Source organism: Cupriavidus sp. UME77, assembly GCF_014170355.1.
GTDB classification, from domain to species: domain Bacteria; phylum Pseudomonadota; class Gammaproteobacteria; order Burkholderiales; family Burkholderiaceae; genus Cupriavidus; species Cupriavidus basilensis.
In genome coordinates, this window is record NZ_LZZU01000033.1 from 1 (window position 1) to 43,456 (window position 43,456).

The window sequence follows — 43,456 nt, forward strand, 5'->3', positions numbered from 1 at the left end:
GGCACGCCCGCCATAAACATAACCGATTCCCGGTACACCTGTTTCAAAGATGGGGTAGATCTGACCGTTTTCCGTATAGGTCACCCCGCTGACCACCTTCCCTTTCGGTTCATACACTACAGTTTTAATGGCGCGATAAGGAACGCACCCATCGAACGTGTAATAGCCACTCCATGATATAACGGGCGACGATCCTGGCAGAATGGTCCCTGGTCGGTAAGCGTCTGCCCCGCTGCTAAGACTGCTCGGTACAGTTAGCGTAGGCGTGGGAGGCCGATTTGAGGAGCATGATTGTGCGTGGGCTACCGCCGGGAATATAAGCACCAGCGACAGAAGCCATTTCAACAGTCTCTTTGTGTACGTGTACGATCCAGCGGCACTCCTTTTCGTTTCCGGATAACTCATCCTGTTTCCCCCGCATTTCTTTCATTTCATAAATTTGGCGTTGCTCAAGCGTCGCGCGGCATCCTGAGCGTCCGAGCTCCCCGATGTGTACGGATGACGCGGATTTCTGGTTCCCCAGACGCCGACGAGTGGCCGACGTACATCCACGCGCCGTCACTTTGATCGTCCCTGGGGCTGAAAGATGGATGGGTTCTTCAGTGCGCTGTCTACCGCCCGCCCGCCGCGGCCTTGCGACGGCCATAGCCTGAGGCGGCACGGTGCAAGTGCCAGCGACAATGCGTCAGGAAGTATCCTGAAGTAGCTAGGATATCGAGATTGGAGGTCGTTTAGAATAGGACAAGTACTAAAACGCGTGCCGTCGACGACGCTACGTTTCGTCGTTAGCGCATCGAGGGCGGGTCGATGCCGCCAGCGGGCAAGGCACCCTCAATCGATAGGTTTTCAAGTGGCTATTGAGGCATTGTGAGCGGTGGGGCGGTAGGGCGAGACCGTTGGCAGTGCCGCCGTCAACGTCCCCTTGCCGTGATTACTGGTAACTCATCGTGAACGTAGCGAGACCGTTCGCCGATCCCGGTGTCACCTGCGCTGCCCTCTGGTAGTACTGTGCCTTGAACGGGATCGTCACGGTGTTATTGCCGTACTCGCCAATGAACCACTGATTGTGATTGTTGCTCGCGGAAGAATCGGCGCCAAACCAGACCACGCTATCGCTGCTGGCGCTGACGTTATCGTGCAGGCCGCCTGTGCCGCCAAAAGATGAAGAGATAAAAAGCCGGCTGCCGCAAAGCCAAGCATGGCCTTGCGGCGGCAAACCGCGCTTCTCTGATCAACGGAGGTCTTTCGTGGCACTACGATCTCCTCAGGGTTTACTGCGCCAGTCCAAAAAGCCAGCGCATCGCTTTCGAGAACCGGTTGACGCTATTGATACGAGAACGTGATCGTGCTGCGCGCCTTGACCGTCCCTGGTTTGATGGTCGGCTCGGTCTTCACATATTTTGCCGTCAGGGGAATGTTGATGTTGCCCCCCGACGCCGACGAGCGGCCTACAGACCATTGGTTGGTGTTTCCCTTCGCCGACGAATCCGGACCGAGCCCCAGCGGCGTCGTCGCGCCTGAGCGGAACATTTGAATGCCAACGCCGGTTGCGGTGGAACTGCCGGCCAACGTCAGCGCATTGCTGGTATTGGTCGGATTCGATGCATCCGTGAGTGTCGCGTACAGCCCCACATTGCCATCGCAATTCACCCCAATGGAGAAGGACGCCGATACGTCCGACACCGCGCCGACCGACTGCAGGCTATGGGATATCAAGGTGGGCAAGGCGACGGCATTGGTCGCTCCGGATGTCACCTTGCATCCACGCGTCGTCACGTTGATCGGCCCCGAGACTTGAAGAGCGGGGGTATCTGAATTGAGCTGTTTACCGGCTGCATCCAGCGGCCTTACGTCGGCCATCGCCTGAATCGGAATGGTATAAGAGCCAGAGACAAGGCGTCCTGAAACAACCAGGATAATCCGATGCTCCATCCTCATGACATTCGCATTCCCGGTGTATACCACCGTTGGGCCAGGACCAATCGGAACCCATGCTGAAGAGGCGGGAGGGGTGGGGCTGGCGGTGGCGGCACGCCCGCCAAGAACATAACCGATTCCCGGGGCACCTGTTTCAAAGATGGAATAAGTCTGACCGTTTTCCGTATAGGTCGCCCCGCTGACCACTTTCCCTTTCGGCTCATACACTACAGTTTTAATGCTGGGAGCAGGAACGCACCAATCGTAAATGTAAAGGGCACTCCGTGCTATAACGGGCGACGATGATGGCAGCATGGTCCCTGGTCGGTAAGCGTCCGCCCCGCTGCTAAGACTGCTCGGTACAGTTAGCGTAAGATACTCAGGCCCAGTTGCAGAGCAACCAGACTGTGCGTGGACTGCTGCCGGGAAGATAAACAGCAGCGGCAGAAGCCATTTCAACAGTCTCTTCGTGTACGCGTACAATCCAGCGACACTCCTTTTAGTATCCGGATAGCTCATCTTGTTTTCCCCACATTTCTTTCAATTCGTAAATTTTTCGTTGCTCACGCGTCGCGCGGCATCCTGCGCGTGCGAGCTTCCCGATGTGTAGGGATGACGCGGATTTCTAGCCCCCCAGACGCCGACGAGTGGCCGACATATATCCACGCGCCGTCACTTTGATCGTCCCTGGGGCTGAAAGATGGATGGGTTCTTCAGTGCGCTGTTTGCCGCCCGCATCCCGCGGCCTTGCGACGGCCATAGCCTGAAGCGGCATGGTGCAAGTGCCAGCGACAATGCGTCAGGAAGTATCCTGAAGTAGCTAGGATATCGAGATTGGAGGTCGTTTAGAATGGGACGAGTACTAAAACGCGTGCCGTCGACGAGGCTACGTGTCGTCGTTAGCGTATCGAGGGCAGGTCGATGCCGCCAGCGGGCAAGGCGCCCTCAATCGATAGGTTTTCAAGTGGCTATTGAGGCATTGTGAGCGGTAGGGCGGTAGGGCGGTAGGGCGGTAGGGCGAGACCGTTGGCAGTGCCGCCGTCAACGTCCCCTTGCCGTGATTACTGGTAACTCATCGTGAACGTAGCGAGACCATTCGCCGGTCCCGGCGTCACCTGCGCTGCGGTCTGGACTTTTGAAAACCGGTCGGCGCTATTGATATGAGAACGTAATCGTTCCGATCGCGCTCACCGTGCCAGGCTTCATGGTCGGTTCGGTCTTCACATATTTTGCGGTCAGGGGAACGATGATGGTGCCGTTCGACGCCGATGTGCCACCGACATACCATTGGTTGGTGTTTCCCTTCGCCGACGAATCCGGTCCGAGCCGCTGTGCTGTCGTTTGGCCCGAGCGGAATATTTGAATGCCCACGCCAGTGGCGGTGGAATTGCCGGCCAGCGTCAGCGTGTCGCTGGTATTGGCCGGATTCGAGGCGTCCGTGAGTGTTGCGTACAGCTCCACGTTGGCGTCGCAATTCACTCCAATGGAGAAGGATGCCGATGCATTCGACACCGCGCCGACCTCCTTCAGGCTATGTGTTACCAAGGCGGGCAACACGACGGCATTGGTTGCTCCGGATGTCACCGTGCACCCGCGCGCCGTCACGTTGAACGTTCCCACGCTCCTGAAATAGCCCATATCGTTAACAGTGGTGCCATTTCCAAGGGTCGACCTAACTAAGGACATCTTCTGTTCTGGAATGGTGTACTTGCCCGTGGCAACGCGTCCTATTGCAACCAGGCTAGCCCGTTGGTAAACGGTTAGAGTAGGAGAAGATCCGGAAAATATCTCCGTTGTCCCGGGTTTAACCGGGGTCCATGGGCCTTTACTTGATAGACTCACGCCAAATGCATAGCCGACTCCAGGTACCTCTGTTGCATAGACGGGGTAAGTCTGGCCTCCATCCGTATAAGTCACCCCGCTAACCACATTCCCATACGGATTAATAATTATACTCTTGACGTACTTTTCCGCGCATTGAGGACCATAGTTGAACGCGACAAGAAACTCTGAAGCAGGCGCCGTCGATGGAAAGAGAATTCCTGGCTGGAATTTGTCCGCCGATTCGTTGAGGTTGGCTGGTAAAAACAGATTAAGCCCGCCGATCCAGGTTCGAAGACAGTCGTCCGCGGCCTTGGCTGTCGCCGGCAAAATAGCCACCAATGGCAGAAGCCATTTCAACAGTCTCTTCGTGTACGCGTACAATCCAGCGACACTCCTTTTAGTATCCGGATAGCTCATCTTGTTTTCCCCACATTTCTTTCAATTCATAAATTTTTCGTTGCTCACGCGTCGCGCGGCATCCTGCGCGTGCGAGCTTCCCGATGTGTATGGATGACGAGGCTACGTTTCGTCGTTAGCGTATCGAGGGCAGGTCGATGCCGCCAGCGGGCAAGGCACCCTCAATCGATAGGTTTTCAAGTGGCTATTGAGGCATTGTGAGCGGTAGGGCGGTAGGGCGAGACCGTTGGCAGTGCCGCCGTCAACGTCCCCTTGCCGTGATTACTGGTAACTCATCGTGAACGTAGCGAGACCATTCGCCGGTCCCGGTGTCACCTGCGCTGCCCTCTGGTAGTACTGTGCCTTGAGCGGGATCGTCACGGTGTTATTGCCGTACTCGCCAATGAACCACTGATTTTGATTGTTGCTCGCGGAAGAATCGGCGCCAAACCAGACCACGCTATCGTCGCTGCCGCGCAGAATCCGAATGCCGACGCCCGTCGCCTTGGAATTCGACGACAGGGTCAGCACGCTGGATCGATTCGACGGGTCGCTGGCGTCCGTCATCGTCATATACATCCGCGTGGCCGTGCCCTGCGAGCCTCCCGAGCACTGCAGCCGGATCTCGAACGGCCTGAGTTCGGTCTTCGTGCCAACGGCCTTGAACGCGTAGGTCGGAATCGAGCCAAGCGGCACTGCGACGGAGGGCGTTGTCACCTTGCATGTCGGCACCAGCGGCCTGATGGGGAGCGAGCCGGTGATGAAGATGCGCCGGATTACCTGGTTCTGTTGATTGACCAGCGTCGTCGTGCCGATTTCGCCAGTCAGTGCCCCCGCCGCTGTAATCCGGCCGGTTTTGACCAGTTCCACGGTGAAGTCTCCGCCGCCTTTGAAGTTGACCCCGTTTACCGTCCAGGTGAATCCGTTCGGCCACCATTGGTCCGGGACAGCGCCGCCCTTGATGCGCACACCTATACCAGCAACCGACGTGGCATAAGTGTTAAAGCGCCCCACGGGCCCCTTGCCATCATAGCTGGCTTCTAAGTAGGTGGGACATTCGACCTTGCCGGCTAGGCCCGTTGCTTGCCCCGTACCGGAAAAGACAACCGTCCCGTCGGGAACGTTAGGATCAAACGTGGCGGAGTCCCAAGCGGGAAGATCGACCCTCAGGTAGTCGACGTACTGACCGCCGGCGAATACCGTACAAGGACCCGCCTGCGCTGCCGAAAGATGAAGAAATAAAGAACTGGCTGCTGCAAAGCCAAGCATGGCCTTGCGGCGGGAAACGGTGTTCCTCTGATCCATGTCTGGATCGTTCGGGAGATTCATCTTGTTTGCTCCTGCTCTCTTTCGCAAAATCTGCGGTGCGCAAGTGTCGCGCCGCGTGTCCGGTCCTTTCTTTATCGACGCGGCTGATTCGACGCGTAGTTCGGACGCGGCGCGCCATCGGCGCAGGCTGCGTCGATGCGCTGCAGCGGCTGCAGCCCCGCTTTTTTCTTTCGCTCCGGCAGGGTGTAGGGGACGTGGCAAACCGACGATTCGTCCTTGCCCCACCTGACGGTCAGTTCGCCCTGCGACTCCAGGCCGCGCGCGAAGATCTTGCCCATCTGGCCGACGGAGCCGACTTCCTTGCCTTGCTCGTTGACCACGGTGGCGCCAAACGGGAGCGGCCTGCCATCCGGCCGCCGGGGCTGGATCAGCGCGGAGCGCCCGGACTCGGTGGCAAACTTCAGCATCGGGACGGATCCCGCCAGCGGCGCCACGCGCTGGCTCGTTTCCTTGAGTTCCACATCGGTCGACAAGCCCTTCGGGTCCAGCTCGACCATGTTCATATTGAACGGCGTGAGGTACGGCACGATCGCGTAGCCTCGGCTATCGATCCGCACGCCCGACGCGTTGGTCACCCGCGCGCCTTCCGCTCCCGGTGCTTCGACAATCGCAAACGTTTCCGACAGCGGCTGCGACAGCGTGACGCCGCCCGGATGCGCTACCATGGCGCCACGTGCGGACACGGAGGCCTGCTGGTAATCTGCGCCCCCGCTGACGCTGGCGCTGAGTTCGGCATTCGGGGCGCGATACATCACGTTGGCGCCGCCATTGGTCGTCGAACTGCCGTTGCCGTTCGCGTGATTGGCGTTCAGGCCGTAGGAGAAATTGTTGTCCACCCCGGATGCGCCGGAGACCGACGTCTGCAGCTGGGTGCGCCCGGCGGTATCGTGCAGCATGTTCCCGGTCATCGTCACCGGCGACTTGCCGCCCAGCGGAATCGTCAGGCCGACGTAGTACAGCGTGCTCATCTGCCCGCCGGAGTTGCGCTGGCGGGTGGCGGATACGCTGTAGCCAAGATTCTTGTAGGCGTTGCTGTAGCCCACCGAATAGCTGACGTCCGAGCCGCTGCGGTTCCAGTACGTTGCCGTGGACGCGGTGGCATTGATGTTGCCGCCGCGCTCGCCGAGCCGCTGGTTGAGCGTCAGCGACGCACGATTGCGCTGCCGGTAGATCGTGTCGATGGACAGGCCGCGCTCGGCCTGCTCGCGGGCGAGCATGGCGTCGTTGAGCCCGAAGTAGCCGGCCGTCGAATAGCGGTAAGCCGCGATCGAGACGTTGGTGCCGGTCGCCACCACGTTCTTTGCATAGCTCACCCGTACGCTGGAGCCGTCGAAGCGCTTCACGCCCGGGATCGAGGTGCGGGCCTGCGTAATGTCGCCGCCGAGCGCGCCAAACGAGGTATTGAGTACGCCGCCGGCCATCACGGACACGTAGCCTTCGGCCACGGTGATACCGCCGTAGCCGGTCAGCAGGTTGGTGAAGCCGCGCTGCCAGGTGCCCTGGGTGAAGAGCGGGTTCTTCGAGCTCTGCTGGTTGCGCACCGCACCCGCCACCACGCTGTAGCGGCTGGTGCCAGGACGCAGCGACAGCGGCACGGCCGCATACGGCACGGTGAACGAATGCACGGAGCCGTCCGCTTCCGTGACGGAAACCCGCAGGTCGCCGCCGTACCCGGTAGGGTAGAGGTCGTCGATTTCGAACGCACCCGGCGCCACCGTGGTCTCGTAGAGCTTGACACCGTTCTGCGAAATCGAGACTTTCGCGTTGCTGTTGGCCACGCCGCGCACGACCGGCGCGTAGCCGCGCTGCGAATCCGGCAGCATCCGGTCGTCCGTGGAGATGCGCACCCCGCGGAACTGGGTGGAATCGAACAGATCGCCGGAGGTGTAGGACTCGCCGATGACGAGCTGCGACGACAGCGACGGCAGGCTCCGCTGCAGATACGTGGCTACGTTCTGGTACTTCTGGCGTCCTTTGTCATCCAGGCTGTACGACCCGTCGTGACGGAAATGCCAGCTCCCCAGGTTGGCGCCCACGTTCAGGCCCAGGTACCCCTGGGTCTGCGCGTGGCTGCCCTGGCTCTTGGTGCTGTAGACGTTGGCGTTGTAGCCGACCATGCCGACGGGGACGCCGGCATCCCACTGGTCGGGGCTCACGTAGCCGCGGGCGTTACGGATCAGCGAAATCTGCGGAATGCTGAGAGTGAGGCGCTGCTCGCCGAAGTCGAAACTGGAGCTGGCGTCCGGAATGGCTTGCCCGAGGCGCACGCAGCCACCCGGCTCGGCGAAGGAGGCCTTTACATGGTGAGGCAGCTTGCCGAGATTGACCCCGGCCTGCTTGAACAGCGCTTCACTGAAGCAGGGCTGGGCATCCGCTGAGCCGGGCACGGCCTTGAACGGCACGCTGGCGCGACCCACCCAGTTCTGGTCGACGTAGACATCGACGCTGTACGTGCCAGGCGGGACGATATCGCTGCGCTGGAACTTCGACAGATCCACGGTGCCGCCGCTGTTGTTGAGGAAACCGCCCTCGAACTCAAGTGGCTTGGACTGGATCTGCGCGATCTGGAACGGCTCCGGCGTGCCACCATCCGCGTTCGCATTGCTCTGCCAACCGGCCAGGCTGGTCAGGAGCAAAGCGCATATTGGCCGTAACTGCGGCGTGTGGCCAATATCGGAATTCGGACGCTGAATCGGCGGCATGGAAAACACTCCGGAAGTAGATCATCAGGCGATCATGGATCGGACCAGGCCATCGGCTCTACGGTCCGACCTTGCCGCCCGACATTGATGCGTGGCGCACGGATGCGCGACGCTTACTTGTGTGAGATTTCTGTTGAGCCAGCAGTGAAGCTGGTCGGGATGCGCTTGCCGCGCTAACCGCGCTGACGGCGCTGACCGTGCTAGCAGGACAGGCTAGTGCCGTGGGTCGATGGCGACGGGCACTTGCGTATTATTGTTGCCGCCCCAGTCGTCGATGCTGCTGAACTCGACCGTCGCATCCGCGGCGGGCGGCGATTCCAGCCCGTTGATCGGAAACGTCTGCGAGGCGCCGGGGCGCACATGGCCCATGCCTGCATCGAACGTCTTTCCACCCATCTTCAGCTGGACACTGCCGAGGCTGACGACATAAGGGCTTGGGTTGACGGCTTTCAGGACATACTGGTTGGCTTCCGGGCCCCTGGCTATTTGCCACTTGAGCCGTGCCGGGGCTTCCTCGGCTTTACCCGGCAGTCCGGCCGGCCGGTACATCAGCTTGATCCGCGTGCGAAAGGCAACCTGGAGACGATTGCGATCGTCTTCAGCGGCTGGCTTCGGGGGGACGTCCAGCACGTTGAGCCAGAACAGCGACTCCTTGTCGGTCGGCAACGGCTCATTCGTATAGATGATGCGCAGGGTCTGGCCTTTGCCGGGCTCGACGCGGAACATGGTCGGCGTGAGCGTGAACGGCACGTCGATCTTGTCCGGGGATTCATTTTCGTTCCCGGTATCGATCCAGGTCTGGACCAGGGAAGGGATGCGGCCATCATTGGTGACCTTGATGGTCACCTCGCGCTCTTCCGCGGGAAAGATGACGCGCGTGCCTGACACAACGACGGCTGCGGCGGCCGATGTCGCGATCGACGCGGACACAATCGAGGCGGAAACGATTGCCATCGCCCTTGATAACTTCGACTTCGGAATGCTGAGTGTCATATAAGTATCCTTTGCGTTGTTACCTCCTGTCGCAAGCCGCTGGCCGGGGCCGGCCAGACGGCTTGCAAGCTCGTACGTCAATCCCCGGAGACCAGAGACTCGTCCTCGCGCTTACGGGTACATCAGGGTGTATTGCACGAACGAGTTCGCGGTACCCGCGGTTGCCACGCCGGTTGCCGTGTATTCGGCGGCGTAGCTCATCTTTGCGGCGCCGGTGGTGCCATCGATGGCCACGACCTGCGAGTTCTGGTCGGTGCTGGCTGCACCCACCTTGATCGGCGCGGACTGATCGTTCAGGATGCCGATTTCCACGTTGGTTGCGGCGTCGGCGCCTTGCAGCTTCAGGCGGCCGGTGTCGGCGTTGACGCTGGTGCCCGGTTCGAAGGAAACGGCGACCTTGGTGGGTGCATCCTTGGCGACGGAGCAGCCCGTCAGCGCGAGGACGAACGGCGTGCGGCCGGCGGTGGCGCCTGCCTTGGACAGCGTGTTGGTACCCACGCGCGGCAGAGCCACGGCCAGGTCGTTGGTGCCGGCGTTGATCTTGCAGGTGGAGGCGATCACGCTGCCGGTGAAGTTGATCGTACCGTCAGCAGCTTGCGCCGAGCCAGCTGCGGTCATCAGGCCAGCAGTTGCCAGGGTGATTGCCAGGATTTTCGATTTCATTTTCAGTTTCCTCTTAGAGGTTGTTAAAAGTAAGTTGCAAGGGTTGCCTGATATGCATGGCCACTCAGCAATATCGCGAGCGAATGGCCTTGCATTCATGCAAGGGTCGAGGCCGCACACTCGTTCATGAGTGATTACCTCGGTACTGAGTGGCTCACAGCCGGTACTGTGGGCGACCCGGTATCAGGGAAGCCAGCCAGAAGATGGCGGGGTGCCGCTGCGAATGCGGTTCATCAATGCTGGCTATGACTAATGTCATTGCCATACTTGATGAGATCAACATTGCTCTTTATTCCGAGCTTTCGCATGGCGCTCATCTTTTGGCAGCTGATTGTCTGCTTGCCCTTCTTGAGAAGGACTGCGATTTCACCGACGGTCAAGCCCGATATATACAGGCGCATCACCTCGGTTTCGCGGGCCGAGAGCGGTTGTGACCGATCGATGCTGGACTGCAGGCACGCTAGCGCCAGGCGGACCCGTGGAGAAATATATTCCCCGCCTGAAGCGCTGACATGAATGGCAGTGATTACCTCTGTTGCATCATCATGCCGACCCACGATGGCGGAGACGCCAAGGGCCAAAACAGACTTGATGATGGCGGGCTGCTTGTACCTGGTCAGTACAACAATCTTTGCATTTGGGTGAAGGCGGCGAAGGCGGGATATATAAGACAGCCCATCTCCGGATTCTCCTCCACGAATGGAGTAATTGGTTACGATAACATCGCAATTGACGTCGGATAAAGTACTGAAGAGTTCAGCTGCCGATTCGCATGACGCTACGACATTGATCGTCGAAATTGAATTTAGTGCGCATTTCAAGCCATCCAGTATCAATGGAGTATCGTCGGCTATCGCCACGTTTATATTTAACTTACGCATATTAACCATGGCCCCTTTGTTTGCTGATTGTCTGGTTATCCCCTATAGCGATGGTGGCGTGTGGAGTTGCAATATGGGTATCTTCTACGATTCCTGGTCCGAGATACATAGGACATGTACGAAATTTTCAGGACTTAATAGGACAAGTCCTAATTTTTACATTTGTTGACACTTTCCATCCCCAGGTTCACAGGCCGGAATTCCATCAGATCTCTGTCTGCGCCCTGGCCTCTCCGGCGACGTCAGGGCGCGCTGTGCCGCGGGTTTCCGGGCGGTGGTCCGTGTTGCGGGCGCTACATAACAGCGCGCAAGTGGCCGTCATGCCGGGCTTGCGTTTCGCTATGCCGTTGGGGCTGGCACTTGAGCGAGGCGCAAGGATGGCTGGCGGGGCGGCCGCGGCGAAGCGTTCAGGGCGGTTCATGAGGCAAGGCCTTGTTGTGGCGGATAAGAGCCGGGAGGCGGTCAGGAAAGGCAGGGCGTGCGGCTGCTTATGCAGAAGCCACGGCGAAAACGCCAGCGACAGCGCCAAGGGGAAGGCCACACCACGGATCGCCACAAATCAGCGCGATCCGCTTCCGTTCAAAGGTCAAAACGACGACAGGCAACCGTAAGTGACGGCAGGCGGCAGGGCCATGCGCCGTATCAGCTGGCGGAGAAGAAGCGGACGATGGCGTCTTGCCGGATGGCGGGCGATATCAGGAAGCCTTGCGCTCTGTGGCAGCCACACTCCTGGAGCAGCCGCAGTTGGGCTTCGGTCTCCACGCCTTCTGCCACAACGGTCAGGCCCATCTTGCGCCCAAGCTGCACCACGCTCGATAGGGCGGCACGGAAGGCATCGATCATGATGGCGTCCTTGACCATGGACCGGTCCAGCTTCAGCTCCGTGAAGGGTGTCGCCACCAGTCTGTAGAAGGAACTGAAGCCGCTGCTGAAATCATCCTGGGCCAGGCCAAAGCCGTGCATGCGCAACCGGCATGCGCCCGCGTAATAGTTGCTTTCCTGCGCCTCCATGGAGTCTTCGGTCAACTCGAAACAGATACGCCGTGGATCGCCGTTGGCCGCCATTACCTGCGCATGCAATCGATCCGGAAGATCCGGGTCATCCAGCAGCTTGGTCGTGAGGTTCACGGAGACGGCAATATCGTGGCCGCAGGCCTTCCACTCTTGTTGCGCGGTGAGCGTCTGTGCCAGCATGGTCTGCAGCAGGAGGGCCTCAAGCCCCTCGCGCTCGATGGCGGGCAGGAAGGCACCGGGCAGCAGCAGCCCGAATTTCGGGTGTTCCCAACGCACCAGCGCCTCCGCAGCATGGCCCAGGCCGTCGACCAGCGCGTACTTTGGCTGGTACCAGGCTTGCATTTCGCCGTTTTCCATGGCGGCGATCAGGGCATCGCGGTGAAAATCCGGAGTGTTGCCGGGACGGGCGGGACGGACGCGCTTCACGCTCTCGCCGTACGCGCCAAGCGCGGCATGCACGCCTTGCTGGGTGAGCGGCTTCGGCAAGGTGGCCATCACCGCGATGCCCCGCGACTCGGCGACCTTGCGGGCGCCAACCAGTATCGGCCGCGGCGCGGTGCTGGTGATGACCAGCGCCGGCGCGATCGCGGACGTAGGCAGGCTCTGGATGATCTGGATGCCGTCAACGCCGGCGATATTGAGGCCGGTGACAACCAGGTCAAAAGGGCATTCGCCCAGGCGCTGCAAGGCTTTGGCTCCGTCGGTGTAGCCTTCCACATGATGGGCGCCCTGACAGGCGAACATCTGCATCGTGGTGGAGAGGTGCAGCGGATTCTCTTCCACGACCAGGATGCGATGACGGCTTGCGCAGCCCGGGCCGGCTGGCTTATCGTGGGCGCGCGCGCCACAACTATGCAGTGGCGTGCCGTGGCGTTGGGCTTGATGCAGAGCGAGGGTGCTGAGAGATCCTTTCATGCCGACAGGATAAAAGGATGGCAGGCATTACTGAATAGGACGAGTCTGAATCTGCGGCTTGGAGTGAAAGAAATCGGCGCACCAGCCATGCGCGGCTGGCAAGCGAGGGGGGCATCGGCACGGATCGTATACCATTGATATGGTCTACTTCGCACTTATAGGCGGAAAAGTGATCGAAGAGCATCATTGCGACCGGGACTGAAACTCCCGGCGCCGTGTGGACCAAGAACTGTTGGTGGTGACGTTGCGCTATTTGCCATTCGCACCTTGGGGTCTTGTGCAACTTTCTACAAGCGTGGGCTTGATGGATGACTTTCATTTGCGTGTCATGGTGGCGGACGATCACCCAGTCACGTTGCTTGGCATTGCCCATTCGCTGCAGGGGGCCGGCGGCATCGAGGTAACCGGGACAGCCTCGAATTCCACGGAACTGGTCGATGCGCTCGACAAGCAGCCGTGCGATGTGCTGGTGCTCGACTATGTCATGCCGGACGGCAAGTACGGTGACGGACAGGCACTCATCTCGACGATCTTGCGGCGCTTCCCCGAGGTACACATCGTGACCATCACCATGGTGGACGATCCCTCGGTGCTGCGCGCCATCCAGACGCTTGGCGTGACCTGCATACTGAGCAAGTCCGATGCCATGGCGCATATCGTCACCGCCGTGCATGCCGCCTATACCGGTGGGCAATACGTGTCGCCCACCGTTGCGTCCTTGCTCGAAGACCAGGAGGACCCTGGCGCCACGCGCAGGCTGAGTGCCCGGGAGGCGGAAATCGTGAGATTGTTCCGGGCGGGCTACAAGGTGGGCGAGATTGCTGCCCAGCTGCATCGTAGCAAGCAGACCATCAGCGCGCAGAAGGTGGCGGCAATGAAAAAGCTCGGGGTCACGCGCGATGCGGATCTGTTCCGCTACAGCGGCAACGAGACTCAGCCGGAGTCGGAAGGCGGCCAAGAGGAAGCGTGACGTCGGGCCGAGCGCTCGATAGATCCAACAGAAGCAGAATGATGTCAACTTCGCCGTGAAACTGAAGCCCCTTGTCAAGCACCGCATTTCCCGCGGCCGCCGCGACTTCAATCCTGAGCTGATGAAGCGGTATCAGCTGACCCTGCTGTACGGCGGTGGTGCCGCGCTATCGGCTTTCATCCTGCTGTGCTCGGTGTTGGCCTTGTGGATGGCGGCCAGTGACTACAATGCGGCGGCGCGCGCTGGCTTTCTGACGCAGGAGTCCAGGCTCCTGGTCAGCATGACAGGGGCCGGCGCGGTTCTGAAGCGGGGCACGGGCTATGCGGAAGGCGTGTGGGACCGTCAGGCGCTGCCGTCGATAGCCTTGCGTGAGCAGTACCTTTCCAAGAATGGTCAGCTGCGCATCAGCCAGGATTCGGGTCGCCGGGTCTATGCCGTGGCCACCGAGGTCAGCGATGCCCGGCCCGCTGCGAGCTTCTTGCCGCTTCTGGCATTGGTGGAGAAGCAGATCAAATCCAGTGTCGTGCTGACGCGGACTCCCGAGCTCTCCGCGAACACCTATTTCTTGTCCGTGCAAGGGGATTTCCTGGCGGCGCTGCTCCGGTCGGGAAGCGGCTACGGTGTACCGGTGTCCCGCCTGCCCGATGCGCTCAGATTGTTCAAGGAGACCTGGCCAGACATCGTCAGCCTCACGCAGGCCGCGCTAGCCCATCCCGAAGCCACGCCGACGGACGTGATCTGGATGGAGCCGCAATTTGATCCGCTCTCGGGCGAGCTGGTGGTCCGCTTCGCCCAGTTCCTGTTTGACAGTGATGGCAGGCCACTGGCCATCGTCGTCGCCAACAGGCGTCCGGGCCGGTTCCTGAATGGCCTTGAGAATCCGGAAGAGGGGGGCGAGTTCGCCATTCTCGACGGGCACGGCAAGGTGCTGTTGACGCCTGACGCCGAGCGCAGCGACTTCATCAACCATGTGGCAGCCAAGCATGTCGTTGCGGCGCGGCCGGGCATGCAACAGACCTTCAGGGATGGCATCTTCAAGATCAGTGACCGCCTGCCGGGGACGGACTGGAGCCTCGTCTACGCTTATACGCCATACACGATCCTGGCCGGCCTGAAGTACCGCCTGCTGACGATCAGCGCCCTTGCCGTGGTGGGATGGTTGTTGCTGTGGGTCTGCATTGTCGTCTATAGCCGCAAGATCCTCCTGCCCTCGTATGAGCGCGCGGTGCGCCTGAAGGAGAGCCAGAAGCTCAACCGCGCGCTGATCCATACCGCGCCGGTGGGCCTTAGCCTGCTTGCGCAGGCCGATGGCAGTGTGATCGTGGACAATAACGTGATGGCCCGCTATGCCGAGCAGGTTGGCGAGCCGCCGCTGAACCAGCGCATGTGGGAACTCTATCGGCGCGCGTCGCAAGCGCGTGGGGACCGGCCGAACAGGAACCGGCCGCTGGTCGGCCAGGAGCTGACCATCGGGGCGGGCACGCAGGCCTTGACGCATCTGCTTGTCAACTTTACGCATGTCAAGTATCGCGGGGAGGCGGCTCTGCTTTGCGCGTTGCTGGACATCAGCGCGCAGAAGAAAACGGAGCAGAAGCTCAGGGAGGCGCGCCAGGCGGCGGACCAGGCCAACAAGGCCAAGTCCACGTTCCTTGCCACCATGAGCCACGAGATCCGTACGCCGCTCAATGCGATGATTGGCTGCCTGGAACTCATGGGGCGCTCGCCATTGTCCGCCGGCCAGCGGCGAAGGCTGGAGATCGTCGAGTCGTCGTCCGCCTCGCTGCTTCGCATCATCAATGATGTGCTGGACGTGTCCAAGGTGGAAGCGGGGCAACTGACGTTCGAGTCCATTCCTTTCCGTTGCGACCAGCTGCTGCAGAATGTGCGCGACACGTTCGCGCCGCTTGCGGAGGCCAAAGGCCTGGCGCTGACTTGTGACATTTCTCCCGGTGTCGCCGGCTACTTTCTTGGCGATCCGACCCGGATCCGGCAGGTGATTGCCAACCTGGTCAGCAACGCGATCAAGTTCACGGAATCCGGCCATGTGGTCGTTCGCGCCGCCTTTGTGCCAGACAACGAAAGATCTGTCGTGCAGTTCGATATCGAGGATACCGGTATCGGGATGGATCCGTCCGCCGTGCCGACCCTGTTCGCGCTCTACACGCAGGCTGACAACTCAATCCATCGACGTTACGGAGGCACTGGCCTCGGGCTGCCACTGTGCCAGCGCATTGTGGAGGCAGCGCAAGGGCATATTTCGGTCGAATCCACGCCGGGGCAGGGCAGTACCTTCACGGTCAGGTGGCCATTGCAACGCACGCAGGAGCCTCCCCAAGTCGTACAGGCCGGCGGAGCAGCGGCAGCCAAGGCATCGGACGCTGCAAGCGCGGTGGAGTCCAGTGACGGCAAGCCGCCCATCCAGGTGCTTGTCGCGGAAGACCACCCGGCAACCCGTGCCATGCTGGCTGACCAGTTCGAGCAACTCGGCTTTGACGCGACGATTGTCGAGAATGGCGCGAAGGCATTGGAGGCGCTTGCGCAAAAGCAATATGACATCGTGCTGACGGACATCGGCATGCCGGTGATGGATGGCTATGCCCTGGCCTCGGCCATCCGGCGGCAATATCCAGGCCTGCCTGTCGTCGCAATGAGCGCGCATAGCACGCCGGAACAGGCGCATCGCAGCCTGGAAGCGTGCATTTCCACAGTGCTGGTCAAGCCCTTGCCGCTGGCGGTGCTGGGGCGCGTTCTGCGGTCGCATGCGGGCCGAAGCGCGCCAAAGGAATCCGCCAGCGACAAGACATTGCCCGAATTGCCGGAGTTGCCGATCACCCCACAGGTGTGCGAGGCGATGCACACTGCCACGCGGGAGACAACGGCGGCGATGACAGAGGCCTTGCGGGCGGGCAACGCCGACGCAGTCCTCAATGCACTGCACTCGCTGAGCGGAGGCTTTGCACTGGTGGGAAATGCGACCCTGGCGGAATTATGCATCGGCCTGCAGCAGTTGGTTAGAAGCGAGGGTCTCGAGAGCTTTCAGGGACTGTGGCCGGCGTTCGAGCAGGAAATCGAGGATGCGCTGGGGGAGTTGAGGGCTTGACCGGTCATCGCGGCTGCTTGCGAATGCAGCCGCGGCAAATCGGCTCGCCAAGAGCCGCGGCGGAATGCCCCCTTGCGGGTATGCAGGCTAGCGCTCGGGATACGCACTCGATCATGGGTTGCTATTGCGCTACCATAGGCAGCTTTTTTCATGTTCTGCAAAGAGCTGGCGGCCCGGTCGGCACACGTTTGCCGGGTCATGCTCCCCGCTCTTTCAGCGCTCCACTTAAGGATATCTCCAATGTCGCTTCGCCTGTTTCTCCGACGCGCGGTGCTCTGCGCCGTCACGCTTGTTCCGGCCGCGCCGGCTCTTGCATACTTTGACACGTTCATCCATGGCACCGTGATCGGGAGCATGAGCCAAAAGGAAGCGGCCGCACTATACAAGGCGGTCAGCAAGACGCTGGACGATGGCGCCGACGGTGCGCAGGTGCCATGGACCTACCCAGCGTCAGGAAAACGCAAGCCGATCGAGGGAAATCTAACGCCGATGAACGGCAAGACCGACAAAGGGCAGTCCTGCCGCCAACTGAAGCTTCAGTTGAAACGGGCCGACCAGGAAGACAACTGGACCGGCTGGTTCTGCAAGCAGGGCGACGGGCGCTGGCGCTCGCGCAAGCTCAGCGACGGTTGAGCACCTGTCGTTCGGGTTCCACGCCGCACTGCTTAAGGCAGAGTTCCAGGCCATTAAAAGCATAGATATCGCCGTCGGCTACGCCATGTAGGGAGCCATCGGCATACTGGGAACTGCAAGTTGCGGCTGGCTGCTTTTCGGGCGCCGCCGGCAGGCTCGCGCTACGTGCCGCCGTACCCGGAGCCCTGCCATTGGCCGGGCTTGACCAGGACGGGCTCCTCTGGCTGCGCCATGAAATGCAGCGACATGATCTGCACGCCGTTGCGGTTGAACTCATCCTGGATCTCCGCGTGCAGCGATGACAGTGCCAGCGGGCGCAGGGTGGGATCGGCGATGGCGACCATCAGCTCGTACTCCACGTAGTAGTCGGACAGCGCGCGCTGGACCACGAACGGCGCGGGTGTCATGGCGACATGCTTCATGCGCGATGCGGCCGCCAGCAGCATTGCGTGGACCTGCCGCCATGGTGTGTCATAGCCGATGGTGACGGTGGTCGCCACCAGGGCGCCGCGATCGCCGGCATGGCGTGAGTAGTTGACGATGGGCGACGCCACCACGAGCGCATAGGGGATGGTGATCTCTTCATTGCGCACATTGACCAGCTTGACCGATAGCGTATCGATCGACACCACTGTGCCGGTGTTTTCTCCGAGCGCGACGAAATCGCCGCGTTTGAGCGCGCGTGAGTAGATCACCACCATGCCGCTCATCAACTGGTTGACGATGCCCGCCGAGCCGAGCGTGATCATGAAGCCGAACAGCACGCTCAGGCCCTTGAACACATCGCTTTGGGAGCCGGGCAGGTAAGGGTAGGCAAAGACGAAGCCGAGCGCCCACACCAGCAGCACCACGACACGGCGCGTGGCGCCGGCGGTTTCCTGATGCAGGCCGGGCAGGTCGAGCCTGCCGCGTACCGCGGCAGCGAAGATGTTGTTCACCATGGCATGCACGGCGCGCGTGATCAGGAAAATCACGATGGCGGTGATGATGCCCGGCAGGGCTTCCACGCACGCTAGCGCGATCCGGTTGAGCATGCCCAGCAGAAACGCACCCAGGCGGCTGCCCATGGGCTGCGAGGCCGGGAACCGCTCCAGCACGAAGATCAGCCACAGGTAGAGCAGCAGTGTGAACAGGCACAGCGCGAGCAGTTGCACGAGTTGCCGCGCCAGATGATAAGCCGTCCCCGTCCAGTCGAAGCCCCGGGAAGTGCGGCTCAGCAGGTGGGCTTCCAGGATGCGTTGCATGCCGGCATACGCCCACGCGCGCAGGCGGGCACTGGTGTCTAGCTCCAGGCCGGTGCCCAGCGTGGTCAGGTTGGTGAACCCGAGGATCTCGGACTGACTGCCCAAATAGCGCGAGTGCGACAGCTCCAGCACATAGCGCACAGGGCGGTCCAGGGCACGCAGGCCGGTGGGCGCCCGCCAGCGGGCATACAGATTGGCAGTCTGGGCGGAAGCGGAGCCTTGCACCGCATTGGCACTGCCGCCGAAGCTCTGCAGGTGGATATTGGTGTATCGCAACTCGACGTCCACCTCATGGGTTTCCCGGGAGTGCTCCCAGTCCAGCATGACAGAGCCGCCCAGCCCGTAGGCGCTCAGGGTGCCGTGGTCGAGGAAATTGAGCTGCCGGTCGGTGATGCGCTCGGTGACAAATTTGGCCACGGAGAGATCGCTGGCCACGTAGCCGAGCGAGATGTTGAAAATCGGCCGGAACACCAGTTCCTTGTTTTCCGTCAGCGGGAAATCCCAGCCTATCCCGCCGGTGGCGGAGACGGTATTCCACCGGGCTGGCACGGATCTCGACTCGGTGCCATTGGTCGCAACAAACTCGGGATCGTACCGGCTATAGGCAATCGCGCCTTCCAGGTAGATCGGAAACGATTTGCTCATGGTCGCGCCGCCGCCGAGTTGCGACATCACGATACCCGGGTTAGGTTAGCTGCCAATTGTGCGGTTGCGCCACCGCCATGCCATTCAAATTCCTTTGTGACGAGATGAATTCTTTCGATCGCACGATCCATGGGCGTGGCGCAGGCGCCAACGCGGCGGGAAGGCAACGGGAAAAGTGGGCCAATCTCCGCAAGATGTTCTAGATTCGTTCTGTGTGTTTCACCAATTTGTTTACGGTGGACCACAGAGATATTGAATTGCCAGGCGCGCGTGCGGCGGCTTATCGTGCTGGCAGGCTGGTTTCCGTAGAAGCCGCCGGGTGCCGTTGGGCGGGTTGAGGCCAATGTCTGTCTTTTCGTGGAGAGGCAAAAATGCGTCGATTAAGAGTGTTGGCCGCTTGGTGGCTGGGGCTGGTCATGCTGTTCCCGGCCGGCCCGTCGCTGGCGCAGGCCAGGCTGGACCATGGCCAACTGGACCAGCTCACGGCGCCGATTGCCCTTTACCCGGATGCCTTGCTGTCGCAGATCCTCATGGCGGCGACGTATCCAGAGGACGTAGCGGCGGCGGCGGCATGGTCAAAGTCCAATCCCAGCCTTTCCGGGGATGCGGCCACCAAGGCCGTGGCCGGCGAGCCCTGGGATCCCAGCGTGCAATCCCTGGCGGCGTTTCCCTCCGTGCTGGACATGATGGGCCGGCAGCCGCAGTGGGTGCTGTCGATCGGCAACGCGTTCCTGGACCAGCCGAATGACGTGATGGATTCGGTGCAGCGCTTGCGCGTGCAGGCGCAAAAGGCCGGCAGCCTGAAGACGACGGAGCAGCAGAAGGTGGTGACGCAGACCACCGGCGGCACCACGATCGTGCAGATCGAGCCAGCCAACCCGCAGGTGGTGTATGTACCGGCCTACAACCCCACCGTGGTCTATGGCGCATGGGCATACCCCGCCTATCCCCCCGCCTATTACCCGCCGCCACCGGGCTCGGTCTTCGCCACGGCCGTGGTCGCCGGGATCGGGTTCGGGCTGGGCGTTGCCGCGGTCAACTCGATGTGGGGCGGTTTCAACTGGGGCCACCATGACGTCAACATCAACGTCAATCGCTATAACAATGTGAACGTCAACAACCGGCTCAACGTCAACAACAGCAACACGAGTTGGCAGCACAACCCGGCGCACCGCGGCAACGTGCCGTACAACAACCCGAACGTCAGCAACCGCTATGACAAGCAGCGCCAGGCGGGCCTGTCCAGCCGGCAGCAAGTAGGGGCAGGGGCAGGGGCGGGAGCAGGGCAACGCGCGGCAACGCCGAACTCACGGGATGCTCAACGTGAGCGCGCAGCGCAGTCGGTGCAGGGCCGCACCGGGGAGTCCATCCCTGGCCATGGTGGCGCGGGAGGAAACCGGGCGGCGTCGCGCGGCAGCGCGCCGGACAGCAATCGCGCGGGCGGGCGTAGCGGTGCCGATCAAGGCCGCAACGTAGGCGGCGGCGGGGCCGGCGAGGCACGCAAGCCAAGTGGCGCGGACCGGCAGCGTGCCGACCAGGCCGATGCGCGCAACCGTGCACGCGATGCCAACCGCGACAGCGCCCTGCGCGACGCGGGCAATGGCGACAAGGTAAAGCAGCAATCGCAACGCGCGGCAACCCCGCGAGACACTGGCAGCGCACGCCAGGCTGCAGCCCCGGCCCCGGCCCGCCAGCAGAGCCCGCAGCCCAGGGCCGCCGCACCGCAACGCGGTGGTGGTGGTGGTGGTGGTGGCGGACCCGGTGGCCATGGTCGGAGATAAGCATGATGCGCAAAATCGTATGTGCCCAAACCGCGCGTGGGCTGCGCATCCTGGTGGCCGCGGCAACCCTCGCGCTCGCCGCTCCTGTGCTGGCCCAGCAAGCGTATCCCACGCCGGATGCGGCGGCCAACGCCTTGGCCGATGCCATTGCCACCAGCGATAGAGATGCGCTCAAGCAGGTGCTGGGGCCGCAATATCCATCTCTGTTGCCGGAAGGCGGCGTGCAGCGCGACGACGTCTATGCTTTCCTTGGCGCTTGGGCGAAGCACCACGCCATCGAACAAATCAACGATAAAGAGGCAAAGCTTGCCGTGGGCGAATCGGGCTGGACGTTCCCGCTTCCGATCGTCAAGGCCGGCAATGGCTGGAAGTTTGACTTGCGCGCGGGCCAGCAGGAACTACGTATCCGCCGCATCGGGCGCAACGAGCTGGAGACGATAGCCATGCTGCGTCAACTGTCCGACGCGCAGCAGCAATACGCCAAGGAAGTTGGCGGTGGCAGCTATGCCAGGCGCCTGGTGAGCCGCACCGGCAAGACCGACGGGTTGTACTGGCCCGCCGACTCCGATGCCGAAAAAAGCCCGCTGGGGCCGGATGCGCTGGTGATGGGCCCTGATACGCCCGCCGCCGAAGCGTTCCATGGCTACCACTACCGCATCGTGACGCCTGGCAAGGGCAGCGAGGCAAAATACGTGTTCCTCGCCTGGCCGGTGGCGTACGGAAAGACCGGCACACAGACCTTCGCGCTCGACAGCAGCGGCACGTTGTACCAGCGCGATCTTGGCCCCGGCACGACCTCGAGGGCCAAGTCCATGAGCGTGTTCGCGCCGGACGCCGGCTGGGAGAAGGTGGAGTAGGGTGGAGTAGGGTGGAGTAGGGCTGAAGCGGACTCTCCCTGACCCGCTCTCCCTCGTGTCGGGCGCGTAAGCCGGGACACGCCGGGCCATTGGCCCCGGTGAGGGCCGGCACCGACGACCGCGCCCTGTGCGTCCGGATCCGCTTCTTCTCGCATGCGCTGGCGATCCTTGGCGCCAACGCCCGATAGGCACACTGGCCCTTGCCAGAAGACGTGCCGATCAAGACATGCCACGCCAAACGCGCGTCCTCGATTTTCGCGCTCAACGCGCTCGCCGGCTGCGGCGGAACCAATCACTTCCCTTCCGCAAAGCTTGTCACGTGGCGATCTGCGCACAGCATCGCAATGTGAAGTACAGCTTTCCATATCTCACGCCTAGACTGCAACTGTGTTCTATTTCGGCGCACTCATGTGTGCTTCTTATGAATACAGCTTCGCCCCTACTATTCCTTCCAACAAAATCACGCGTGGCCAGTTCCTGCCCCCAAGGCTCGGTGACGCGCATTTATCGGAGCTACCGTCGTGAGAGACGAAGCAGGGAAGACAAGCGAAGCCCCCCACCACCTTGCCGCTGGGTTGCACCCCGGACGACTCGACATCATTGCGCTGCCCGGCAACGGCGCCATCGGAATTGATACATGCAGTTCGGCTGCGCAGTCGCAGTCGCAAATGCAATTGCAATTGCATTTGCATTTGCATTTGCCATCGGACGATCAAGACTTCTGCCACCGCGATGCACCTGCCGGTGATCCGGTTGGACGGAGCGTCCGATGAAGCTCTACGAGAAGTTCGCCGACGATATCGAGAGGTTGATCCAGCAGGGCGTCTACCACCATGGCGAACGATTGCCTTCCGTTCGGCAGGCCAGCCAGCAGCACCGGATCAGTATCACCACGGTACTTCATGCTTACCTGCTGCTGGAAAGTCGCGGCCTGCTGGTAAGCCGGCCGCAGTCCGGCTACTTCGTCGACCTGCAGCACGGAAGCGACGAGCGGCAAATGCAAGAGTTGCGAGCCTCGAAGCCGATAGCCATGTCTGCCTCGGTGGATGTCAGCCGGCTGGTGCTTTCGACGTTGCGCTCGATCGGCGCCGGCGATGCCGTGCCGCTCGGCTCGCCGTACCCGGATCCCGTTATGTTCCCGTTCGAGAAGCTGAACCGGTACGCCTATATGGCTGGCCGAGAAAAGACGCTCTGGAACGTGACGAACGCGCTTCCGCCAGGCAATCCGCGCCTGGTTCGGCAGATCGCGCGCCGCTACCTTGAGAACGGCATGCCGGTCGACCCGAACGAGATCATCGTCACCGTAGGCGCGACCGAGGCGATCAATATCTGCCTTCAGGCAGTGGCAAAGCCAGGAGACGTGATTGCCGTCGAATCGCCAACGTTCTACGCCATGCTGCACGCGATCGAGCGCATGGGCATGAAGGCGATCGAGGTGTCGACGCATCCCGAGTACGGCATTGATATTGCCGCCCTCGCAGGGATCATGAAGTCGCAGCCGATCGCAGCGTGCATGGTCATGCCCAACTTCCAGAATCCGCTTGGCTTCCAGATGCCGGATGAACGCAAGCGGGAACTCGTCGAGTTACTGACCAGAGCGGACATTCCGGTCATCGAGAATGCCGTGTACAACGAGCTGTATTTCGGCGACACGCATCCCAGCACGTTGAAGACCTATGACCGCAAGGGCATTGTTTTGCATTGTTCGTCGTTCTCGAAGAGCCTGACGGCAGCCTATCGCATCGGCTGGGCGCTGCCGGGCCGCTACCGCGATCAGGTCGAGAAGCTCAAGTTCCTGAACACCCTGGCAACCCCGACGGTTCCGCAGCTTGCCATCGCGGAGTATCTCGAGCGTGACGGCTACGAGCATCATCTGCGGAGGATTCGCAAGGCCTATGCGCAGCAGGCCAACCTGATGCGAGCCATGGTTTCCCGCTTCTTTCCGGAGGGAACGCGCATGTCCAGCCCGGCCGGCGGCTACGTGCTCTGGATCGAGCTACCCCCGAAGGTCGACGCAATGCAGCTCTATCAGCTAGCGCTGGACCGCGGCATCACGATCGGGCCAGGGTATATGTTCTCGAACTCCGGCAGCTACCGGAACTTTATCCGCCTCAACTACAGCAGCCCGTGGTCGAGCCGGATCGAGGAAGCGGTGATCGAGGTCGGCAAGCTCGTCTCGATGTGTGCCCGCTGACGGCAGGCGGGTGGCGATGCCGGGGTGGCCCTCCGTCGGGGGCCTGCTGCGAGGCATCTATCAGCCGCCCGTGACAGGCGGAAAGAACGCGATCTCGCTGTCCTCGCGCACCATGAAGGCGCCATCAACCAGTTCCAGGTTGACGGCGGCCCGTACCGGCCGGTGGGTCTGCAGCGCCTGCGCCGAGCGAGCGTCTCGCGATGCGAGCGTTTCCCTGATGCCCTCTACGGTGATCCCGGGCGCAGGGATATCGACGATCTCCTGCGTCATGCCAAGATGTTCACGAATGCTAGCGAAGTACCTGATGGTGAGTCTCATGTGCGCTGTCCTACTTTCGGTTTCTGGCTGGATGGGCAGGAGGTCAGCCCCAGCGGTTCACAGCCAGTTCGTCTCGTGCCTTGGATTTGACCCATTCCGATGTGCCGTCGCGTCGGATCTCTTTTTTCCAGAAGGGCGCATAGGTCTTGAGGCAGTCCATCAGGAACTCGCATGCATCGAACGCTGCCTCGCGATGCCCGGACGCGACGATGACAAGGACCACCGGATTGCCGAGCGCGATACGACCGATCCGATGCACGATCTTCACGGCATCCAGTTGCCACCGTGCGTTCGCCTCCTCGATGATGCTCCATAGTGCCCGTTCGGTCATCCCTGGGTAGTGTTCGATCTCAAGCGCCGCTACATCGTCTACGTCACCGAGCTGGCGCACGACCCCCAGGAAGTTCACGACCGCACCCACATTGGGATTGCGTGTGATGGGATCGATCTCCGCTGCGAAGTCGATCGGCTGGTGCTGCACGCGCACCTGGAAGCCAGCGGCGATGGCACGCTGCGCGAAATCCGTGCTCTGCTCGACGTCCTCGGCGCGTGCCTCACTGCCCGTGCCGGATGCGTCGTCGGCTGTCATCTTTGGATGGAACGTTGATGTCATTGTTGTTCTCCAGGTATCGGCTCGTTTCGTACCCATTGGTGAAGATTCAACCCCCGACGAGCGACATGCGGACAGTCGGGTAACGCTGACTCTGCCTGTTGCCGCGGGCCGTTGCGCGCAGCTCGGAATAGCGGTCGGCGCGGCCGGTCCACTGGAGACGGATCGCCTGCGCCAGCTGTGCCTCCGACGCGCTCTCCGACAGCCATGGCTTGAGGCTGGTCCCTTGAGTGGCGAACAGGCAGGTATAGAGCTGACCGTCGGCCGAAACGCGTGCACGTGAGCACGATCCGCAGAACGGTTGCGATACGCTTGCGATGAAACCCACCTCGCCGCCGCCGTCGGTGTGATGGTAGCGGACCGCGGTGCTCGCTCCCGGCCCCGGTTCGACGGGGGTCAGGGGAAATACGGATTCGACCATATCCCGGGTCTGCCTGGCCGTGAGTACCGCAGCATCGGACCAGAAGTCGGCGCCGCCGACGTCCATATATTCGATGAATCGCACCGCCACACCAGTGCCTTTGAACAGGCGCACGAGTGGGAGGATCTGGCTTTCGTTCACGCCCCGCTGCACTACCGCGTTGACCTTGACCGGCGCAAGTCCGGCGGCGGACGCGGCCTCGATACCGTCCAGCACGCGCGACACCGGCACGTCGGTGTCGCTCATACGTCGAAATACGGCGTCGTCCACCGCATCGAGACTGACGGTCACGCGGCTCAGGCCGGCGTCCTTGAGCGCGCGGGCCTTGGCGGCGAGCAGCGTGCCGTTTGTCGTGATCGCGATTTCCAAGGGTTTGCCAGACACGGTCGTCAGCTTCGCTAGTTGCTCCACCAGCGCTTCCAGCCCGCGCCGCAGCAGTGGCTCGCCCCCGGTAATGCGGATCTTCTCGACACCGAGCGACGTGAATGATCTTGCGATCTTGACCATCTGCGTGAACGACAGGCGGTCGGCCGACGGCATGAACGCGTAGTCGGCAGGGAAGACTTCCCGTGGCATGCAGTACGTACAGCGAAAGTTGCACTGGTCGATGACTGAGAGGCGCAGATCGCGCAGCGGGCGACCGAGCCTGTCAAGGACCTCGGCATCGACATCGACGTCAGCCGATATGCGGGTGTCGGCAAAGAGGGAGGCAACGTTCTGCTTGATGGCGCTCACGATCTATCCGGTGGCATGCGAGGCGAGACTGTGGAAGGGCCGGTCTCCGGCATCGGTCTTAAGGCTTGAGGCAGGAGGGCGAAAGCGCCCGGCCTGCCAATGCGCGGCCAATGCGGGTGGCCTGGACTCAGCATAAGCCGGGCCCGCTCGGGGGCGCGCATACAGTTCGCCGGGGATCCGCAGAGTACAGTTACACGTCGCGAAGCGCGAGAGTGCCGTGCGGGGCGCGCATCGGTGCATGGCCCTTCACCGCATCCCGTGCTGCTTTCTCGCCGGCACGGCATCGATTGCCGCGTCGCAGGCCGCAGGCGTGTACTCCACGAAGCCATCGCCACGGCAGAAGCAGAGTAGCCGTATCCCCGCCTGGCGCGCGATGTCGATCGCGAGGGTCGTGGGGGCCGAGATTGTCGCGATCATCGGGATATGAAGGCGTGCGGCCTTGCGCACAAGCTCGTAGCTGGCGCGGCTGGAAAGCAGAACGAAGCCGGCACGCGTGTCTGCCTTGCTTCGTGCAAGCTGGCCAATCAGCTTGTCGAGCGCGTTGTGCCGGCCGACGTCCTCGAAGACCTCGAGCACGGCACCGTCCCTGGCGCACCATGCCGCGGCATGGACGCCTCCCGTCTTGCGCATGAGTACCTGGTGCTCGGGCAATTCGCGAGTGGCGCGCCAGACGGCTTCGGTGCCGATGTCAGCCGCCGCGCCCGCGTGAAGGACGCGCGCCGGCTCCAGGTCCAGCAGCGCGATGCTCTCGATGCCGCAGACGCCGCATCCCGAACGCCCGGCGAGGGATCGCCGCCGTCCTTTCAGGGCGGCGAACGCCTCCTGGGAAATTGTCAGCCTCACTTCCGCGCTGCCGGCATGGAAGAACACTTCCATATCGAATACGTCGGAGGCGCGCTCCACAATCCCTTCGCTGAGCGAGAAGCCCAGCGCGAATACTTCCAGATGGATGGGCGTGGCCATCATCACGGCGTGCGAGATGCCATTGAACACCAGCGCAACGGGCAGTTCTTCCGCAATGTGATCCGAGATCGGAAACTCTTCGCCGTGCCGGTGGCGTATCACCGTGCACTCGACGCTACCGGTTCGATCAATGACGGACGGGCATTGCAACATTGTGGCCCCCTTGAAGGCATGAAGTCAGCGGTTCAGAACATTCGCGAGTACAGGCGCCGCCGTTCCAGAGCACGGGCATGGCGCATGCCGTGGGCAGTCCGCATCAAGCCAATCAAGCCCGACAGTTGGATTTATATGCGCCGCCGGGCCGAATCGCTAGAGCACAGATCCGATGACCGCTGCTGTTGCTGCAAGCTGTATGCGAACGTCGCGACTTCGGTCAGGCAGAACACAGTTTGCATGTTATCGCGATGCGCACCCGATTTTCGGGCACAGCTCCACACGAATCGGCGGAACACAGTTCTCGTGCAGCGACATTCGTTTGCATGCCCTCTCGAAACTGCACTATCGTCGTATCCAGATTTGGTGCCCCCGCGGTCCGGTGTGTTTCCGGTTAGCTGGCTAGCCGGTTCGGCGTGCTCCCCGGCCTCGCGCGATCCGGATGGGTCATCCTCGATTTGAATCGCGCGGTCCAGGCTGATGCTGTGGACCCTTCCCTCCAGGTGCAAGTGAGAATCATGGAAATCTTCGATGCCTTACATCTTGCCAGGCTGCAGTTTGCCTTCACCGTTTCATTTCATATCGTCTTTCCAGCGATCAGCATCGGCATGGCGAGTTTCCTCGCCGTGCTGGAATGGCGCTGGCTGGCGACGGGGGATAGCAGCTACAAGGATATGTTCCTGTTCTGGTCGAAGGTATTCGCGGTCAGCTTCGGCATGGGCGTGGTTTCCGGCGTTGTGATGGCCTACGAGTTCGGCACGAACTGGAGCGGGTTCTCGCAGGTCGCGGGCAACATCACGGGGCCGCTACTGACGTATGAGGTACTGACGGCCTTCTTTCTCGAGGCGGGCTTTCTCGGCGTGATGCTGTTCGGTTGGCAGCGGGTGAGTGCCCGCGCGCACTTCTTCGCGACACTGATGGTTGCCGTGGGTACGTTGATTTCCACATTCTGGATCCTGGCGTCAAACAGCTTCATGCATACGCCGCAAGGATTCGCCATGGAGAACGGCCGCATTGTCCCGGTCGACTGGCTGAAGGTGGTGTTCAACCCGTCCTTTCCCTATCGCCTCGCACACATGACAATCGCGGCGTTCATCGTGGCGGGATTCATGGTTGCCGCGTGCGGCGCCTGGCACTTGTTGCAGGGGCGGCGCGATGTGCCGGTCAAGCGCAGCTTCTCGATGGCGCTGTGGATCCTGCTGCTGGTGACACCGGTCCAGATCGTCGTGGGTGACGCGCATGGCCTCAACACGCGGGAGTATCAGCCGGCCAAGATTGCAGCGATCGAAGGTCTTTGGGAAACAGAGAAGGGCGGCACGGCCCTCAATCTGTTTGGTCTTCCCGACATGGAGTCGGAAGAGACACACTACGCGCTGAAGGTCCCTCATCTCGGCAGCCTGATCCTGACGCACAGCTGGGATGGCGAGATTCGCGGCCTGAAGGAATTTCCGCGGCAGGACCGGCCATACTCACCGATCCTGTTCTGGACGTTTCGGATCATGGCGGGACTCGGCATGCTGATGCTGTTGACCGCGTTGCTTGGCCTGCTGCTGAGAAAGCGTGGCCGCCTCTACGAAACGCGCTGGTATCAGTGGCTTGTGCTGTGCATGGGGCCGTCCGGGCTGATCGCGCTGCTGGCGGGTTGGATCACGACGGAGGTCGGACGACAACCCTGGACCGTGTACGGCGTGCTGCGCACGGAGGATTCCGTCTCTCCGATCAGCGCCCAGCTTGCCGGGGTTTCCTTGCTGATTTTCGTCATCGTGTACTTCCTGGTCTTCGGGATGGGCGTCTACTACATGATGAAGCTGATGACGCGCGGACCGGTGCTGAACTCGCATGCCGCCGCCTTGCTCAAGCACCCAGGATTGCGTAGTCGCGCACTGGCTGCACCATCGGATGCGCTGGAAGGAGAATGATCCCATGTCAATCGATCTGCCCGTGATATGGGCCGCCATCATCGGCCTCGGCGTCTTCATCTATGTGATGCTGGATGGATTTGATCTTGGCATCGGCCTCTTGTTTCCCTTCTGCGAAGCCAAGGGAGACCGGCAAGTGATGCTCAATACCGTCGCGCCGGTCTGGGATGGGAACGAGACCTTCCTGGTGCTCGGGGGCGCCGGGCTGTACGGCGCCTTCCCGGTCGTCTACGCTACGCTGCTGCCGGCGAACTATCTGCCGCTGATCCTGATGGTCGTCGGCCTGATCTTCCGGGGCGCGGCATTCGAGCTGCGGGCGAAGGCAAGGCGGACGCAGCATCTGTGGGATCTCGCCTTTATTGGCGGTTCCGCGCTGGCGTCCTTCTGCCAGGGCATCGTGCTGGGTTCGCTCCTGCAGGGGATCAGGATCGTCGACGGCCGTTTTGCCGGAGGACCGTTCGACTGGCTCTCGGCATTCAGCGTGTTCTGCGGCATCGGCGTTCTGCTTACCTACGCGGCGCTGGGCTGCGGGTGGCTGATCCTGAAGACGGACGGCGAACTGCAGCGCAAGATGCGGCTGCTGATGCGGCCTCTGGTGGGCGTGCTGCTGGGTGCCATCGCGATCATCAGCCTTTGGACGGTGCTGGGCTTGCCCGCGGTGGCCCATCGCTGGTTCGGTAGCGGCAACCTTGGCTGGTTCCTGCCGGTGCCTGTCCTGGTGCTGGCCTGTGTATGGGGCATCTTCCGCGCAGTCCGGCTGCGCCACGAAGCGACCCCCTTTCTCCTGACGCTTGCGCTGTGCTTCCTCGGCTATAGCGGCTTGATCATCAGCATCTGGCCGAACATTATTCCGCCGTCGCTGACGATCTGGGAAGCGTCTTCCAGCCCGTCCAGCCAGCTCTTCGCGCTGGTTGGCACCGTCATTGTGCTGCCGGTCATCCTGGTCTACAACGCACTCCAATACCGGGTATTCCGGGGCAAGGTGCGCGAGGGCGATGCCGGCTATCACTGACGCATGCCAGGTACCCGTCGCGCTGGCGTTCCGGTCCTTTGCCGGACTGCATGGCCGCACTGCAGTTCGCTCCCGCCAGCCCTGGAGCATCACCCACCCGCACCAACGCCGGAGAACAAGACGCCATGATTGTGAGGCCGAGACAAAACTGGTTCCTGATGCTGTTCGTCTGGAACGGTTCGGTATTGCAAACCATCATTCCCCAACTCGTTTTCATGGGGGCTGTCAGCAGCCTGGCCGTGTTTACCCATGGGAAGGTGTTTGGCGAGAAGATCCCGCTCAATACGGCGCCATTCACGTTGTTCGGCCTGGCGCTGGCCATCTTTCTCGCGTTCCGGAACAATGCGAGCTACGACCGTTTCAACGAGGCTCGCCACCTGTGGGGCAACCTGCTGATCGCATCGCGCTCGCTCACTTCGCAGATGCTCTGCTACCTGCCGGAACACCTGGCGGCAGCGGATCGCACCCGACTCGCCAATACGCTGATCGCGTTCATCTATGCGCTAAAGCACCGGTTGCGCGCCACCGACCCGACAGAGGACCTGCGCCGCTTCCTCGGCCCTGAGCAAATGGCGGCGTTGCATGGGAAGTCCTACACGCCGACGGCCTTGTTGAATGACCTTCGCCGCAGCCTCGCCCGCTACCAGGGACAAGCAGCCGGAGCCGACACCACGCGCTGGATACTCGACACCCAGATCAACGAGTTGGGCAAGGCGCTTGGTGGGTGCGAGCGGCTTGTCTCCACGCCAATTCCATTTGCCTATAACGTGCTGCTGCATCGCACGGTCTACGCCTATTGCGTACTGCTGCCGTTTGGCCTGGTCGACTCGACGGAGTTCTTCACGCCATTGCTATGCGTCTTCATCTCGTACACGCTGATCGCACTGGAGGCGATCGCAAGTGAAGTCGCCGAGCCATTCGGACTAGCACCGAACGCGCTGGCGCTCGATGCCATGACGCGCAATATCGAGCGGTCGATTCTCGAGCTTTGCGATCGCGAGCTACCGGCGGAAACGGTAGCGGTCCGGCCCTATCAATTCACATAGCCGATCTTCCCGATTGGCAGGAGTCGGCAGGTGCCGGGCATGCCAACCAAGTCAACCAGGTTAATCGGGTCAACCCGGTCAATCGGCCTCCGATGCCGCTTTGAGCGAACCAATCTTCAGGGAACCGTCCTGGCGTTGCGCCTCGGGCGGCAAAGGAGAGCCGTGACCTGGGCTATCCGCTTGAATGGCATTGGGGTGACGCTCGGCGAGGGCTTCCAGCAGCGTGGCCGATGGAATGAAGAACAGGCCTCCGGTGACTGCCCTGCTGAAGTCAAGCAGCCTGTCATAGTTTCCAGGAGGCCGCCCGACGAACATGTTCTCAAGCATCTGCTCCAGCGGCTTGGGCGAGCGGGCGTACCCGATGAAGAACGTGCCAAACTCGCCTTTGCCCGGCTGGCCAAAAGGCATGTTGTCGCGCAGGATCTTCACCTCCTCCCCATCTTCCTCGAGCGTGGTGAGCGAACTATGCGACGACGACGGCTTGACCGCAGCATCGAGCTCGATGTCCGACAGCTTCGTGCGGCCGATGATTCGCTCTTGCGTCTCGACGCAGAGGCTGTTCCAGCCAGCCATGTCATGCAGGTACTTTTGCACCATCACGTAGCTGCCCCCGGCGAACGAGGTGTCCTCGTCGCCAATGATCGTGAAGCGGACGGACTCGGCGCCCGTCGGGTTCTCGGTGCCGTCGACGAAGCCGACCATGCTGCGCATGTCGAAGTAGCGAAAGCCATGCACTTCGTCAACCACCGACACGGCCGCACCAAGCCGGCTCATCAACTGTGTTGCGAGTTCGAAGCACAGATCCATCTGGTCGGCGCGAATGTGCAGGAGCAGGTCGCCCGGCGTCGCCATGGCGCGGCGGTCGCCGGCGCCGAATTCGCGAAAGGGGTGCAAGCCAGCGGGGCGGGGGTCTCCGAACAGTCTGTCCCAGCCATCCGAACCAAATCCGCAGACGCACGAGAGGTTGCCGCCGGGGACTCGCTTTCCCACGGCACGAACGAGGGCGCCGATATCCGCGCACAATGCGCGCACGGTATCCGCGCTGTTCTCGCCCGCGGACAGGACCGCGACGATGAAGATCGCGCTACTGGTGATCGGACTAGATACGGCTTGCTGCTCGGGGATGATGTTTGCCATGTTGACGAGTGTCGTCCAGGACGAGTTTCAAGAATGGTGGAATGATAAATGACTGTTCGCAATAGGCTCACGATAACTTCGCAACAACCTCGCAATAGCCTCGCGGTCTCCGGACCGCTGTCTATCCTATCATTCAAAGGTGCCTATGCTTGGTGGCTGGCCCACTTGTTGGGCGGGAAGGCTAAGTTCGCCGAACGCTAGCGTCGCTGGTCACTCCTGAGGATCAAAGAGATGAACAACTTGCTCAATCGGGCTTCAAGGTGGCGCAGCCGCTGGAGCCAGGTATTTTGGCTAATCGGGCTCTGGGCCGCCGGCGTGCTTTCGGTCGCTTTGGTCGCGGCGGTCATCCGGCTCGCGATGGGGGCAATTGGATTCAAGTCTCATTGAATACAAGGATGGACCCTGTGTTCATCGATCAGATGGTCGACAGGCATACGCGCCGCGCGGCGGGTCATCTACCGCTCCGAACGTCCAAGCACGACGGCCGCCTCGGCGGTCAGCATGAGAAAGGTGAGCGTTTCCTGAAAATACAATCGAACGGTGGCTTCGGTATGGTCAAGGTAGCCGATGGATACGTCCTGGCCGATGTGCAGTTCGAAATCGCCGCCCCGCTCGGTGAGCACTACGCCGCCGTCCATCGCAGGCGCCCAGATGATGTCACCGTCCACAAGCTGGCGAATGTCGCGCAGAACAGGATATCCGTTGTCAGTGGCCCCGCTCACGGCTGTGAATGGCTTGTCGCCCAGAAGTAGCCTGTAGGGCCCATCGACACCAGCACGGCGCAACTGGTCCACCGCCTGCGCCACCGCGGCTGGATATCCGCCGATATCGGGTGGAAGGTCCAGCGCGGCATTGCTGGCACCCTGAGTGATTCCCTGAATCCCGGCCGCCGCATAGCCTTCGAAGATAATGCGATCCTCGGCCTGTGCGAGCTTGCGCGCCGCATCCTTCAGTGGCTGCAGGTCGGGATTGTTCGAGCCACGTTCGACGCCATCCATCTCCAGGCGCGACAGCGCAAACGGGACCCGTAGTTCCACCAGCGCCCGCACATCGCGTTGGACCGCTTCGATGCCATCGCCCGGCGGGGCGATTTCCCGCAGTTGGCCAGTGCCGACCGCGGAAAATTCGAAACCCTTCGGTCCAATCAGATCGACAACACGCCGAGCGGCAAAGTAGCGTTTGAGGGTGCGAGATGCTTCCTGCTCAATCTGCTCCCAGGCACCTTCGGAGATTGGCGCCAACTGCCGATGGAGATTGTTCATTTGAAGGCTTCCTTTGACTGGCCGCTACACGTCGGGGTCATGCGTCGGATGGTCATGCCGTTTTCGTTGCATGTCTGGTGTTCGCTTCTTTCAACCGCGACCTCCGGCGTGACGGCCGGGCGCGTGGTTGCGTTGTTGCGTTGTTGCTCGAGCATTCTCAATGAACGCCACGGACCGGGCAAGAGCACAGCAAGGCCTCTGCCGCATCGTATTGTGCAAGCCGATCCCACTGTGCTCTAAACGGTGCTCGCCGCCACGCCCGGAGATCAGGAACCGTGCCGCCGCATCTAGTTTTCTTTCACCGAACAGAGGGGAAAGAGGGACAGCACAGTCGGCGCGTACCGATCGTTCTCAACTGTATCTTTGCGGCGGCCTGGCGATCAGCTATGTTAGCCACAGGCTGATGTTGCTGTGACGAACTCGGAAGCGCACCAAAACGTGCCAAGACGGGGGCAGAAGAATCAGTCAACAGCTGGATGATTCCAGTGGCCTCCCGGCCTCGCATCTCCAGAACAACCCGGCTGCCATGCCGCATCCGATTCGAACAGTCTGAAGGCTTCGACCAACAGGGATCTTCACGCCATGCCAGACCTTTGCGATATCTGTAATGCACGCCCCGCGGTTGCCCGTGTCACCGTGATGGAGAACGGCGCGCGCAGGACACTCTCAATCTGTGACTATCACTACCGGCAGATGTTGCGGCACCAGAACATGCTGAACCCGTTCGACTCCCTGTTGAGCGGAGCAAGCGGGCTGTCCCATCTGTTCGGGGGCATGGGCGGCGAGGCCGACGATGCGGGCTCGTTCTCCGCCGAGGTGCCGCGCGAATCGGTCGATGCCACGGACGCCTTCAGCGAGCAGACGCTCGAACTGTTGCAGCGCGCGGGAGAAAAGGCGCACGAGTTGCGCCGCGCCGAGCTCGACACGGAGCATCTTTTGTACGTGCTTGCCGACAACGACATTGCCGGCGCGCTGCTCAAGGAACTCAAGATCTCGGCGCAGGACATCAAGACCTACATCGACGAGCACGCCCGCACGGGGGAAGCGGCCCCCGACGCGCCGCTCGACCGCATGACGATCTCGCCGCGTTTGAAGAAGGCCTTTCAGTTTGCCTTCCAGGCGTCACACGAGCTGGGCCACTCGTACGTCGGGCCCGAGCATCTGCTGATCGGCCTTGCCGCGGTACCCGAGAGCATCGCGGGAGCCCTGCTCAAGAAGTATGGCGTGACACCGGAAGGCTTGCGCCAGAAGGTCGTCAAGGTGGTGGGCAAGGGCGCGGAGGACGGCCGCATCGAAGGCGGCACAGGCACGCCCAACCTGGACAAGTTTGGCCGCGATCTCACCGCCCTGGCGCGCCAGGGCAAGCTCGATCCCGTGCTGGGCCGCGCACAGGAAATCGAGAGCACGATCGAGGTGCTTGCCCGGCGCAAGAAGAACAATCCCGTGCTGATCGGCGAGCCGGGCGTCGGCAAGACTGCCATCGTGGAAGGACTGGCACAACGGATCGTCAACGGCGACGTGCCGGAGGTCCTGCGTGACAAGCGGCTCGTCGAAGTGAATATCAACGCGATGGTTGCGGGAGCGAAGTACCGCGGCGAATTCGAGGAGCGCGCGCAAAAGCTGATCGAGGAGGTCACCGCGAAGCAGGAATCGTTGATCCTGTTCGTGGACGAGTTGCACACGATCGTCGGGGCCGGGCAGGGCGGGGGCGAGGGCGGCCTCGACATCGCCAACGTGCTCAAGCCTGCGCTGGCGCGCGGCGAGCTCAGCCTGATCGGCGCAACGACACTGAATGAATACCAGAAGTACATTGAAAAGGACGCGGCGCTCGAGCGGCGCTTTCAGCCGGTCCTTGTGCCGGAGCCGAGCGTCGAGCAGACCATCGTGATCCTGCGCGGCTTGCGTGACAAGCTGGAGGCGCATCACCAGGTGACCTTCTCCGACGACGCCTTTGTCGCGGCGGCCGAGTTCGCCGATCGCTACATCACGTCGCGCTTCCTGCCCGACAAGGCGATCGACCTGATCGATCAGGCTGCGGCACGGGTGCGGATCGGCGCGACATCCCGTCCGGCCGCGATCCAGGAAATGGAAGCGGAAGCCGCGCAGCTCAAGCGCGAGCAGGACTATTCGTCGTCGCGCAAGCGCTTCGACGAGGCGAAGCGCTTCGAGGAGCGCATCGGCGAGAAGCAGAAGCAGCTCGACGAGGCGATGGAGGCGTGGCAGCGAAAGACCGGTTCGGAGACGCTCGAGGTGACGGTGGCGACAGTGGCCGAGGTCGTGTCTCGCCTCACCGGCATTCCGGTCGCCGAGCTCACGCAGGCAGAGCGGCAGAAGCTTCTTGCCATGGAGGCGAGGCTGCGCGAGCGGGTGGTTGGCCAGGAGGATGCGGTGGTCGCGGTGAGCGATGCGGTACGTTTGTCGCGCGCGGGCCTCGGCCAGACGCACAGGCCGATCGCGACCCTGCTGTTCCTGGGACCCACCGGCGTGGGCAAGACGGAGCTGGCGAAGGCCTTGGCCGAAACCGTGTTTGGCGACGAGCAGGCGATCATCCGCATCGACATGTCCGAGTACATGGAGCGCCACGCGGTAGCGCGCCTGATCGGCGCGCCGCCGGGCTACGTGGGCTACGAAGAGGGCGGCCAGCTGACCGAGCGCGTGCGGCGGCGTCCGTACAGCGTGATCCTGCTTGACGAGATCGAGAAGGCGCACGCCGACGTCTACAACGTGCTGCTGCAGGTCTTCGACGACGGTCGGCTCACCGACGGCAAAGGCCGCGTGGTCGACTTCAGCAACACGATCCTGATCGCGACCAGCAACCTCGGGGCCTCCATCATCATGGAGAACCTGACGCGGCCCGAGGCCGCGCGCAAGCCTGACAAGGCAGTCCGGGAGGTGCTGATGGACGTGCTGAAGGGCCATTTCCGTCCAGAGTTCCTGAACCGGATCGACGAGATCATCGTGTTCAACGCACTGGCCAAGGAGAACATCCGCGCGATTGTGCACATCCAGCTCGATCGCATCGTGCGTACCGCGGCAGCACAAGACATCACGCTCAGCTTTGGCGAGGCGCTCGTCGACCATCTGGTCGACGTCGGCTACCAGCCCGAGTTCGGTGCACGTGAACTCAAGCGCCAGATTCGCCAGATCATCGAAACGCGTCTCGCCAAGGAGATTCTCGGTGACGCGCTGAAGCCGGGCGACAGCGCCACGATCGACTACGACAAGGACAGCGGTGACATACGGTTCGACAAGCACCAGGCCGAGCCCAAGCCAAAGGACATCCCGCCTTCCGATGGAACCACGTCGAAGGAGACGGCGCCGGAGCGTCCTGTCGGATCAAAGCCAAAGAAGTCGGCCGCATAGTGGACAGCGAGACGCATCAGGCCGGCTCGATTGCATAGCGCCACAATTTTCATCCATGGAGTTCAAAAAATGACGAATCGACGCGAAGTGCCGGGCATCAGGGAATACGACGGCCCTGCTGGCGGCTGGGGAGCGCTGCGAGCGACGGCCCAGGCCATCAGGCTGCAGATGGAAACCATCAAGGCCCCGATCACGCTGCTTCGCACGAATCAGCCGGACGGCTTCGATTGCCCGGGTTGCGCCTGGCCCGACAAGGAACACCGCTCCAACTTCCAGTTCTGCGAGAACGGCGCGAAGGCCGTCACGTGGGAGGCGACGACCAAGCGCGTGCGCCCGGAGTTCTTCGCGAGCAACACGGTGTCATCGCTGCTGCAGTTGTCGGATTTCGAGCTGGAGGACATGGGCCGGCTGACGCATCCGCTCGTGTACGACCGTGCCACGGATACATTCCGGGCTGTCGAGTGGGAGGAAGCGTTCGGCCGGATCGGGCAGATCCTGCGCAGCTTGCCGCCAGACCAGGTGGAGTTCTATACGTCCGGCAGGGCGTCGAACGAGGCTGCCTACCTGTATCAGCTCTTTGTGCGGGAGTACGGCACGAACAATTTCCCTGACTGTTCGAACATGTGTCATGAGCCGACCAGTGTCGGGCTGCCGCAATCGATCGGCATCGGCAAAGGCACTGTTTCGCTGGACGACTTTGACAAGTGCGATCTCATCATCGCGATCGGCCACAACCCGGGCACGAATCATCCGCGGATGATGGGCACGCTGCATGAGGCGTCAAGGCGCAACGTGCCGATCATCGTCTTCAATCCGCTGCGCGAACGCGCCCTGGAGCGCTTCGCCGATCCGCAGAACTGGCTTGAGATGGCCACCTACGGCTCGACCCGGATCGCCTCGACCTACTTCCAGGTCAACGCCGGCGGCGACGCGGCCGCGCTCAAGGGCATCATGAAGTCGCTGATGGCGATGGAGGCGGAGCAGGGCAACGTGCTTGACCGCGAATTCATCGCCGCGCACACGGCCGGCTTCGACGCCTTCGTCGCGGATCTGGAGGCCACGACATGGGAGGACATCGAAAAGGCGAGCGGGCTATTGCAAGCCGATCTCGAGCAAGTGGCCATCGCCTATGCGAAGTCGAACGCCGTGATTGTCACGTACGGCATGGGCGTCACCCAGCATAACAAGGGCACGGCCAATGTCCGCCTGATCGCCGACCTGCTGCTGTTGCGGGGTAACTTCGGCAAGCCTGGCGCTGGCATTTGCCCGCTGCGCGGGCACTCCAACGTCCAGGGAAACCGCACGGTCGGCATCACGGAGAAGCCGTCGGAGGATTTTCTCAAGCGGCTCGAAGGCGTCTTCGGCTTCCACCTTCCGCGCGCACACGGCCACGACGCCGTGAATGCCATGGAAGCGATGATCAACGGTGCCTCGAAGGCCCTGATCTGCCTGGGCGGGAACTTCGCCGTGGCACTTCCGGATCCCGAGCAGTCCTTTCCGGCGATGGCAAAGCTCGACCTGAGCGTGCACGTCGGCACCAAGCTCAATCGCACGCACCTCCTGGTGGCGAAGGAAACCTACATCTTCCCGTGCCTAGGCCGTACCGAGCTCGATGTGCAGCAAAGCGGGCCGCAATCGATCACGGTGGAAGACTCGATGTCCATGGTCCACGCATCGGCCGGCAAGCTTGCTCCTGCATCCGAGCAGTTGCGCTCGGAGCCGGCCATCGTTGCCGGCATCGCGCACGCCACCTTGCCGGACAGCAAGGTGCCATGGCTGGAGCTGATTGCCGACTACGACAAGATCCGTGACCTGATCGACAGGACCATCCCGGGGTTCGAAGCCTTCAATGAACGCATCCGGACGCCGGGCGGATTCCGCCTTCCATTGCCGCCGACCGAGCGCAAGTGGCTCACGCCTTCGGGAAAGGCCGAGTTCTCCGTGTACGGCGGCGTGCACGAAGACGCGGAGGTGCTCGGGGGTGAGAACGTGCTGCGCCTGATCACGATCCGCAGCCATGACCAGTACAACACCACGATCTACGCCCTGGATGATCGCTATCGCGGTGTGTTCGGGCGCCGCGACGTCCTGTTCATGAACGAGGCCGACCTGACATCGCATGGACTGGAGCACGGAGACCTGGTCGACATCGTAACCATCGTCTCGGACAGGCCGCTGCAGCTCAAGAACATCACGGCGATCGCCTACAGCATCGCGCGGGGATCGGTGGCTGCCTACTATCCGGAGGCGAACGTACTGGTGCCGCTCGACTACATCGACAAGGAGAGCGGCACGCCGTCATACAAATCCATCCCCGTTCGCGTGACGCGTGCGGCCGGCAATTGAATTGACGATGGAGGCGCCGGGCATAGCCTGGCGCCGATGCTATTCCTCGCCCGCCTTGTATTGCTGCTCGAGGCGGTCGAACAGCACCTTGTTTACCAGTCGCTGGCGTTCGCTGAGCGATGCGACCAGCGACGGATCCTCGTCCAGCCGCCCGCTGTCGCGCAGCACGGTCAATGCCTGCTGCATGCCGTGGACCGCGCCTTGCAGCGCCGCGTTCGCGTACAGTACGATGCCGTAGCCCAGTTTGCCGAGTTCGTCGCGCGGCAGGGTCGGCGTTTTCCCGCCGATCACGACATTGATCAACTGGGGCGTATCGAACAGCGCGGGCAGGCGCTGGATATCGGCGAGCGACTCGGTCGCCTCGATAAAGAGCACATCCGCGCCGGCCTCGACGAAACGATGCCCACGCTCGATCGCGGCTTCGATGCCGTGCCCTGCGCAGGCGTCGGTGCGGCCCACGATCAGCAGGTTGCTGTCTTCCCGCGCATCAACGGCCGCGTGGAGCTTGCCGATCATCTCGCTGGTCGAAATCACCGCCTTTCCGGCAAAGTGGCCGCATTTCTTTGGCAGCACCTGATCCTCGATCTGGATAGCGTCGGCACCTGCGCGCTCAAGCGTGCGCACCGCGTGGCGCACGTTCAGCGCATTGCCGAAGCCCGTGTCCGCGTCCCGGACCGTGGTCAATTCCGCGCCACGCGCCAGCGCATGAGTCGCATGCGTGTGCCGCATCCAGTGCGGACTCGCCTGTCGTAGCTTCTCCGCGGCGGATGGGTGATCCGCCTGGATCAAGTCCGCCGCTTGCCTGAAGAACCGCCGCATCACCGGCGGTACTCTCGCCTCTCAGAAGGCGTGAGCAGAATCTTGGCCTATGTGGCGCGCGGCGAAATCACGAATCGGTTGCGTGCCACTCTCATTTACCCACCCAGGTCCACAGGACCCGTGCTTCCTCTGACGGCGGAGAAATGCCGACCGACAGCATGGGTTGTCCTTTCTTGACCCGCTGGGCGCGCATGTCCTTGCTCAGGAAGTAATCCGCGCCCGGCACGTCGTGAGGAATCTTGGGCAGCCACAAGCCGGATCGTGGCGCAGGTTGCCGACTGCGACATTGCGGTACCCGCTGCGCACGCTGCATTTTCTCTTCCGGCGTCATGTACGCCCGGAGCATTGTGACGGTGCCCAGGTACTTTGCCTCGCTATCCGCCCGCGGATCGATATTCGAATATTCCTGATCCTTGAAGAAAGACAGATAGACATTTACGGGATAGCAGGAAACAAGATCCATGCCGGCATGATAGTGGAAATCGATAAATGTCGCGGGGTCGATATTGAAGGTGACGTAGTTGGAGGCGCGCTGCAAACCAAGTCGTTTCTCAAGATCCTGCTTGCTGATACCAAGCATATAACCTCCGGATATCGATATCCGGGACACCGATTGCGACAACCCATCTTTGGTTCTTGAAAAACTAATTCTTGATGCGAGATTATTAATTTCGTGGCGGCTATATGTGTAAGTGTTGTTATAGTCGTCGTGGAATCCTTGTTTCCCGAAGATATCCTTGACTTCCTCAAATGGCACGTCATCCCGCAACAACCGCATGGCCGTTTCCGCAATCGTCAAGTACAAGGCAGCCTGCTCGGGCGTCAACGTCTTCACGTCTTCTAGATTCGGCTCATGGACAAGTGGCCTGCCGCACCATGGCGACGAGTCATAGTTACAGCCTGGCATCGGGTCTTTCTCCGTCCTTGAGGTCGTAGAACTGGTTGCAGCGGTCGGGCTCAGGCAAAGCACGGCCAAACCACTGCTGATCAACCACGAAGTCGCAAGCAAACGCATCGTCTTCCCAGGGGCGCAAGCGGTAGCCCAACTCCTGGTCAGGAAGTTTCTTATAATCGATTGGTCTGCCATTTCTCTCTCATCTCACGCGGCACCACCAAACTTCCTCTCCCTCATTCTGCCGAGTCTTCTCGTTCCAGACCGGCGCTTGCGGAAATACTTTCCCGGCGGCAAGCTCGAACACACTGCCGCCCGTGAAGCTGTGCACGTAGTGCCGCCCGTCCGGAAATACCGGCACGTATTTGCCTGATTCGTGGCACATGTCCCCGCTCATCGGCAGCGGGCCATAGCGCTGGCGCAACGACACCGGCATCTCGCGCGCCCGCTGCTTGCGCTCTTCCCGGGTGAGGATCGTGTAGTCACGGCTGATGCGCACTTCCGCCAGCACCGGGGCGGTCAGGCCACCTTGCTCCGGCGGCTGCGCACCCGGCCGAATGTAGTCAAATTGCACCTTAACCGGAAACTTGCTGCCGGGCACCGCCAGCGCCTGATAGCGGTAAGGGTCGCCGAAGGGCATTAATGGATCAGCCGGGAATCGGTTGTACGGCACAACTCGACCACTCGGAAATCGGTAGCTGCCAACCTTCAACTGCAGCAGCGTCTCCAGTTCCTCTCGCGCAAGTTTGTCCAGGGTCGGCGTGAAGTGAATCTGAAAATAGGTCGGCACCTGGGCTACCTTGCTGCGATCCTCGCGGAAGTTGTCGGGATCGTCCCCCACATATAGACGCATCGCAACGTTTGGAAACTGATGATGTTCGAAGCGATACTCCTTGGCGAAGGAATTTCCGGGCAACGGGAAAATAGCCCAGTTTTCCCCGAACACCGATTTGACTTTCTCCAGTGGCACATCGTCTCGGAGGACGCGCATTGCGCTTAGCAGAATCTCGCGCACAATCTGCCGCTGCTGGTCGTTGTAGCGCTCAGCCATGACCGTGGCCTCCCGCACCGCCTGCGGCATCGGAGAACTCTCTTGTGCAAGTGCCTGGGTTGTGCAGCAAAGGAATGCCATCGCGACTAGCCCAGTACGCCTGAACTGCCACGCCGCCAATGAACGCGTCGTCTTCGCGGAGCTGTGAACGGTAGCCCGTGTCATGATTCCCACATGGTGTCGAGATTGATCGATGATGGATGAAACGTCTCGCGACTGCGAGCTGGCCGGTCCGGCCGCCAGCGGCAATTTCCTGCTGATGCATCCATTAGCCCACGCGGCACCACCAAACTTCCTCTCCGTCATTCTGCCGAGTCTTCTCGTTCCAGACCGGCGCTTGCGGAAATACTTTGCCGGCGGCAAGCTCGAACACACTGCCGCCCGTGAAGTGGTGCACGTAGTGCCGCCCGTCCGGAAATACCGGCACGTATTTGCCTGATTCGTGGCACATGTCCCCGCTCATCGGCAGCGGGCCATAGCGCTGGCGCAACGACACCGGCATCTCGCGCGCCCGCTGCTTGCGCTCTTCCCGGGTGAGGATCGGGTAGTCACGGCTGATGCGCACTTCCGCCAGCACCGGGGCGGTCAGGCCACCTTGCTCCGGCGGCTGCGCACCCGGCCGAATGTAGTCAAGCTCGACATTCACGGGGAACTTGCTGTCGTGCACCGGCAGTGCCTGGTAGCTGTATGGATCTGCAAACGGTGTCAACGGATCGGCGGGGAAGCGGTTGTAGGGCACGACCTCGCCATCCGGAAACCGGTAGCTGCCGACCTTCAGCGGCAGCAGCGTCTCCAGTTCCTCTCGCGCAAGCTTGTCCAGGGTCGGCGTGAAATGAATCTGAAAATAGGTCGGGACCTGGGCCACCTTGCTGCGATCCTCGCGGAAGTCGTCGGGATCGTCCTCTATGTACAATCGCATATCGACTTCAAGGAACTCGGGGCGTTCGAAGCGATACTCTTTCGCGAAAGGGTTGCCTGACAGTGGACTTGTTTTCCAATTTTCGCCAAAGACCGCTTTAACCTGATCCAACGGCACATCCTCCCGCAGCATCCGCATCGCGGCCTGCAGAATCTCGCGCACAATCTGCCGCTGCTGGTCGTTGTAGCGCTCAGCCATGACCGTGGCCTCCCGCACCGCCTGCGGCTTCGGAGAACTCTCTTGTGCAAGTGCCTGGGTTGTGCAGCAAAGGAACGCCATCGCGGCTAGCCCAGTACGCCTGAACTGCCGCGCCGCAAATGAACGCATCGTCTTCGTGGAGTTGCGCGCGATAACCTGTGTCATGGTTCACCATGGTGTCAACATTGATGGAAACGCCGCCAGCGCCGACGGTCTGCAGCAGGTCGTCTGCAG

32 protein-coding genes and 2 pseudogenes are annotated in these 43,456 nt (G+C 61.7%); 12 read left to right on the forward strand and 22 right to left on the reverse strand.

The features are described 5' to 3' along the window. Window positions 1–931 precede the first annotated feature (931 nt). The 9 genes from A9975_RS13150 to A9975_RS13190 form a co-directional block, all read right to left on the reverse strand. Window positions 932–1,216 (reverse strand): fimbrial protein, encoded by a 285-nt coding sequence (locus A9975_RS13150; RefSeq protein ID WP_183033167.1) that lies wholly within the window; start codon window positions 1,214–1,216, stop codon window positions 932–934. 107 nt (window positions 1,217–1,323) lie between these two features. Continuing rightward, entirely contained in the window at window positions 1,324–2,145 is an 822-nt protein-coding gene (locus A9975_RS13155; protein WP_183033168.1) for a fimbrial protein, read from the reverse strand. A 924-nt stretch (window positions 2,146–3,069) separates the two neighbouring features. Next, complete coding sequence (locus tag A9975_RS13160; RefSeq protein WP_183033169.1) at window positions 3,070–4,158, reverse strand: fimbrial protein; 1,089 nt, start codon at window positions 4,156–4,158, stop codon at window positions 3,070–3,072. Between the two features lie 261 nt (window positions 4,159–4,419). Next, the gene (locus A9975_RS13165) at window positions 4,420–5,466 is read right to left on the reverse strand and encodes a fimbrial protein (RefSeq protein WP_255503188.1); all 1,047 of its coding nucleotides are present in this window, start codon (window positions 5,464–5,466) and stop codon (window positions 4,420–4,422) included. 71 nt (window positions 5,467–5,537) lie between these two features. Next, window positions 5,538–8,168: a fimbria/pilus outer membrane usher protein gene (locus A9975_RS13170; protein ID WP_183033170.1), complete on the reverse strand. Its 2,631-nt coding sequence runs from the start codon at window positions 8,166–8,168 to the stop codon at window positions 5,538–5,540. A 213-nt stretch (window positions 8,169–8,381) separates the two neighbouring features. After that, window positions 8,382–9,161, reverse strand: a complete 780-nt coding sequence (locus tag A9975_RS13175; RefSeq protein ID WP_183033171.1) for a fimbria/pilus periplasmic chaperone — start codon at window positions 9,159–9,161, stop codon at window positions 8,382–8,384. A gap of 111 nt (window positions 9,162–9,272) precedes the next feature. Further along, window positions 9,273–9,824 (reverse strand): fimbrial protein, encoded by a 552-nt coding sequence (locus A9975_RS13180; protein ID WP_183033172.1) that lies wholly within the window; start codon window positions 9,822–9,824, stop codon window positions 9,273–9,275. A gap of 233 nt (window positions 9,825–10,057) precedes the next feature. Beyond that, entirely contained in the window at window positions 10,058–10,714 is a 657-nt protein-coding gene (locus tag A9975_RS13185) for a response regulator transcription factor (protein ID WP_183033173.1), read from the reverse strand. Window positions 10,715–11,347: 633 nt separating this feature from the next. Next, window positions 11,348–12,502: an EAL domain-containing protein gene (locus tag A9975_RS13190; RefSeq protein ID WP_183033174.1), complete on the reverse strand. Its 1,155-nt coding sequence runs from the start codon at window positions 12,500–12,502 to the stop codon at window positions 11,348–11,350. Between the two features lie 436 nt (window positions 12,503–12,938). Between A9975_RS13190 and A9975_RS13195 the strand changes: the two genes are divergently transcribed. From A9975_RS13195 to A9975_RS13205, 3 genes are all read left to right on the forward strand, one after another. Then, on the forward strand, window positions 12,939–13,604 hold the full coding sequence (locus A9975_RS13195; protein WP_183033175.1) for a response regulator transcription factor: 666 nt from the start codon (window positions 12,939–12,941) through the stop codon (window positions 13,602–13,604). A 208-nt stretch (window positions 13,605–13,812) separates the two neighbouring features. After that, entirely contained in the window at window positions 13,813–16,704 is a 2,892-nt protein-coding gene (locus tag A9975_RS13200) for an ATP-binding protein (protein WP_183033176.1), read from the forward strand. A gap of 240 nt (window positions 16,705–16,944) precedes the next feature. Beyond that, window positions 16,945–17,337, forward strand: a complete 393-nt coding sequence (locus A9975_RS13205) for an RT0821/Lpp0805 family surface protein (RefSeq protein ID WP_183033177.1) — start codon at window positions 16,945–16,947, stop codon at window positions 17,335–17,337. Window positions 17,338–17,498: 161 nt separating this feature from the next. On the opposite strand, the gene A9975_RS13210 is transcribed toward A9975_RS13205, so the two are convergent. Together A9975_RS13210 and A9975_RS13215 are read right to left on the reverse strand one after the other, a co-directional pair. Then, a complete protein-coding gene (locus tag A9975_RS13210) occupies window positions 17,499–18,581 on the reverse strand; it encodes a mechanosensitive ion channel family protein (RefSeq protein ID WP_370564539.1) in 1,083 nt (360 codons plus the stop codon). A gap of 27 nt (window positions 18,582–18,608) precedes the next feature. Further along, a pseudogene (locus A9975_RS13215) lies at window positions 18,609–19,268 on the reverse strand (hypothetical protein); the annotation flags it as partial. A 329-nt stretch (window positions 19,269–19,597) separates the two neighbouring features. Here A9975_RS13215 and A9975_RS13220 point away from each other — a divergent pair. The 3 genes from A9975_RS13220 (at window position 19,598) to A9975_RS13230 (ending at window position 24,058) form a co-directional block, all read left to right on the forward strand. Beyond that, the gene (locus A9975_RS13220; RefSeq protein ID WP_183033178.1) at window positions 19,598–21,007 is read left to right on the forward strand and encodes a DUF3300 domain-containing protein; all 1,410 of its coding nucleotides are present in this window, start codon (window positions 19,598–19,600) and stop codon (window positions 21,005–21,007) included. A 2-nt stretch (window positions 21,008–21,009) separates the two neighbouring features. Further along, on the forward strand, window positions 21,010–21,864 hold the full coding sequence (locus tag A9975_RS13225) for a DUF2950 family protein (protein ID WP_183033179.1): 855 nt from the start codon (window positions 21,010–21,012) through the stop codon (window positions 21,862–21,864). 769 nt (window positions 21,865–22,633) lie between these two features. Further along, window positions 22,634–24,058, forward strand: coding sequence for a PLP-dependent aminotransferase family protein (locus A9975_RS13230; protein ID WP_183033180.1), 1,425 nt, complete (start codon window positions 22,634–22,636; stop codon window positions 24,056–24,058). Between the two features lie 60 nt (window positions 24,059–24,118). On the opposite strand, the gene moaD is transcribed toward A9975_RS13230, so the two are convergent. The 4 genes from moaD to fdhD form a co-directional block, all read right to left on the reverse strand. Then, window positions 24,119–24,376, reverse strand: coding sequence for a molybdopterin converting factor subunit 1 (gene moaD, locus A9975_RS13235; RefSeq protein WP_183033181.1), 258 nt, complete (start codon window positions 24,374–24,376; stop codon window positions 24,119–24,121). 43 nt (window positions 24,377–24,419) lie between these two features. Beyond that, window positions 24,420–24,989 (reverse strand): molybdenum cofactor biosynthesis protein MoaE, encoded by a 570-nt coding sequence (locus A9975_RS13240; protein WP_255503190.1) that lies wholly within the window; start codon window positions 24,987–24,989, stop codon window positions 24,420–24,422. 46 nt (window positions 24,990–25,035) lie between these two features. Next, window positions 25,036–26,094 carry a GTP 3',8-cyclase MoaA gene (moaA, locus tag A9975_RS13245; protein WP_370564541.1) on the reverse strand — a complete coding sequence of 353 codons (1,059 nt, stop codon included), beginning with the start codon at window positions 26,092–26,094 and terminating at the stop codon, window positions 25,036–25,038. A 294-nt stretch (window positions 26,095–26,388) separates the two neighbouring features. Continuing rightward, on the reverse strand, window positions 26,389–27,258 hold the full coding sequence (gene fdhD / locus A9975_RS13250) for a formate dehydrogenase accessory sulfurtransferase FdhD (protein ID WP_183033183.1): 870 nt from the start codon (window positions 27,256–27,258) through the stop codon (window positions 26,389–26,391). A gap of 518 nt (window positions 27,259–27,776) precedes the next feature. Between fdhD and A9975_RS13255 the strand changes: the two genes are divergently transcribed. The 3 genes from A9975_RS13255 (at window position 27,777) to A9975_RS13265 (ending at window position 31,235) form a co-directional block, all read left to right on the forward strand. Then, entirely contained in the window at window positions 27,777–29,177 is a 1,401-nt protein-coding gene (locus tag A9975_RS13255) for a cytochrome ubiquinol oxidase subunit I (protein ID WP_183033184.1), read from the forward strand. 4 nt (window positions 29,178–29,181) lie between these two features. Beyond that, entirely contained in the window at window positions 29,182–30,189 is a 1,008-nt protein-coding gene (gene cydB / locus A9975_RS13260) for a cytochrome d ubiquinol oxidase subunit II (RefSeq protein WP_183033185.1), read from the forward strand. A 125-nt stretch (window positions 30,190–30,314) separates the two neighbouring features. Further along, entirely contained in the window at window positions 30,315–31,235 is a 921-nt protein-coding gene (locus A9975_RS13265; RefSeq protein ID WP_183033197.1) for a bestrophin family protein, read from the forward strand. A 78-nt stretch (window positions 31,236–31,313) separates the two neighbouring features. On the opposite strand, the gene A9975_RS13270 is transcribed toward A9975_RS13265, so the two are convergent. Beyond that, window positions 31,314–32,372 carry a Dyp-type peroxidase gene (locus A9975_RS13270; RefSeq protein ID WP_183033186.1) on the reverse strand — a complete coding sequence of 353 codons (1,059 nt, stop codon included), beginning with the start codon at window positions 32,370–32,372 and terminating at the stop codon, window positions 31,314–31,316. Between the two features lie 231 nt (window positions 32,373–32,603). Between A9975_RS13270 and A9975_RS13275 the strand changes: the two genes are divergently transcribed. Continuing rightward, the gene (locus A9975_RS13275; RefSeq protein WP_183033187.1) at window positions 32,604–32,759 is read left to right on the forward strand and encodes a DUF2474 family protein; all 156 of its coding nucleotides are present in this window, start codon (window positions 32,604–32,606) and stop codon (window positions 32,757–32,759) included. 68 nt (window positions 32,760–32,827) lie between these two features. Here the strand turns inward: A9975_RS13275 and A9975_RS13280 are convergent, their stop codons facing one another. Next, on the reverse strand, window positions 32,828–33,634 hold the full coding sequence (locus A9975_RS13280) for a family 1 encapsulin nanocompartment shell protein (protein WP_183033188.1): 807 nt from the start codon (window positions 33,632–33,634) through the stop codon (window positions 32,828–32,830). Between the two features lie 582 nt (window positions 33,635–34,216). On the opposite strand from A9975_RS13280, the gene A9975_RS13285 reads away from it, so the two are divergent. Together A9975_RS13285 and A9975_RS13290 are read left to right on the forward strand one after the other, a co-directional pair. Next, entirely contained in the window at window positions 34,217–36,997 is a 2,781-nt protein-coding gene (locus A9975_RS13285) for an ATP-dependent Clp protease ATP-binding subunit (RefSeq protein ID WP_183033189.1), read from the forward strand. Between the two features lie 69 nt (window positions 36,998–37,066). Beyond that, window positions 37,067–39,343: an FdhF/YdeP family oxidoreductase gene (locus tag A9975_RS13290; protein ID WP_183033190.1), complete on the forward strand. Its 2,277-nt coding sequence runs from the start codon at window positions 37,067–37,069 to the stop codon at window positions 39,341–39,343. A gap of 39 nt (window positions 39,344–39,382) precedes the next feature. On the opposite strand, the gene A9975_RS13295 is transcribed toward A9975_RS13290, so the two are convergent. The 5 genes and pseudogenes from A9975_RS13295 to A9975_RS37785 form a co-directional block, all read right to left on the reverse strand. Then, window positions 39,383–40,072, reverse strand: coding sequence for an oxaloacetate decarboxylase (locus tag A9975_RS13295; RefSeq protein ID WP_255503191.1), 690 nt, complete (start codon window positions 40,070–40,072; stop codon window positions 39,383–39,385). Between the two features lie 181 nt (window positions 40,073–40,253). Continuing rightward, a complete protein-coding gene (locus A9975_RS13300) occupies window positions 40,254–40,997 on the reverse strand; it encodes a hypothetical protein (protein WP_183033192.1) in 744 nt (247 codons plus the stop codon). Between the two features lie 259 nt (window positions 40,998–41,256). Beyond that, on the reverse strand, window positions 41,257–42,105 hold the full coding sequence (locus A9975_RS13305) for a hypothetical protein (protein WP_183033193.1): 849 nt from the start codon (window positions 42,103–42,105) through the stop codon (window positions 41,257–41,259). 268 nt (window positions 42,106–42,373) lie between these two features. Next, window positions 42,374–43,222, reverse strand: a complete 849-nt coding sequence (locus A9975_RS13310) for a hypothetical protein (RefSeq protein ID WP_220810732.1) — start codon at window positions 43,220–43,222, stop codon at window positions 42,374–42,376. Continuing rightward, a pseudogene (locus tag A9975_RS37785) lies at window positions 43,215–43,456 on the reverse strand (hypothetical protein); the annotation flags it as partial. The pseudogene A9975_RS37785 and the gene A9975_RS13310, both read right to left, overlap by 8 nt.

What these genes read in the sequence shown, in the direction of transcription:
- moaD (WP_183033181.1), bottom strand. Translation starts at nt 24,376, where the DNA reads ATGAGACTCACCATCAGGTACTTCGCTAGCATTCGTGAACATCTTGGC.
- A9975_RS13305 (WP_183033193.1), bottom strand. Translation starts at nt 42,105, where the DNA reads ATGGCTGAGCGCTACAACGACCAGCAGCGGCAGATTGTGCGCGAGATT.
- A9975_RS13175 (WP_183033171.1), bottom strand. Translation starts at nt 9,161, where the DNA reads ATGACACTCAGCATTCCGAAGTCGAAGTTATCAAGGGCGATGGCAATC.
- A9975_RS13280 (WP_183033188.1), bottom strand. Translation starts at nt 33,634, where the DNA reads ATGAACAATCTCCATCGGCAGTTGGCGCCAATCTCCGAAGGTGCCTGG.
- A9975_RS13290 (WP_183033190.1), top strand. Translation starts at nt 37,067, where the DNA reads ATGACGAATCGACGCGAAGTGCCGGGCATCAGGGAATACGACGGCCCT.
- A9975_RS13310 (WP_220810732.1), bottom strand. Translation starts at nt 43,222, where the DNA reads ATGGCTGAGCGCTACAACGACCAGCAGCGGCAGATTGTGCGCGAGATT.
- A9975_RS13170 (WP_183033170.1), bottom strand. Translation starts at nt 8,168, where the DNA reads ATGCCGCCGATTCAGCGTCCGAATTCCGATATTGGCCACACGCCGCAG.
- A9975_RS13230 (WP_183033180.1), top strand. Translation starts at nt 22,634, where the DNA reads ATGAAGCTCTACGAGAAGTTCGCCGACGATATCGAGAGGTTGATCCAG.
- A9975_RS13265 (WP_183033197.1), top strand. Translation starts at nt 30,315, where the DNA reads ATGATTGTGAGGCCGAGACAAAACTGGTTCCTGATGCTGTTCGTCTGG.
- A9975_RS13225 (WP_183033179.1), top strand. Translation starts at nt 21,010, where the DNA reads ATGATGCGCAAAATCGTATGTGCCCAAACCGCGCGTGGGCTGCGCATC.
- A9975_RS13200 (WP_183033176.1), top strand. Translation starts at nt 13,813, where the DNA reads ATGGCGGCCAGTGACTACAATGCGGCGGCGCGCGCTGGCTTTCTGACG.
- A9975_RS13270 (WP_183033186.1), bottom strand. Translation starts at nt 32,372, where the DNA reads ATGGCAAACATCATCCCCGAGCAGCAAGCCGTATCTAGTCCGATCACC.
- A9975_RS13255 (WP_183033184.1), top strand. Translation starts at nt 27,777, where the DNA reads ATGGAAATCTTCGATGCCTTACATCTTGCCAGGCTGCAGTTTGCCTTC.
- A9975_RS13285 (WP_183033189.1), top strand. Translation starts at nt 34,217, where the DNA reads ATGCCAGACCTTTGCGATATCTGTAATGCACGCCCCGCGGTTGCCCGT.
- A9975_RS13205 (WP_183033177.1), top strand. Translation starts at nt 16,945, where the DNA reads ATGTCGCTTCGCCTGTTTCTCCGACGCGCGGTGCTCTGCGCCGTCACG.
- A9975_RS13180 (WP_183033172.1), bottom strand. Translation starts at nt 9,824, where the DNA reads ATGAAATCGAAAATCCTGGCAATCACCCTGGCAACTGCTGGCCTGATG.
- A9975_RS13185 (WP_183033173.1), bottom strand. Translation starts at nt 10,714, where the DNA reads ATGGTTAATATGCGTAAGTTAAATATAAACGTGGCGATAGCCGACGAT.
- cydB (WP_183033185.1), top strand. Translation starts at nt 29,182, where the DNA reads ATGTCAATCGATCTGCCCGTGATATGGGCCGCCATCATCGGCCTCGGC.
- fdhD (WP_183033183.1), bottom strand. Translation starts at nt 27,258, where the DNA reads ATGTTGCAATGCCCGTCCGTCATTGATCGAACCGGTAGCGTCGAGTGC.
- A9975_RS13210 (WP_370564539.1), bottom strand. Translation starts at nt 18,581, where the DNA reads ATGCAACGCATCCTGGAAGCCCACCTGCTGAGCCGCACTTCCCGGGGC.
- A9975_RS13165 (WP_255503188.1), bottom strand. Translation starts at nt 5,466, where the DNA reads ATGAATCTCCCGAACGATCCAGACATGGATCAGAGGAACACCGTTTCC.
- A9975_RS13275 (WP_183033187.1), top strand. Translation starts at nt 32,604, where the DNA reads ATGAACAACTTGCTCAATCGGGCTTCAAGGTGGCGCAGCCGCTGGAGC.
- A9975_RS13220 (WP_183033178.1), top strand. Translation starts at nt 19,598, where the DNA reads ATGCGTCGATTAAGAGTGTTGGCCGCTTGGTGGCTGGGGCTGGTCATG.
- A9975_RS13160 (WP_183033169.1), bottom strand. Translation starts at nt 4,158, where the DNA reads ATGAGCTATCCGGATACTAAAAGGAGTGTCGCTGGATTGTACGCGTAC.
- A9975_RS13195 (WP_183033175.1), top strand. Translation starts at nt 12,939, where the DNA reads ATGGATGACTTTCATTTGCGTGTCATGGTGGCGGACGATCACCCAGTC.
- A9975_RS13240 (WP_255503190.1), bottom strand. Translation starts at nt 24,989, where the DNA reads ATGACATCAACGTTCCATCCAAAGATGACAGCCGACGACGCATCCGGC.
- A9975_RS13295 (WP_255503191.1), bottom strand. Translation starts at nt 40,072, where the DNA reads ATGCGGCACACGCATGCGACTCATGCGCTGGCGCGTGGCGCGGAATTG.